The sequence below is a fragment of the Aquabacterium sp. genome, from assembly GCF_050725395.1.
GTDB lineage: Bacteria > Pseudomonadota > Gammaproteobacteria > Burkholderiales > Burkholderiaceae_C > Aquabacterium.
In genome coordinates this window covers 1-57,671 of sequence record NZ_JBOHHL010000027.1, presented here as the reverse complement: position 1 = coordinate 57,671, position 57,671 = coordinate 1, and the positions used below count along the sequence as shown (strand labels likewise).

Sequence of the window (57,671 nt, the reverse complement as noted above, 5' to 3'; positions counted from 1 at the left end):
CTTGCAATTCCAGCGGCGTCAGAACCTGCCCGCCCTGGTGCTTGGCCCAGGCCTCACAGAAAAACCGGCGAACCTGGTCCTGGCTGGGGGCGAACATGGTGGATCAAACGCCCAGCAAGTCGACTTCGAACAGCAAGGTCGCGTTGGGCGGGATCACGCCGCCAGCGCCACGGGCGCCGTAGCCCAGCTCGGGGGGGATGATCAAGGTGCGGGTGCCCCCCACCTTCATGCCTTGCACGCCTTCGTCCCAACCACGGATCACGTGGCCAGCGCCCAGCGGGAACTCGAAGGGGTCATTGCGGTCCTTGCTGGAATCGAACTTGGCGCCCTTGACGCCCCCTTCGTACAACCAGCCCGTGTAGTGCACGGAAACGTAAGTGCCGGCCTGAGCGACGTCGCCCTCGCCTTCAACGGTGTCTTCATATTGCAGGCCGGATGCGGTCGTGGGCATGTCGAGGGTCCTCAGGTTTTGGATTGAAAAACGAACAGGGGCGCCAGTCTACTGCGCGCCCCTGCCCTTGCCAAGAAATGGGCTCTTTTCGGCCAATCCGCCGTCGTCAGATCGACATCAATTGCCGCACGCCATCGGTTTCCATGTCGGCACCTCGACCACGCTTGATGATCTCGCCGCGTTCCATCACCAGGTATTGGTCGGCCAGTTCGGCCGCGAAATCGTAGAACTGCTCCACCAGCACCACGGCCATCTTCTGGCCGTTCAGGCCTTCGTCGGCCAATTTGCGGATGGCGCGGCCGATGTCCTTGATGATGCTGGGTTGGATGCCCTCGGTCGGCTCGTCCAGGATCAGCAGCTTGGGGCCGGCCGCCAGCGCGCGGGCGATGGCCAGCTGCTGCTGCTGCCCGCCGGACAGGTCGCCACCGCGCCGGTGCAGCATCTGCTTGAGCACTGGGAAAAGTTCGAACAACTGCTCGGGCAAAGGCGTGCTGCCAGATTTGCTGGCCAGCCCCATTTGCAGGTTTTCCTGCACGGTCAGGCGACCGAAGATCTCACGGCCCTGCGGCACATAGCCCACGCCCAGGCGCACGCGCTCATAGGGTTTGAGCTTGTCGATGGGTTGGCCGTCCAGCTTGATCGAACCGGACTTGATGGACACGACGCCCATCAGGCTTTTCAGCAAGGTGGTCTTGCCCACGCCATTGCGGCCCAAAACCACAGTGACCTCGCCCAGCTTGGCTTCAAAGCCCAGGCCGCGCAGGATGTGGGAGCCGCCGTAATACTGATTGACTGATTCAACGTTCAACATCTTTATCGGCCCAGATAGACTTCGACGACCTTGTCATTGGCCTGCACATCGGCCAGCGTGCCTTCGGCCAGCACCGAACCCTCGTGCAGCACCGTGACCTTTTTCTTGGCGGCGTTCTTGCCTTGCGTGGTCAATTCGTTGATGAACTTCATGTCGTGCTCGACCACGACCAACGAATGCGAGCCCTCTTCTTCCAGCGACAGGAATAGCTCGGCGGTGCGCTCGGTTTCCTCATCGGTCATGCCGGCGACGGGTTCGTCCAGCAGCAGCAGCTTCGGGTCCTGCATCAGCAGCATGCCGATTTCCAGCCATTGCTTCTGGCCGTGCGACAGCAAACCAGCCGTGCGCTGGGCCTGCTCCCGCAGGTGGATCAGCTTGAGCATCTCGCCGATGCGGTCGAGTTGCTCGCTGTTCAGCTTGAAGAACACCGATGAGCGCGCGCGGCGGTCGGCCTTCAGGGCCAGCTCCAGGTTCTCGAACACGCTGAGTTGCTCGAACACCGTGGGCTTCTGGAACTTGCGGCCGATGCCGATGCGGGCGATCTCGTTCTCGCGCATGGCCAGCAGGTCGATGGTCGATCCAAAATAGGCGGTGCCCGAGTCAGGCCTGGTCTTGCCGGTGATCACGTCCATCATCGTGGTCTTGCCAGCGCCGTTGGGCCCGATGATGCAGCGCATCTCGCCCGCCGCGATGTTCAGGCACAGCTTGTTCAGCGCGCGGAAACCATCGAAGCTGACGGTGATGTCGTCCACGTAGAGGATTGAGCCATGGGCCAGGTCGACCTCGTCGGGCACGACGACGCGGCCGTAGCTGGCCTCGCGGCCACCTGACTCGCTCGCCACGGGCAGGCCCTTGGCCTTGTTCAGGGTTTGCACCCCGGCTTCCATCAGATCGGGCGTCATGCCTTGGTCTCCGGTGCATTTTTGTTGAACAGCTTCTTCAGGCCACCGACGATGCCTTGCGGCAGCAGCAGCGTCACCAGGATGAACAGCAGGCCCAGGAAGTACAACCAGAACTCAGGGTAGGCCACCGTCAGCCAGCTCTTGGCACCGTTGACGAAGAAAGCGCCGACGATGGGGCCGATCAGCGAGGCCCGCCCGCCCACCGCCGTCCAGATGGCGATTTCGATGCCCGCCGCGGCTGACATCTCACCTGGGTTGATGATGCCCACCTGCGGCACATACAGGGCGCCAGCGATGCCGCACATCACGGCCGACAGCGTCCAGATGGCGAGCTTGTAGGCCAGCGGGTTGTAGCCGCAGAACATGACGCGGTTTTCGGCATCACGGATGGCCTGCAGCACACGGCCGAACTTGGTGTTCACCAGCCAGCGGGCCATCAGGTAGAAGCCCACCAGCGTCAAGCCGGTGATGATGAACAGCACCATGCGCGTCGAAGGTTGCTGCAGCGGGATGTTCAGGATGCGTTTGAAATCGGTGAAGCCGTTGTTGCCGCCAAAGCCGGTTTCATTGCGGAAGAACAGCAGCATGGCCGCGTAGGTCATCGCTTGCGTGATGATCGAGAAATACACCCCCTTGATGCGCGAGCGGAAGGCGAAGAAGCCGAAGATGAAGGCCAGCAGGCCGGGCACCAGGATCACCAGCAGCATCTGGCCGATGAAAGACTCGCTCCAGGCCCAATGCCAGGGCACTTGCTTCCAGTCCAGGAAGACCATGAAATCGGGCAGATCGCTCTTGTAGCTGCCGTCGCGACCGATCTGGCGCATCAGGTACATGCCCATGGCGTAGCCGCCCAGCGCGAAGAACAAGCCGTGGCCGAGCGACAGGATGCCGGTGTAGCCCCAGATCAAATCCATGGCCAGCGCACAGATGGCATAGCACATGATCTTGGCGACCAAGCCCACGGCGTAATCCGACAGGTGGAAAGGCGAATCCACCGGCACCATCAGGTTGAGCACGGGCACCAGCAGGCAGACCACGATGATGGCCAGCATGACGCCGCTCCAGCCTTTGGCGCCCAGGGCGCTGTGGGGCACGGTGATCTGAGACAGCTTGGGAGATGTGGATGTCAAAACGGCACTCATGCTTCGGCGCTCCGGCCCTTCATGGCAAACAAACCTTGTGGACGCTTCTGGATGAAGACGACGATGAACATCAGGACCATGATCTTGGCCAGCACCGCACCGGCCCAGCCTTCCAGGAGCTTGTTGAAGATGCCCAGGCCCATGGCGGCGTAGACGGTGCCCGCGATCTGGCCGACGCCGCCCAGCACCACCACCATGAACGAATCCACGATGTAGTTCTGGCCGAGGTCAGGGCCCACATTGCCGACCTGTGACAGCGCGCAGCCCGCCAGGCCGGCGATGCCCGCCCCCAACGAGAAGGCCATGGTGTCGATGCGGGCGGTGTTGACGCCCACGCAGGCGGCCATGGGGCGGTTCTGCGTCACGCTGCGCACGAAGAGGCCCATGCGTGTCTTGGCGATCAACAAGGTCATGCCCAGCAACACGAGGCCCGCGAAGGCGATGATGGCGAGGCGGTTGTAGGGCAGCGTGAGGTTGCTCAGCACGTTGAAGCCGCCGGACATCCAGGCCGGGTTCTCGACCTGCACGTTCTGCGCGCCGAAGAGGCCGCGCACCGCCTGCATCAGCACCAGACTGATGCCCCAGGTGGCCAGCAGGGTTTCCAGCGGGCGGCCGTAGAGGAAGCGGATCACCGTGCGCTCCAGCACCGCGCCCACCAGGGCCGCGGCCATGAAGGACGCCGGGATGGCGGCCAAGATGTACCAATCAAAGGCACCCGGCAGGTGGCTGCGGAACAGGTTCTGCACGGCGTAGGTGGCATAGGCGCCGATCATCATCAGCTCGCCATGGGCCATGTTGATCACGCCCATCAGCCCATAGGTGATGGCCAGCCCGAGCGCGGCCAGCAGCAGGATGGAGCCCAGGCTGATGCCGGTGAAGAGCACGCCGGCGCGGTCGCCCCAGGCCAAGCGGCTGGCGATGGAGTCGAGCGCCTTCTGCACTTCGATCTTGACTTGCGGATCGGTTTCGACGCCGTCCTGCAGGCGCTCCATCAACAGGGCCTTGGTTTCGGGGTCGGCGCTGGCGGCCAGCTCTTGCGCGGCTTCGATGCGCTTGGCGGCATCAAGGCCGCTCAGCAGCGCCTTGGCGCGCAGGTTCTGCAACTGCGTCTTGAGTTGGGGATCGGACTCCGAAGCCAGCGCCTTGTCGATCATCGGCAGCTTGGATTCGTCCACGCTTTGCGCGATGGTCTTGACAGCCTCGGCACGCACGGCCACATCGGGTGACAGCAACTTGCCCACGGCCAGCACGGCCTCCAGCTCGCCGCTCATGCGGCCGTTGTTGGTCACGTCTTCGGCGTCTTCGGGCAAGGTGGTGGGCTGGCCAGTGGCGGCGTCCAGCACCTTGTCGTCTTCGAGGATGTAGGTCTTGTCGCCTGAGACCTTGACGCTGTCGTTCAAAAGCGCCTGGACCAAAATGGGCAGGCGCGCGTCGTTCTTGGGGATCAGCTTTTGCAAGGCCTGGATGCGGGCGTCGTTGTCGCCGGCCGAGACCGCGTGGGCTTCTTCAGGCGTCAAGGCATGCGCCGGGCTTGTCAGGCAGCCGAGGGTGACCAGCATGGCCAGGCTCAGCGTGCGTGCTGCGTCGAATCGTTTCACAGCGTGTTCCAGTCGTTTTTACAGTAGACAGCGGACAAGAAAAGCGCCCCGTTGGGTGACCCCCCAACGGGGCGAACCGCTCTGCTTCGAAATTCAACCCGCCATCCACTTGAATGGAATGACGGGACCAAGATCACTTGGTTTCTGGCTCATCCTTCTTCACGTCGTTGCCGGCGATGTAAGGGCTCCAGGGTTGGGCCTTGACCGGGCCAGGGGTCTTCCACACCACCTTGAACTGGCCATCGGCCTTGATCTCACCGATGAACACGGGCTTGTGCAGGTGGTGGTTCTTGGCGTCCATCGTCGAGGTGAAGCCACCGGGTGCCTTGAAGGTCTGGCCGGCCATGGCGGCGATGACCTTGTCGGTGTCCGTGCTGCCGGCCTTCTTGACGGCTTGAGCCCACATGTTGATGCCGATGTAAGTGGCTTCCATCGGGTCATTCGTCAGGGGCTTGTCCTTGTGGCCGGCGATGTTCTTGGCCTTGGCGTAGGCGGACCACTTCTTGATGAACTCGGCGTTGGTCGGGTTCTTGATGCTCATGAAGTAGTTCCAGGCGGCCAGGTGACCGACCAGGGGCTTGGTGTCCACGCCGCGCAGTTCTTCTTCACCCACCGAGAAGGCCACGACGGGCACGTCCGATGCCTTCAGGCCCTGGTTGCCCAGTTCCTTGTAGAAAGGCACGTTCGAGTCGCCATTGATGGTCGAGACCACGGCTGTCTTCTTGCCACTGGCCGCGAACTTCTTGATGTTGGCGATGATGGTCTGGTAGTCCGAGTGACCGAAGGGGGTGTACTCCTCCATGATGTCCTCGTCCTTCACGCCCTTGGACTTCAGGAAGGCGCGCAGGATCTTGTTGGTCGTGCGGGGGTACACGTAGTCGGTGCCCAGCAGCACGAAGCGCTTGGCGCTGCCGCCGTCCTTGCTCATCAGGTATTCGACGGCGGGGATGGCTTGCTGGTTGGGCGCGGCGCCCGTGTAGAACACGTTCTTCTCCAGCTCTTCACCTTCGTATTGCACGGGGTAGAACAGCACGCTGTTGAGTTCCTTGAACACCGGCAGCACCGACTTGCGGCTCACCGAGGTCCAGCAACCGAAGGTCACGGCGACCTTGTCCTGGCTGATCAGTTGCTTGGCCTTTTCGGCGAACAAGGGCCAGTTGGAAGCAGGGTCGACGACCACGGGCTCCAGCTTCTTGCCCAGCAGGCCGCCTTTGGCGTTGATTTCATCGATGGTCATCAAGGCGACGTCCTTCAGGACGGTTTCCGAGATGGCCATGGTGCCCGACAGCGAATGCAAGACGCCGACCTTGATCGTGTCGGCGGCATGGGCCAGGGAACCGACGAGCAGGCCGGCCACGCCCAAAGCGACGGCCGTCAGCGATTGGGTGGCATTGCGGCGAGAGATGTTCATGGATGAGGCTCCTGGTAAACGATGGGGTGGTGGTTGGGTGAACACGTCCGTTTGATCGGATGAACCCAGTTTGCCCAGGGGCCCCACTTTGAGGAATACGCCACATGGCGTATCGGTGGCGTGCGCGTCACGCCTCTGAAGCGCTGGGTAGACTGCCCGGCATGACCGCTCCACCCCGCCTTCACCAGAACAGCCAGACGCTGTCGCTGAGCTTCGATTCCAGCCTCATCCAGAGCAGCATGCGGCTGGACGCGCCCCACGAACTGGTGCTGGATTACACCCGCGCCATGATGGGCTTCCTGCTGCTGAACCCGGCGCCCCAGGCCATCCTGATGATCGGCCTGGGTGGCGGATCGATGCTGAAGTACCTGCACCAGCACCTGCCCGAGGCAGACCTCACCGCGGTCGAGATCCACCAGGGGGTGATCGACCTGCGCGAGGATTTCCGCATCCCGGCCGACGACGAACGGATGCGCATCGTCTGCGCGGACGGTGCGCACTTCGTGGCCAAACCACCCCGCCGCTATGACGTGATCCTGGTCGATGGTTTCACCGGCGCGGGCATGCCGGCCGCCTTGTGCTCACGCGCCTTCTACCAGCACTGCCAGCAGGCCTTGACACCGGAAGGTGTGCTGGTCGCCAATGTGCAGGCCGACACCGAGCAGGAACGCCAGATCGCCAAACGCCTGGCCAAGGTGTTCGACGATGGGCTGGCGCTGGTGGAGTCGGACGAGGGCGGCAACCTGATCGCCACGGCTGGCAGCCGGGTCGGACTGGCCCGATGCGGGGCGGACTTCAACGCCCGCTGGGCCGCACTGGCCCCGTTTCACCAGGCGACGCTGGCCGCCAGTTCCAGCCGACTGGAGCGGGCCCTGCTCAAGATCAGGCGGCCGACCCCGTTTTGAGCCCGGCCGGTGCCTGCGCAGACCGGGCCCGCCTCAGTCGTCCAGCTTGTAAGGCAGGCGCTTGAAGTTGGCGCTCGGCAACTGAGACACCTTGCGCACCACGTCCACGAAGGTCTGCGCCACCCGGCCCAGCTCGTCCTTGGCCACCTTGTCGGGCGTGTCGATGTCGTCGTAGAGGTACAAGGGTGCACCGACCAGGGCGATCACGGGGACGCCCGCGCGCAGGAAGTCGCTGCTGTCGGCGGGCAGGCCGGGCTCGCCGCCGACCAGTTGCGTCAAGGCGGTGGACACGGCGAAGGAGCGCTCGAGCTGGTGCTCCTTCATGGCCGTCACCACGATGTCCTTGAAGCCTTCGATTTCGGTGGAGACCATCAGGGCGCGGGGCGCCACCAGGCCGGTGGTCATGGGCTTCTTGTCCTTGCCCGGCAGCCATTCCTGGGCGATGTGCTCCAGCGTGACCACCGCCACCACCTTCTCGCCGAGCGGATTGCTTTCGAGCAGGTGGCGACGGATGAAGGCCTTGTGCACGGCGTAGTCGGTGAAGTGCGTGTCCATGGTCGCGAACATCAGCGTGCGCGGTCGCTGCGAGCGCGGCAGCTTGGCGAAGTAACGCGCCAGCGCCATCACGCTGGCCGTGCCGGAAGCGTCTTCGGTGGCGCCGGTGGTGGCCGAGTCGTGGTGCGATTCGACCAGCACGATTTCATCGCTCATGCCGGGCAAGTAACCCACCACGGCCCGGCCTTTCTTGGGGGCCAGTTGCCCCTCCAGGGTCAACGCCGCTTTCAGCTTGCCCGCCTTGGCGCGCTCGGCCAACTGGCTGCCCGCCACGGGCGCCATCCACAGCCCGGGGATGGCCATCGCCTGCCCGGGGTCGTAGGCACGGTAGGCCTCGTTGCGGTACTGGTGGCTGTCGAAGTAATCATTCAAGACGCCGACGAAGCCGACCGCGCCTTTGCGCATGGCCCGGTAATAGCTGTCGGGGAAGCCGCCGCCCGCATAGGGATCGACCAGGTTGTAGTCCCAGCCAAAGGTCTTGTCCGTGTCCTGCAGCGCCAGCAGGAAGGGCTTGAACAACCAAAGCGGCTTCTTGCCGAACTTGGCGTTGGCCACCACGATCTTGCCGCGCACGTCCTTGAACCAGAAGTCCGAATCGGCGCCATTGCCGACGTAGACCAGCTCGGCCTGGCGGCCACCCGGTCCGGTGCTGAACACGGTGGGCACGCCTTGGTGGAAGGTGTGCTGCATTGGCGAGCAGGCCAAGGCCTGGCCTTCCACGGTCAGGCCCCATTTGCTGGCGCTCCAAACTTTGGTGTCGGCCTCCTCGAAAGCCACCTTCTGCAGTCCCCACTCGCTGAAACGGTCGTGCACATACTGGGATGCCCCCAGCGACCCAGGACTGCCCGGACTGCGCACACCAAAGCTGGTGATGTCGTTCACCCACTGGAATATTTCGTTGCTGTCAGGCACGGCGGGATCCGGCGTGGCGGCCTGGACGTTGGCGTGGGTGGCGAGGGTGGAGCCCAGGATCATGGCAAGCAGGCGCAAGCCCGGAAGGCGGTTGAAGATCATGGTGTCCCTGAATTTTGGCGGGCGCGCAGCTGGCGTCATGCCGTCAGGTTAATCGAAGGATGTGTCCCGGGCAGCATCCATCTGGACGAGGTGTTTACCCTGCCTCAACCATCCACCACCGCCGGATCGCCATCCGGCCCCGTGAACAGCACCTGCCCCTGGTCGATGGAAAAAACGCCGATTTCGTACACATGGCGCAAACGGCGGTTCACCTTGCCAAAGGACAAGTCCACCGCGCCCGACACGCCCACGCCGATCTCGACGCGCGCCTTGTCGAACAGCGCCATCTGCGTTTCCAGATCGCTCTTGCGCACGAGCAGCGCGCCCAGCGCCTTCAGGGACTCGGACCAAGTGCCGCGCACGCGTTCCAGCACGCCCGCCTTGTCGCCCTGCTTCGTCAGGTGCTGCACCAGCTTGCCCAGGTTTTCTTCTTCCTGGTTCTGTTTGGTGATGAGGCCCAGCACCTCTTGGTACTCGGCCTCCAGCACGGGGTTCACGCCCACCAGCACCTGGGTCACGGTGCTGGCGGGGTCGCCCAGCAAAGGCGTGCGGATCAACATCATGGCCCGGGCCGAGCCGCCCACCAGCCGCCCCCGGGACGGCGACTGCGTGCCCACGACGATCTGGTTGCCGGCTTGCAACTGGCTTTGCAGCACCATGCTGTCCACGGCGATGCCCACGCCGGCCTCGATCAGCGAATTCTCGACGAAGCGGGACGACACCGACTCGCCCGCGTGGACCACGGCATGGGCAATGATGCCGCCCCCGACACGGATGCTGTTGCCCGCGTCCAGGTGCCCACCGTCCACCGTCCCGGTCACGATGATGTCACCGCTGGCGCGCACCTTCATGCCGGTCAAGACGTCGCCCTCGATGTGCACAGTGCCATCGAAAGCGATGTTGCCCGAGGCCATGCTGGCACCTTTGAAATACACGACCTGTTCGACCATCACGCCATTGCCCACACGCACCGGCTGGCCTTTGAACACCGCGCGCAGCAGTTTCGGGTCCTGCTCGTCCACCTTGGCGCCGGGCAGGTCGGTCGGAAAGGCCGCGGATTGACCTTTCACGGGCTCCAGCACCTCGGCTCGGATGTTCCGCCCCAGAAAACCCACCGTCTCAGGAACGATGCGCATCAGCACCTGGTCGGCCTTGACCACGGGGATGTCGCCCAGCTCGCGGAAATCGATCAGGCCTTGCTCGTCGACTTTGGGCCGACGGTCGCGGGTCAGGTCGACCAGCAATTCGAAGCGGGCGTCTTCGCCATTGCGGGCGGGCTTGCCCGTCGCGGCCACGGCACGGCCGCCTTCGGGGGCGGTGCAGACCTGCAGCAAGGCCGCTTCATCGATGCCGAACAAGACACCGGCCTGGGCCAGGGCCAGCACCAGGTCACTGACATCCAAAGGCTTGCCCCCCTGAGCGGGCGTGACCGTCAGCCAGGCGGTCATGGCGTCATGGGCCAGTTCGAGTTCGAACTGGGCATCGACGCGCTCGGCGATGGGCAACTGGAAAGACTCGTCCCCGCCGCAACGACTCACAGCCTCTTTCAAGGCCTCTTCGGACAGACGCCAACTGGCGAACCCGGCCTGCTCGACGAGGGCCTTGGCCGCGTCCAGGGTCAAAGGCGGCCGGCCGGGCATGGGCTGGTGAGACAGCAGCAATTGCCCGTCGGATTCGATCAAAACCACACCGGGATAACCCGACATCTGCAGCCCTTTCCGGTCGGGGACGGCACCCCAGGCTCAGTTCGGTCCAGTGTACCGAGATGGCCTGAGCTGGCAATAGCGGAAACACCCTCGCGTTCGCCCGATGACCCCGAGCCGCTGGGGCATATGGCGCATTTCAGCGCATTTTCAGCTGACCGACGCGGCTCATGGCCAGACCCGCGGCGGCGGTGCGGGTCTCGACGCCCAGTTTGGCGAAGACGTGTTCCAACTGTTTTTTGACAGTGGCGGGACTGGTGCCCAGGATGTCGCCGATGTCGCGGTTGGTCTTGCCCTTGACCACCCAGTACAGCACCTCGCCCTCGCGCGCGGTGAGCTTGAGCTCTTGTGTCAGCGCCTCGATGGCGGCCTCGTCCGAGGTCTCACGCATCACCAGCAGCCAATTGTCGTCGCCCGTGGGCTCGTGCAGGGCAAAACTCAGGCGCCGGCCGCCTTGCTGCACGAGCCAGGCTGGCGGTGGCTTGCCTGTCGCCATGTCGGCCAGGGCCCCGGGCGTGGCCTGACGCAACCACACCACCAGCTCATCCGGCGCCACCGATTCGGGCGTTTCGAAGTACTGCTGCAACAACTTGCGCGCCAAAGGCGTCTGCCACATCACGCGGCCATCCGACAAACGCACCGTCATCGAGGCGTGGCCAAAGGCATCGAGCGCGTTGCGGGCCTGCCTTGCCTGCCGCGCGCTGGCCATGTGCGACACGATGCGCGCCAGCACTTCGCGCGGCCGGATCGGCTTGGTGACGTAGTCCACGCCGCCCGCGTCGAAAGCCGCGACCACGTGTTCAGTCTCGGTCAGGCCGGTCATGAACACGATCGGGATGTGGCTGGTTTCGGGCTGGGCCTTCAGGCGACGGGCCACTTCGAAACCATCCATGCCGGGCATCAGCGCGTCGAGCAGGATGATGTCGGGCACGGACTGGCTGGCGCGCTGCAAGGCAGCCTCGCCGTGCGTGGCGACCAGCACGGTGTAGCCGGCCTCATCCAGCGCGTCGTGGAGCAAGGAGAGGTTGTCGGGCACGTCGTCGACGATGAGCACGACGTCGGTGCGGCTGCGGTCGAGTCGGTCAAGCATCGGAATCATGGCCGCGATTGTGCATGGAACTGCACCATGGCCCGCTTGACGGACGCGGCCAGGGCGTCGAGTTGAAACTGCTTGGCCAGGTGCCGCATGTGCTGCACGAAGGCCTCGCATTGCGGTTCGGCGGCCGCGATCTGGTCCAGGGTCTTGTGCACACCGCGCACATAGCCCGCATCGATCAGCTCTTCCAGGCTTTGCAGGGCCTTCAGGGAGGGGAGCACCTGGACGCCCTCGCTGGCGGACGATGTGGCCATGTCCAGCAAAGGTTGGTGGCCCACCACCGGCCGCTGCGCCTCGATCCACTGCAGCGTGAGGCGCCGGCCCAGCCAGTCCAGCAACTCGCCCATGCGCACCGGCTTGACGATGAAGTCATCGAGGGCGACGCCCACGTCGTTTTCCAGGCCCTTGTCAAAGGCGTTGGCCGACACGATGGCGACGGGTGCGCGGCTCAAGCCCTCCTGCCGGAGGGTGCGGATGGTGGTCCAGCCATCGATGCCCGGCATGGCCAGGTCCATCAGGATGGCATGCGGCTCCTGGGCCTGCGGGCAACTGCGCAGCAGCGACAGGCACTCCAGGCCCGAGGCCAGCGGCGTCACGTCGAAGCCCAAGGGTTCCAAAATGCGCACCAGCAGGCCGCGGTCGGCCTCCTCGTTGTCCACCACCCACACGCGGCGCCGATCTCCCACATAGCCGGTGCGCACGCCCAGCGGCACCGAGCGATCGGCGTGCGTCAGGCGCACGTGGGGCAGGAAGAGGCGGATGCGGAACACCGTGCCCTGCCCTACCACGCTGCTCACCTTCATCTCGCCGCCCATCAGGTCGGTCAGCATCTTGCTGATGGTCAGGCCCAGGCCCGTGCCACTCACCGACGATCCCGCCACCGACGATCCCCGGGCAAAGGGTTCGAACACCCGCTCCAGCTCGTCGATCGGGATGCCGGGGCCCGTGTCGATGACCTCGACCAGCGCGATTTCGCGCGTGTAGCTGACGCGGAATTTCACGCCGCCTTGCGAGGTGAACTTGACCGCGTTGCCCAGCACATTGAACAGGATCTGGCGCACCCGGCGTTCGTCAGCGCGCACCACCTCGGGCAGGGCGGCGTCCATCTCTACCTCGAACGTCAGTCCCTTGCCCAGGGCCTGCGGTTGCAGCATGTTGATGATCTGCTGCAAGGATTCGAACAGGCGCATGGGCTTGACGTCCAGCGTCAGCTTGCCGCTTTCGATGCGGGCGATGTCCAGCGTGCCTTCGATCAGCGACAGCAGGTGGTCGCCGCCGCGCTTGATCACTTCAACGCCATGCTTGGCGTGTTCGGGCAGGCGCTGGTCTTCGTCCAGCAACTGCGCGTAGCCCAGGATGCTGTTGAGCGGCGTGCGCAGTTCGTGGCTGATGGTCGAGATGTAACGGCTCTTGGCCTGATTGGCCTGCTCGGCGGTGCGCTTGGCCTGCTGCAGTTTTTCGTCGGTGCGGCGGTGCAGTTCCACCTCGCGGACCAGCAGATGCGTCTGGCGGTTGGACTCCTCTTGCGCCACCTTGCGGCTCTTGTGCGCCAGCACCAGCCACCAGCCGACCACGCCCGAAATCACCAACAGCACGGCGAAGGCCTTGAGGAAGCCGCTTTGCAGCGCCTCGACCAGGCCCGCCGTGGCAGGTTGGTCCAGGGCCCGCAACTCGTGGTTGAAAATCAGGGCGAAGAGCAAGGCCAAGGCTGGCACCAATCCGCCCATCAGCAGCAGAAAGTGGCCCAGTTCGGTGTCGAGTTGCCGCCAGATGAAGGCCGGCAGCAGCTTCTGGCCCACCGCGCGCCATTGCACCGACCAGCGCGCTTCGGGCTTGCACAGGTCGTGGCAACGCGCGTCCAGCGAACAGCACAGCGAGCAGATGAAGCCCTGGTAGGCCGGGCAATGGGCCATGTCCTCGCCCTCGTATTCGCGCTCGCACACCGTGCAGCGGTAGACACCCTTCATGCCTTGCTTCGATGGGCAGGCGTCGCAATTGGGCGCTTTGGGCTCGGGCTGCCGGGCGATGTAATAGCGCCCCTGCGTGAACCACGCGATCAGCGGCGAGGTGATCAGGGCCGTGACCAAGGCGATCAAGGCCGAAAACGCCTGCGCCATCGGCCCCAGCCAGCCCAGGTAAGCCGTCACCGACAGGACGGACGCCGCGCTCATCGCGCCCACGCCCACCGGGTTCACGTCGTACAGATAGGCGCGCTTGAACTCGATGCCTTTCGGCGACCAGCCCATGGGCTTGTTGATTACCAGGTCGGCGACCACGGCCATCATCCACGCGATGGCGATGTTGGAATACAGGCCCAGCACGCGCCCCAACGCCTGAAAGACATTCAGCTCCATCAGCATCAGCGCAATCACGGTGTTGAACACCACCCAGACCACGCGCCCAGGGTGGCTGTGCGTGATGCGCGCGAAGAAGTTGGACCAGGCCAGCGAGCCCGCGTAGGCGTTGGTGACATTGATCTTCAGCTGCGAAATGACCACGAACAGGCAGGTGGCCGCCACCGCCCAGCTCAGGTTCGAGAACATGCTCTCGTAGGCCAGGAGGTACATCTGGTTGGGGTCGACGGCGCGGTCCGCCGGCACCGACAGGCTCAGGGCCAGGTAAGCCAGCACCGTGCCGCCCAGCATCTTCAGCACACCGGGAATCACCCAGCCGGGACCGCCCAGGAACACGCTCAACCACCAGCGCGCCTTGTGCTGGGGCTGCCGTTCGGGCATGAAACGCAGGTAGTCGGCTTGTTCGCCCATTTGCGTGATGAGGGCCACGCCCACGGTCATGGCCGCGCCGAAGGACATCAGGTTGAAGCCAGGCGCCTGGCCCTGCGCACCGCCGTAACCGGCCAGGTCGCTCAGCACATGCGGGTTGGCCTTGAACACGTACACATAGGGCAGGATCAGCATCACCAGCCACAAAGGCTGGGTCCACACCTGCAGCCGGCTGATGACGGTGACCCCGTGCGTGACCAGCGGCACCACCACCACCGCGCAGATCAGGTAACCCCAGGCGGGCGGGATGTCGAAGGCCAGCTCCAGCGCGTAGGCCATGATCGCGGCCTCCAGCGCGAAGAAGATGAAGGTGAAGGTCGCGTAGATGAGCGAGGTGATGGTGGAACCGATGTAGCCAAAGCCCGCGCCGCGGGTCAGCAGGTCCATGTCCACCCCGTGGCGGGCGGCGTACACGCTGATCGGCCAGCCGGCCAGCAGGATGATCAGGCCGGTGGCCAGGATGGCCCACAAGGCGTTGATGAAGCCGTGTTCCACCAGCAAGGTGGCACCCACGGCTTCGAGCACGAGGAAGGACGCTGCGCCGAAGGCGGTGTTGGCCACCCGCCATTCGCCCCATTTCCGAAAAGACCGGGGTGTGAAGCGCAGGGCGTAATCTTCAAGCGTCTCGCTGCCGACCCAGGTGTTGTAGTCGCGCCGCACCTTGACCACGCGCTGCAGGGCCTGGTCTCCCAGCAGATCGGCGGAGGACTCTTGACCGGTGTCGTCTCGACCCTCGATACGCCGTTCGGCGACTGGACTCATTTGGCGTGTGTCTTGCATAGTGGGGACTTCATCAACGGCCAATGCCGCAATTTCGGTGCCGAGACCCCATGGAACTGACCCCACGAGAAAAAGACAAGCTGCTGATTTTCACAGCCGCCCTGCTGGCCGAGCGGCGCAAGGCCCGGGGACTCAAACTGAATTACCCCGAAGCCATCGCCCTGATCACCGCCGCCATCATGGAAGGCGCCCGGGATGGCAAAACCGTGGCCACCTTGATGAGCGAAGGCAAAACCGTGCTGACGCGCCATGACGTGATGGACGGGGTGGCTGAGATGGTGCCTGAAATCCAGGTGGAAGCCACCTTCCCGGACGGCACCAAATTGGTGACAGTGCACCAACCTATCGCATAAAAACTCTCCCAAATCCACAAAACACCAAATTGGTGCAAATCAACCGATTCACGTCCCAGCCTGGATTCAAGAACATGCCGAACACTTCTCTGCGTCGCACCATTGTGGCCACCGCACCTTGGGCTGCCGGCCTCGCTGCAGTCTCCTTGACTTCCCTGGCGCAGGCCCACGTGGGCGCCGACGCTGGTTTGGGCCACACCCACGGCACCTTCGGCAGCTTCATGGACGGGGCAGCCCACCCGCTGACCGGCTTGGACCACCTGGCCGCGATGGTCAGCGTGGGCTTGTGGAGCGCCTTGAGCCTGGGCACCAAAGTGTCGTCATCCGCCGACGCCCGTCGCCTGCTGTCAGCGCCCCTGGCCTTCGCCGCCACTTTATTGATCGGGGCTTTGATGGCACTGCGGGGCGTCACTCTGCCGGGCGTTGAGCCGATGATCGCAACCTCGCTGTTGGCCATGGGTTTGCTGGTGGCCACACGCACCGCGCTGCCCACAGGCGTCGGCGTCGCGCTGGTCGCCGGTTTCGCCTTGTTCCATGGGCTGGCCCACGGCCAGGAACTGGGCGGCCACGCGGCGTCGGCCCTCGCCGGCATGGTGCTGAGCACCATGGCTCTGCACACCGTGGGCATCGGCGCGGGCCTGGCCTTGCGCCATCGCAGCCGCTGGGTACCACGCATCGCCGGTGCCGGCGTGACCGCGCTGGGCCTGGGCCTCTTGAGCCCCGCCACCGCTGGCGCCTTCTTCTGAGGAGCCCGACCATGACCCCTGGCGAACTGCTCACCGATGGCCCCGACCTGGACCTCAACCCTGGTCGCCGCTCGCTCACCATGGTGGTCGAGAACGCAGGCGACCGCCCCATCCAGGTTGGCTCGCACTACCACTTTGCCGAAACGAACGGCGCTCTGCGCTTCGACCGCGAGGCCGCGCGCGGCATGCGCTTGAACATCGCCTCGGGTACCGCCGTGCGCTTCGAGCCCGGCCAGCAGCGCACCGTCGAGCTGGTCGACTACGCCGGCGAACGCATCGTCTACGGATTCCGCGGCCTGGTCCAAGGCCCGCTCTGACACCTCTCCAGGAAACCACCCAAGATGGCAACCATTCCACGGCGTGCCTACGCTGAAATGTTCGGCCCCACCGTGGGCGACCGCCTGCGCCTGGCCGACACCAACCTTGTCATCGAAGTCGAGCGAGACCTGACCTTGCAGGCCGGCGGCTACGGCGAGGAAGTGAAATTCGGCGGCGGCAAGACCATCCGCGATGGCATGGGCCAGAGCCAGCGCATCAACGGCCCCGGCGCCATGGAAGCCGCCGACTGCGTGCTGACCAACGCCGTCATCATCGACCACTGGGGCATCGTCAAGGCCGACATCGGCATCAAGGCCAGCCGCATCTACAAGATCGGCAAGGCCGGCAACCCCGACGTGCAGCCTGGCGTGGACATCGTCATCGGCCCGGGCACCGACGTCATCGCGGCCGAGGGCATGATCGTGACCGCAGGCGGCATCGACACCCACATCCACTTCATCTGCCCGCAACAGATCGAAGAAGCCCTGAACAGCGGCGTGACCAGCATGCTGGGCGGTGGCACGGGCCCCAGCACCGGCACCTTCGCCACCACCTGCACGCCCGGGCCGGACAACATCTCGCGCATGCTGCAGGCCGCCGAGGCCTTCCCGATGAACATCGGCTTCCTGGGCAAGGGCAACGCCAGCCGGCCCGAGGCTTTGCGCCAGCAGGTTGACGCCGGCGTGATCGGCCTGAAACTGCACGAAGACTGGGGCACGACGCCCTCGGCCATCGACTGCTGCCTGAGCGTGGCCGAGGAAACCGACACCCAGGTCTCGATCCACAGCGACACGCTGAACGAATCGGGCTTCGTCGAGAACACCATCGCGGCCACCAAGGGCCGCACGCTGTGCGCCTTCCACACCGAAGGCGCCGGTGGCGGCCACGCGCCCGACATCATGCGCGTGGTGGGCGAAGCCAACTTCTTGCCCTCGTCGACCAACCCGACCATGCCCTACACGGTCAACACCATCGACGAGCACCTCGACATGCTCATGGTGTGCCACCACCTGGATGCCTCGATCGCCGAAGACCTGGCCTTCGCCGAAAGCCGCATCCGCCGCGAAACCATCGCCGCCGAGGACATCCTGCACGACCTGGGTGCCATCAGCATGTTCAGCTCCGATTCGCAGGCCATGGGCCGCGTAGGCGAAGTCATCCTGCGCACCTGGCAGACGGCCCACAAGATGAAGGCGCAGCGCGGCACCTTGCAGGGAGATTCGGAACGCAACGACAACACGCGCGTCAAGCGCTACGTGGCCAAGTACACGATCAACCCGGCGCTGTCGCATGGTATTGCGCACGAAGTGGGCAGCATCGAGGTGGGCAAGTGGGCCGACCTGGTGGTGTGGAAGCCGGGCTTCTTTGGCATCAAGCCCAGTTTGATCCTGAAAGGTGGCTTCATCGCTTCAGCGGCCATGGGGGACCCGAATGCCTCGATCCCGACGCCGCAACCGGTGCATTACCGGCCCATGTTCGGGGCCTTCGGCGGCGCGCTGGCGCGCGGTTCGCTGACCTTCATGAGCCAAGCCTCTATTGCCGCAGGCATGCCAGAGCAATATGGTTTGAAGAAGCAGGCCGTGGGCGTGCGTGGCAACCGCAGCGTCAGGAAGGCCGACATGGTCCACAACCACTACCTGCCGGTGATGGAGATCGACGCGCAAACCTACCAGGTGCGGGCGGATGGCCAGTTGCTGACCTGCGAGCCGGCCACGGAATTGCCGATGGCGCAGCGTTACTTCCTGTTCTAAGGCCGGGCGCGCTTCTCCACCATTTCCAACAAGTCCAGCGCATTGAAGGTCGCGGCACCCAGGGCGGTGTTGTCGAACACGCACCAGACCGATTCGAAGCGCTGGGCATCGGATTGCAGCCGCTGGGCCAGGGCTTGCAAATAGGGTAGATCGTAGTTGTCGTGGTAGATGCGCGGTGAGCCATGCAGGCGGTAGTAGGCAATCCTTGAAGACACTTCGCCTTCAGGCGCCAAGGGCCAAGTTGCGCCAGCACACGGCGCCGGATCGGCCAGGACCAGATCGACGCGGTGCTGCCTCAACAGCGCCGAAGCATCGGTGTTGAACCAGCTCGCGTGCCGAGGTTCGATCACCACGTGCCCAGCATGTCGCTCGCGCAACAAGGTGAAAAACGCATCGGCCCTTTCGGCATGAAAGGCCAGGCTCGGCGGCAGCTGAACCAGCAGGCAGCCCAGCTTGTCGCCCAGTTGCCCGGATTCCGCGAGGAACGCATCCAGCAGATCCTGGCAATCGACCAAGCGTCGCTCGTGCGTGATGGCCTTGGGCAACTTGACCGAAAAGCGAAAGCTTGGCGGAACACTGGCGGCCCAACGCGCGTAGGTGGCCGGCTTGTGCGGCCGGTAGAAGCTGGAATTGATCTCGACGGCGTTCAAGCGGCTGGCATACCGCTCAAGGTGGCTGCCCTCCAGGGCGAAGACTCTCTGCGCGTCCTTGGGCAAGGCCCAACCCGCGCAGGCAATGTAGAAACGGCCGGCATCAAGGTGGCATGCGCCATGCATGTCATTCGTCATGCGCCAACACTAACAGCGGTCACGATGACCACCCAGCGCGTAGGGCCTGCCCGTCCTTACACTATCGCTCTCACGCACAGGATTCAAATGGGCTCGCCATGCTGACCGTCAACAAACTCCTCCCCCAAGGCCAGGGCCTGGCCCAGGTCATCCTCAAACGCGCGCACACCGTCGAGCTCGATTGGGACGTGCGCCAGAAAAGCCGCTTCGACGCCACCGACAGCGCCGGCCGCCAACTGGGCGTTTTCCTGAGCCGCGGCACCGTCGTGCGCGGTGGCGACGTGCTGGTGGCCGAAGATGGCTCGCTGATCCGCGTCACTGCCAAGCCCCAGCCGGTGTTGGTGATCACGCCTTGTGCTGATCACGGCAACGCCTTCGACCTGACCCGCGCCGCCTACCACCTGGGCAACCGCCATGTGCAGATCGAACTGCAGCCCGATCATTTGAAAATCGAGCCCGACCACGTGCTGGCCGACATGCTGCGCGCCATGCACCTGACCGTGGCCGAGGCCAACACCACCTTCGAGCCCGAAGGCGGCGCCTACTCGGCAGGTGGCGGCCACGCGCATGGCCACGAAGGTCCTGCCCATGCTCACGATCACCACGACCACGGCCACGCCGTCCCCGCCGTGCCCGCACGCGGCAAGCCCATCGGCATCGCCGTGACATCGGCCGCGACCCCACACGTTCACGGCCCCGGCTGCAACCACGGCCACGACCACTGATGCCCAGGGTGCTGGCGGCCGCCGTGCCTCTGAGCGCCGCGGCCCGACTCCAACTGATGTGGCTGGCCTCGCCGGCCCTGCCCGTGGGCGGATTCAGCTATTCCGAGGTGCTGGAAGCCGCGGTGGACGCCGGCCTGGTCACCAACGAAGCCACCGCCGGCGCCTGGCTGCGCGACCAACTGCACCTGAGCCTGGCCCGCGCCGACCTGGCCGTGGTGGCCAAGGCCCTGCCCGCCTGGCAACGCCACGACCTGGCCCGGGTCACCGAGCTCAACGACTGGATCGCGCACACGCGTGAAACCACCGAGCTGAAACTGCAGGCCGAACAAATGGGCCGATCCTTGGTGGAGTGGGTGCGCAACCGGGGCGCTTCGGTCAACCCGAACGACCCGCGCCTGGCCCAATGCGCCGCCTTGAAGCCGGCGCCCACCTGGCCCGTTGCCTTTGCCCTGGCCGTGGCCCAATGCCTGCCCGACAACCCAGGCCACACCGCACCGCACAGCAGCATCGTCAAAGACACCCTGCTCAGTTTCGCCTTCGGCTGGGCTGAGAACATGGCGCAGGCCGCCATCAAGTCCGTGCCCCTGGGGCAGAGCGCCGGCCAGCGCATCCTGCAATCCCTGATCGACGACATCCCCGCCGCGATCGACCACGCCTGCGCCCTCGGCGACAACCAGCGCCAGGCCTTCACGCCCATGCTGGCCATCCTGAGCAGCCGGCACGAAACCCAATACTCACGCCTCTTCCGATCATGAGCACCAATCTGCACAACATCCCCAACCGCACCAAGAAACTGCCCCCCCTGCGCGTGGGCGTGGGCGGCCCGGTCGGCTCCGGCAAGACCACCTTGCTCGAGATGCTCTGCAAGGCCATGCGCGAGCAATACGACCTGGTCGTCATCACCAACGACATCTACACCAAGGAAGACCAGCGCCTGCTGACCGTGGCCGGCGCCCTCGACCCCGACCGCATCATGGGCGTGGAAACCGGCGGCTGCCCGCACACCGCCATCCGCGAAGACGCCTCCATCAACCTGGAAGCCGTCGACCGCATGCTGGCCAAGTACCCCAACGCCGACATCGTCTTCATCGAATCAGGTGGCGACAACCTGGCGGCCACCTTCAGCCCGGAGCTGAGCGACCTGACCATCTACGTGATCGACGTGGCCGCCGGCGAGAAGATCCCGCGCAAGGGCGGCCCCGGCATCACCAAGAGCGACTTGTTCGTCATCAACAAGACCGACTTGGCGCCCTACGTCGGCGCCAACCTGGACATCATGGAATCCGACACCAAGCGCATGCGCCCCACCCGCCCCTTCGTGATGACCAACCTCAAGACCCAGGACGGGCTGAACCAGGTGGTCGCTTTCATCGAAACAAAGGGGTTGCTGAAAACCGGAGCCTGAACGCCCCGGTCCTGGCGGCCAGGCAAAGGCGCCCGGCCAGGAAAACCTCACGCCGACCGACGGCTCAGCTTGCGCTGCCCCACAAAGACCATCAACCCGGCCCCCAGGAGGGACAGGGCAACAGGCTCCGGCACGCTGGAGGTCAGGGAAATCTGGCTGATCCCGATCGGGTTGCCGTAACCATCAGGGTAGATGTCCAGCAAGCGGATTTCCAGGGTATCGATCAAATCGGACGCGTGAGAATTGCTGACCTGCACGAACTCGCCTTCGGGGTTGGGCAAAGTGCCGGTGTCGGTGAAAACCACATTGCCGCCAAGCAGCCCCGTGAACACGTAGGGCACGGGGCTGATGCTGGAGTACATCAAGAGCGAATTGAAGTTGAAGCCATGCCCCTGGTGGGTGATGCGGGCAACGCCTTCGACAGCTTGTCCGTAAGGTTCGCGCTCGATGTAGATGAAGCTGTTCGGACGACCGGGCACGCCGATGTTGCCAATGCCGTACCAGGGACCGCCTTCGGGCGTGACCGTGAACCCCCCTTCGGTGTAGGGCCCTGCGAACGAACCTCCTACGTGGCTACCCACGCTCGAGGTGTAAGTCGGCAAGTTGGCCTGGTCGAAGTCGATGACGTAGGCAGAAGCATTGCCAAAATGCAGCAGCGCCGAAAACGCCACGGCCTTGAGGGCGGAATACTTGTTCATGATGGATCCTCCTGATTTGAGTCGTTGATGGCCGGCCAGTTTTTCATTGGAAAAGCGGCGCCACACTCCCCTGACTCAGGGGAGGTTGTAAATCAAGGTAAGGAGGAAGAGGTGGTGGTGGCCCCAGCAGGAATCGAACCTGCATCTGCCCCTTAGGAGGGGGCTGTTCTATCCATTGAACCATGGAGCCGAACCGGCCGCCATTGTGCCTCAGGTCAAGGCTTTCGCCTGACCGTCGTGTTCGTCTTTCAATGCGATGCCCGACGTCTGCAGGCGCCGGGACTCGCCCAGCAAGTGCAGCAACTTGGCCGCTGCCTGGTCGTGCCCCAGGCCCGCCGGCCGGACGTTCGAGATGCAGTTACGGTCGGCATCCGTCAGCCCCACGCGCGGCATCCAGGTCAGGTAAAGGCCCATGCTGTCGGGCGAGCTCAAGCCCGGCCGTTCGCCGATGAGGATGACGACCACGCGGGCGCCGAGCAACTGGCCCACTTCGTCGGCCACCGCCACTCGCCCCTGCTCCACGATCGCGATGGGGGCGCAAGACCAGCCATCGGCCAACAAGGCAGGCAAGACTCGCCGCAGCAGTGGCTCCGCGTTCAGGCCCACCGCCAGGGCGGACAGCCCATCGGCCACGACAAAGGCGATGTCATGCCGGCGTGTCGACTCCCCCAATGCATCTGGCTCAAAGCCCTCTGCCAGGTCCAGCAGCGCGCGCCGGGACGATCCATCAAGTTGACGACCCAAGTCCGGTCGCTTCAGGTAGGTATCACGGTCGGGGCAGGCGCTGCGCAGCAACACGGTGCCATGCCCGAGGGCCGCCAACGAGTCTTGCAGCGCGGGCACGTCCAAAGCCAGGTGCACGGCATCGCGCGCCTGGGCGTGCGCCAGTTGAAAAGCCAGTTGCGGCGCCGTGGGCAGGCTCACACCAGCCCGGCCCAAGGCGATGCGCGCCTGCGTGAAACGGCGCAGGGCCAGCCATGGGTTCGGGGTGACCGGCGACTGGCTCATGGCGCCACCAGCAAGGCGTGCTGAAAACCCGAAGGCAGCTCGTTCATCAGCCTGAAGGCACCGCCTTCGCCCTGCATGATCTGCACCCTTTGCAGCCATGCTTCGAACTCGGGCGCGGGCCTCAAGCCCAGCACACGCCGGGCATACAGCGCGTCGTGGAAGGACGTGCTCTGGTAATTCAGCATGATGTCGTCCGAGCCCGGCACGCCCATCACGAAGGTACAGCCCGCCGTGCCCAGCAAGGTGAGCAGCACGTCCATGTCGTCCTGGTCGGCCTCGGCATGGTTGGTGTAGCAGACGTCGCAACCCATGGGCAGGCCCATCAGCTTGCCGCAGAAGTGGTCCTCCAGGCCCGCGCGGATGATCTGCTTGCCGTCGTACAGGTACTCAGGCCCGATGAAGCCAACCACGGTGTTGACCAGCAAAGGCTTGAAATGCCGGGCCACGGCGTAGGCGCGCGCCTCACAGGTCTGCTGGTCGATCCCATGATGGGCGTTGGCCGACAAGGCGCTGCCCTGCCCGGTCTCGAAATACATCACGTTGTTGCCCACGGTGCCGCGCCGCAATGACAAAGCGGCATCGCGTGCCTGGCCCAGCAACGCCAGGTCGATGCCGAAGCCCTTGTTGGCGGCCTCGGTGCCGGCAATGGACTGGAAGACCAAGTCGACCGGGGCGCCGCGCTCCATGGCCGCCAGGGTGTTGGTGACGTGGGTGAGCACGCAGGATTGGGTGGGAATGCCGTGTTGCTCGATGAGTTCGGCCATCATGGTCACCAGCCTGATGACCTGCGGCACATTGTCGGTGGCGGGGTTGATGCCGATGACCGCGTCGCCGCTGCCGTACAGCAAGCCGTCGATCAGGCTGGCCGCGATGCCGCTGGCGTCGTCCGTGGGATGGTTGGGCTGCAAACGCGTGGACAAGCGGCCGGGCAAGCCAATCGTGTTGCGAAACGCCGTGACCACGCTGCATTTGCGGGCGACGAGGATCAGGTCCTGATTGCGCATGATCTTGCAGACGGCGGACGCCATCTCGGGGGTGATGCCAGGTGCGACGGCCGCCAAGGTGTCACCGCCCGTGTCATCGCGCAACAGCCAGTTCCGGAAATCGCCCACCGTGAGGTGTGAAATGGCCGCGAAAGCCTGGGCATCGTGGGTGTCGATGATCAGGCGGGTGACCTCGTCGTCCTCGTAAGGCACGAGCGCGTCGTGCAGGAAGGTGCGCAGGGGCAGATCGGCCAAGGCCATCTGGGCATGCACGCGCTCCTGTGCGGTGCCTGCGGCCAGGCCCGCCAACACATCGCCCGATCGCAGGGGCGTGGCCTTGGCCATCAGGTCCTTGAGGTCGCGAAATTTCGGCATGGCGGGACGAAAGCAGTCCGGACCGCCACAGTCTGCCTTACTTTTGTCAGCCGGGTTGGGCACCCGCATTGCTAGGGTCAATGACGAAGGCTTTTCGGGCGCTTGGATTCGGCATGCAGATCGCTTGGTTCGTGTTGGTGGGGACGGTGTTGATCGTGATGGCCTTCACCAACCACCTGGTGAAACGGTTGCCCATGTCGCCTGCCATCGTGTACCTGGGTGTGGGCGCGCTCATTGGTCCGCTGGGTGTGCGCATGCTCAATGTGTCGCCCCTGGACAGCATGGCCTGGCTGGAAGTGCTGACCGAGGTCGCGGTGCTGGTCACCTTGTTCACCGTCGGTTTGCGCCTGCGGGTGCCTTTCTCCTTGTCGGGGTGGGCCGTGCCCTTGCGCCTGGCCACGGTCGGCATGGTCATCACCACGGCGGGCATCGCCTCAGTGGGCTGGCTGCTGTTCGACCTGCCCTGGCCCGCCTTGCTGCTGCTGGGCGCGATCCTGTCGCCGACCGACCCGGTGCTGGCCTCCGAAGTGCAGGTCCGGCATCCGGACGACCGCGATGGCCTGCGCTTCGCGCTGACCGCGGAAGGCGGCATCAACGATGGGGCGGCCTTTCCGGTCGTGATGCTGGCGCTGGGCCTGATGGGCCTGCACGACATCGGCGACATGGGCTGGCGCTGGCTGACCATGGACGTGGCGTGGGCCGTCGTTTCGGGCGTGGGCCTGGGATGGCTGTGCGGCCTGGTGGTGGGCCGGTCGGTGCATGCCTTGCGCCAGCGCGGATCCCCGCTGGAGGCAGAGGAGTTCCTGACCTGTGGCGTGATCGCCCTGGTCTACGGTGCCGCGCTGCTCATCCACGCCTATGGCTTTCTGGCCGTGTTCGCCGCGGGTGGCGCCCTGGCCCGAACGGAGCGGAGTTTGAGGGCCGACAAGACAGCCAAACCCGACGGCGCGCATTCCTCGCGACTGATCCATTTCAGCGCCCAGACCGAGAACCTGGCCGAAGTCGCCATCGTGCTGGTGATCGGGGCCTCCCTGACCTCGGTGGCCTGGACGTGGCAAACCCTGGCGTTTGCCCTGCTGGTGATGTTGGTGGTGCGTCCCCTGTCGGTGCTGGCCACCGTGCCTTCGCACTTGATGGCCTGGCCGCAACGGCGCCTGTTGGCCTGGTTCGGCATCAGGGGGGTGGGCTCGGTTTACTACCTGGCCTATGCCGTCAACCATGGCGTGGACGGCAGCACGGCGCGCACGCTGACCAACGCCGTCATGATCGCGATCTGCGTGTCCATCGTGGCACACGGCATCAGCGCCACACCCTTGATGGGCCACTACATGAAGAAGCGCAAGCGCGAACCCGGCACCTAGCGGCGTCAGCGGTTCGCCACCAGGGCCTCCTTCTTGCGGCAACTGCCGGGGCCATCAGGCGCTTTTTCTTGAATCATGGGCAGCAGCGCAGGCGCCAAGGACCGCAGCACCTGCGCGGACAAGGCACTGGTGAAGGTGTACTTGGCGGCATAGGGCTCGTGCACATAGGCCGTGAGGGTGCCGAAGAAGCGGTCGCCGATCAGGAACACGAAGGTGGCCGAGCGGTTGACGACCCGAGATGAAATCAGGCCACCACCGGGTCCGTGGACATCGAAGCGGTGGTCACCGGTGCCGGTCTTGCCGCCCACTTCGATGGCGCTGCCATCCGGCATCACGAAGGCACCCTTCAGGCGCTTCGCCGTGCCGCCATCGACCACCATGAGCAAGGTGCTGCGCACCACTTCGGCCACCTCTTCGGGCAAAACGCGTTCGGCCTTGGCCGCGTTCTGCTCCAGGCGGGTCTCGAAGGGCGTGCCCGCCGCGAAATCCAGGCGCTGCAGCTTGCTGACCGGCATGCGCATGCCCTTGTTGACGATGATGCCCATCAGTTCGGCCAGCGCCGCGGGTCGATCGCCGGAGGCGCCCAGCGCCGAGGCGTATGACGGTGTCAAGGACGAGAAGGGATAACCCAGGCGGCGCCAATCCTTGTTGATCTCGGCGAAAGCATCGCGCTCGAGCAGGTTGCGGATGCGGGTGTCCTGGGCCGTCTTGTGGCGGGTCTTGAACAACCAGCCGTAGACTTCCTGCCGCTGCTCGCGACTCGCGGCCACCACCTCGGTCAGGGTCGCCTTGGGGTGGACCTTCATGTAGGCGACCAGCCAGAGGTCCAGCGGGTGGACACGGGCGATGTAACCCCGGTCGGCCAGCGAGAACTTGTCGGGCGCATAGTCGTCGTACAGGCGCTGCAACTTGGCCTCGGTCAGCTCTCGCTGCGGCACTTGCTCGTTCATGAAAGCACTGAATTCGGCCAGCGAAGCTTCCGGCTCGATGCCCCGGAACATCGCGGCCAGGCGCGACGGGGCCTGGTTGGCTCGCTTGATGAGTTGCGCACGCGCTTCCTCGGGCGTCTTGTCGCGGTATTTTTTGTAGAACCGGTGCAGGAATTCACGGCCTTCGCTGTCGGCGAAACGGGCCAGGTATTCCTGGCGGCGCGGGTCGTCGGAGTCCTCCAGCAAGTCACGGTCGGCCTTGCCGTTGTTGGCCATGTAGCTGTGCACCACATCGCGCATCAGGCGGATGAACACCAGGTTGACGGAGTGCTGGAAAGCCTCGCGCAGGTCGAACATCCGACCGTCTTCTTCGGGCTCGAAATTGTTGAAGTGGTGCGCGCCGCCTCCGGTGTAAAAGGTCTCGCCAGGGCTGCCTGAGTACCTGCGGTCCATGGCCGCTTCGAGCATGGGCTTGAGGCCTTTGTCCTTGGCATCCAGCAAGTAGTCACGCGCCCAGCGGCGCAGCACGTCCTTGCGTTGAACCGGCACACCGCTCAGCTCCTCTTCGCTCATGGGGCTGTACTGCGCGTGCAACTCGGCGATGATCTTGAGGTAACTGATCAGCGTGCGCAGCTTGGCAGTGGAGCCCAGGTCCAGCTTGGCGCCTTCGTTGATGTCGAAGGGCTGGTCGAGGTTGTCGCTTTGCACGCGCAGCAAGTTGGCCTGTCCCGAGCGCTCGAACAGGGTGAAGCTCAAGGTCAGCCGGCTGGGGTCATCGCCCTCCTGGAGCATGTGGAAACCGTACAGGCCCTGCGCCTTGGCGGCCTTGGGGTCCTTCAGGTCACTGAGCAGGCGCGTGGCCGCGCGTTGCAATTCGCCATCCAGCGTGCTGTTGGTTTTCAGGTCCAGGCGGTCCAGGTCGTACAGGCGCGGCACCTTCAGCATGGTGGACAAGGTCGACCGCATGGCGGTGATGGCCTTGCGGTCCACGAAGGACACCGGGCGCTCCGTGGGCTGCACGGGGTGTAATTTCAGCTTGATGGGCAAAGCCGCGTCGCGCAGGGCCACGGGAATCAGGTTGGCACTGGCCAGGATGCGCAGGTGGCTGTCGGCCAGCCTTTGCAGGTCATCGTGGCCATCGACCAGGTAGTACGAAGGGCGGCGCTGAGCGATGAACAGCGACAGCACTTGCTTGTAGGCCTCGGCCTGTCGGGCCAACTCCGAACTGCCCGCTTTGGCCGGTGACTTGACGGCCGCGCTCAGCAAGGCATTGACTTCGGCAAAATCGCGGCCATACCAGGCCCACAGGCCATCACCGACACCGTGGACCTCGCCCACGCCCGGTTTGGCAGAGAGCGGCACCGAATTGACGTAGTCCAGCACGATGCGGCGGCGGGCACCCCGGGTGTCCTCGCCATCCAGGTAGGCGCGCACCGAGGCCGACGCCACCTGACGCAGTTTTTCCTTCATCGAGGACGTGCGGCCGTCGGGCGAGTGGCGGTACTTCTCGATCTGGGTGGCCAGGGTGCTGCCGCCGGCCTGGCCTTGTGCATCGCTGACATGGCGCGCCACCTGCGTGATCACCGCCTTGCCCAAGCGGCTCCATTCGATGGCGGGGTTGTGCGTGGGGTAGGTGGCATCCAGCAGCTCGCGGTTCTCGATGAACAACAGGGCGTCCACCAATGGATCGGGGATGGCCTCGAAACTGGGGTAGACCCGTTCTGGGAAGCGCACGGCGTACATGGCCTGGCCACTGCAATCCAGGATCTGCAGGCCAGCCTGGGTGGGCTCGTGGTAGGCCGTGAAAATGCCTTTGCCCGTGACGTGCAACAGGTCGTCGGACATGCGCGCCTGGGCGCTGACCTGGTAGCCCTGGAAGCCCAGCCGCTTGACGAAATCAGGGATGTGGCTGTAGCCCATCCGGTCGTCGTACGGCCCGGGTTGGGGAAAACTGAGGGCGCCGCTGGGACCGGCCTCGACCTTGTAGGTCAGGCCCTGGGCCAGGCCGCTCAGGTACCGGGCTTGCCATCGGGACGTCTGCGCCTCATCGGAAACCACATAAGCCGCGGCCCCGATGACGAGTACCACGACGCCGCCGGCAAGCAAACGCACAGCTGTTCTGGAAGACTTGGTGTTGGGTACGGTCAAGGGACACTCAGCTGGGAAAACAGGCCACTGGTGAGCGGCCCAGGCAGGCCATTCTCAAAATCCAGCATAAAACGGATCGGCCATTTTCAGCAGCAAAAATGGCTGTGGCTTTCCCGGTTCTTTCGCCTTGCAGCGCCCGCTGTGTGTTGGGCGCAACGGCCAGGGTCCAGATAACCCTCGTCGGGATCGCTCAATGGCGCTGATGTCCGGCCTCCAAGCCCCCCGCTGCGGGGCCTGCGGCGGCCGAATTGCCCGAACGATCGGGTTCGGCAGGCTCGGAAACATTGGACAACACGTCACCGGCGGCTTCGCCGTAGGTCTTGGTCGCAACGTCGCCCAGCGCCAGCATGCCCACCAGCCGGTGGTTGCGGTCAAGCACGGGCAAGCGGCGGATCTGGGCGTACTGCATCTGGGCCGCCGCTTCGTCCAGGGACTGGTCCTCGAACACCCAGCGCACGTTTTCGCTCATCACCTCGCTGATGGGCGTGCTGTCGGCGGGACGGCCTTGCGCCACGCCTCGCACGGTGATGTCCCGGTCGGTCACCATGCCGATCAGCCGCTCACCGTCACAAACGGGGATCACGCCAACGTTGAGCTCGTCCATGGCCTGCGCCGCGAATTGCAGGCTGTCACTGGGCAGCATCGAGCGCACACCGGAAGTCATCACTTGGGCCACTTGTGTCATGTCGGTCTCCTTGGCTGAGAAAAAGCGGGCTTGAAGCCCATCTTTTTTTCAGCAAGCGATGTACCTGTTCCGCGCCACCGACACAGGCCTGACACAAAGCTCACGGTAGAGCGATTCATAAAGCGTGGCACTGACCGACCAGTCCAGCTGCTGGCGCATCCCGGATTGCACCAGCCGCTCCCAAGCCACAGGGTCGCGGTAACGGCCAAAAGCGCGCCGGATGGCGAAGACCAAGGCTTCGGTCGTGGGCTGGAAGAACACGAAGCCGTTGGCCAATTCCGGGTCGCGCGACTCATCAACCACGGAATCGGCCAGTCCGCCGGTGGCATGCACGATGGGCGGGGTGCCATAGGCCAGGCTGTACAGCTGATTCAGCCCACAGGGCTCGAAGCGGGAGGGCATCAGGAAACAATCGGCACCGGCCTCGATCAAGTGGGCCAGGCTTTCATCGAAACCGATCGTCACGGACACTTGTGCGGGATGCGCCTCGGCCAGTTCTCGCAGGGATTGCTCCAGCGCCAGATCGCCTTTGCCCAGCATGACCAATTGGCCGCCGCCGGCCAGGATCTCCTGCGCGGCCTGCACGATCAGGTCGGTGCCTTTTTGCTCGGTCAGGCGGCTCACCACGCCAAACAGCATGGCGTCCGGATCGGGCTTGAGCTGGCAGCGGATTTGCAAGGCGCCCTTGTTGGCCAGCTTGCCGGCCCTGAAGCTGGTGGCGTCGTAACGTTGGGGGATGAAGGCGTCGACCGCAGGATTCCACACGGCCGTGTCGATGCCGTTGAGGATGCCGTGCAGGCGGCCCGCGTGTTCGCGCAGCACGCCTTGCAGGCCAAAGCCCAGCGGTTCCTGCTGGATCTCGCGCGCATAGGTGGGGCTGACGGTGGTGATCGCATCGGCGAACTGCAAGCCACCTTTCATGAACGACAGCTTCGACCAATACTCCAGCCCATCGATGCCCAGCCACTCATCGGGCAATTCCAGCCTGGACACTTGGTCCAGTGGAAACAAGCCCTGGAAGGCCAGGTTGTGGATGGTCATGACACTGGCGGCCCGGCCTGGCAGGCGGCTCAGGTAGACAGGCGCGAGCCCCGTCGGCCAGTCGTTGCAATGGACGATGTCGGCTTGCCAGCCAGGCACAGGGCTCAGGTCGCTGCCCAGCATTGCCGCCACCTGGCTCAACCAGCCAAAACGAACAGCATTGTCGGCATGGTCCTGGCTGCCCTCGTCCTGGTAAGGGCCTCCCGCCAGATCGTAGAGCGCAGGACAGTCCAGCAACCACAGGGTGAAGCCCGCGGCCTGGTTGAGCGGAGGGGACGCTTGAATCAGCCTGGCCGCTGGCCAGGCACCTTGCGCCGGGATCTCGGCCAGCACCCGGCCCTCGTCCAGCAGGCCCCGCAGGCTGCGGTAGGCGGGCATCAGCACCTTGACATCGTGGCCCAATCCGGAGAGGGCCTTGGGCAAGGCGGCGGACACCTCACCCAGCCCACCGGTCTTGATCCAGGGGGCGCATTCGGGCGTGACGAACAAAGTTTTCATGGGTGAGTCGATTCCCGGTCCTCGGGCGGTTCGGACACCAGCACCGCCACCGGCCAGTGCGTGAAAAGTTCGGACAAGGCAAAGCCGCCGCTGGGGCCGGTTTCCAGGGTTCGGCCGGTCAACACATCTCGCCATTGATGCGGCGCATCGGTGGGCAAATCCACCCGCGTGCCGCCCCAGCAAGCCGACGCATGCAAGGCCCGCGGATCGCCTTGTGCCAGCGTGTGCAGCAAGCGGCTGCCAATGGTGAGGCTGTGCCGGCCGTCCAGGCTGCGCGCCCAGGCGACCACATGGCGGGCAGCTGGCCCATCCACCGTCAGCGCCTGGTATTGGCCCCGGCTGAACAGCTCGGGTTGGCGGGCGCGCAGTTGCAGAAGGCGCCAGGTGACGAGCATCTTGAGGCCCCCTTCGCGCCACTGGTCTCGCAGATCGATCAAGCCTTGCGCCTCGGCACGGCCGCCCGCGAACAAGGCCTGAAGCCGCGCGTGGCGCGCCTGCAGGGCCTCGAAGTCCACGGGGCGGCGGTTGTCCGGGTCGACCAGGCTGAAGTTCCAGGTCTCGCAGCCCTGGTAGATGTCGGGCACCCCAGGCGAGGTCAGCTTGAACGCCACCAGGTTGAGGCTGTTGAGGGCGCCAAAGGGCGCGATCTGGTCCACGAAGGATTGCAGGTCCTTCAAGAAGGGATTGGGCTCCAGTTGGCCCAGCAATGCATCGATGAACCGTGCCAGCGCCGACTCGTAGGCCTCGTTGGGATTGATCCAGCTGGTCTGTTCCTTGGCCTCGCGAACCGCCTTGAGCATGTAGGCCTGGACGCGCCGGCACAGTTCCGCCAAGGTGTCGCAGTCCACCAGTTCCAGAGGCCACACGCCCACCAGGGTCTGGTACAGCAGGTATTCGTCGCCGGGCGTGGGCGCCAGCACGCCGTCGATGCGCGTGGCGCGCTTGTGGTTCATGGCCTGCCAGCGCTCGATGGCGGCCTGCCAGGCTTGCGGGATTTCCGACAGCACGTCGATGCGGGTGCGCACATCTTCTGAACGCTTGGTGTCGTGGGTTGACGTGGCCAGCATGTTGTGGGGCGTGAAGCGGGCCCGGTGCTGGTTGGCCGCATGAAATGCACTGACCGACAAGCCGAAATGGCGGGGATCGCCACCCACATCGTTCAACGAGGCGAGGCGGTGATGCCGGTAGAAAGCCGTGTCCTCCATGGACTTGGCCATGACCGGCGCCGTGAACTGCTGCCAACGGTAGGCCAGGTTGAGCATGGCCTGGCGGCGCTCGGGATCGGGTTCGCTCTGCGCGCCCAGCAAGGTGTCGCGCAGGTAGTCGATCACGCTGACCTCGGAAGCCCGGCTCCGCCGTTTGGCCGCAGCGGCGGCCCAGTCGAGGTGCTGGCGATCGGCATCGCTGAAGCCACGCTCGCCAATGTAAGTGCGGTAGACGGGGAAGGCGGCGGCCATGGCGCTCAAGGCCACGCGCAAGCGGTTGCGGGTGAAGTCGCAGGTGCGGCGATCGGCTTGGGCAATGCGGTGCAAGGCTTCGGTCAGCACTTCCAGGTCGCTGGACAAGGAGGTGGCGATGATGTCGAGCTTGGCCTGGTACAGCACGTCGTCGAACACCAGCCTGTCGCCAATGAAGTCCGCATACAGACGGTCGAACTGGTCTTCTTGCTCGCCATCGACGAACACGCCATTGACCAGGTTCGAATAGCGGTAACCGGTGCCGCCATGCACTGGCCAGTCTTGCGGCAAGCGTTCGTGGTCGGCCAGGATTTTCTCGACGGCCAGGTAGAGGGCCTTGGGTGGAGTGCCCTCCTCGTCCACGGCGCGCATGGTGCTCGCGTAGCGCGCCTGCAATCGCTTGAAATAGCCTTGCGGGTCGCACAGGCCATCGGGGTGGTCGATGCGCAAGCCATGCACCTTGCCTTGTGCCAGCCACTGGAAAATGGTGCGGTGCGTGGCCTCGAAAACCTCTTCACGTTCCATGCGGACGGCAGCGAGGGTGCTGATGTCGAAGAATCGGCGGTAGTTGATGTCGTCGCCCGCCACGCGCCAGAAGGCCAGGCGGTAGGCCTGCTGGCGGATCAAGCCGTCCAGGGCGTTGAAGCTGCTGGCATCGCCGGGCGTGCCGTTGAGGGCTTTCAGGCTGGCATCGATCCAGCCTGGCAGCCACGCAAAGCGCTCGGTCAGCTGGGCCAGGCGCCGCTTGTGCAAGCCCTTGTCGCGGTGACGCACGGCGCGTGCTTCGGCCGACAGGTCGTCCCGGGGTGGCAGCCCGGCCAAGGCGTGCAGCAGCGACTGCACGATCTGGATGCCCTCGCTGGTGGCTTCATCGGCGGAGATGGGCGCGGGTGCGGCGGCCATGACGTCCGAGTAATGCCGGGGGTCAATGGGAAATCGGTGATCGTAATAGTGGATCCAGAACTCGCCCGCCGCCGCGTCGAAGGACAGCTGCAGCTCACCCGCTTCCAACACCTTGCCATACTGGTCGCCCAGCACCGGCAGGAGCACCTTGCCGACCAGCTCAGGGGCGGGCGGGTTCCACTCGATGTCGAAGGTCTCGGCATGGAGCGACGCCGGGCCGCTTTCCAGCACATCCAGCCACCAAGCGTTGTCGGCCTCCAGCACGCCCATGTGGTTGGGCACGATGTCGATCAGTTGCCGCATGCCGTGACGCGCCAGGCAGGCGCACAACTGCTCAAAATCGGACTCGTCGCCGATCTCCGGGTTCAGGGCGTTGTGGTCGATGATGTCGTAGCCGTGCGTGCTGCCGGCGCGGGCCTTCAGGTAAGGCGAGGTGTAGAGGTGGCTGATGCCCAGGGCGTCCAGGTAGGGCACGATGTGCATGGCATCGCTGAAGCGAAAGCCTTTGTGCAGCTGCACGCGGTAGGTTGCCCGCGGGATGTCCGCCGTGGACAAGGCCGGCAGGTCGCTGGCCAAGCCCTGAGGGGCGGCATCGCTTGGGCGCACACGCCGCAAGGCCTCGGACACCGACAGCAGGCGAGGATCACCAGCCAGTGCCTCGAGCGTGACCCCGAGCTTGCGGCGCCAGTTGGGAAATTGCGATTCACTGGTGCCCGGAATGTTGACCTGGATGAGCTGCTGGGTGACGTCTTCCAGTTGCACGCCAACGAGCTGCGAGGGCGTGCGGCCCAGAAAGCTGTAGACCGCGTCGGTGAAGGCGGGCGAGGTGTCGTCCATGGTGGGCGGGTGCACGCTGGCATCCTGGGGCGTGACGCCGGCCTGCTCCAAGGCCAGCAGCAGCTGAGCGCGGTCCTGCGCGCGAGACACCACCTGCTGGGCACGCAGTTCATCACTCGGGTACAGGCCCAATTCAGACCGCAGGTCCACGTCCTTGCCATTCCAGAAACCGCGCAGCGTGGGCAGGTCGTGCGTGCTGACCACCGCCAGGGCCTGCGGCACCCAGTCGGCCGGTGGCTTGAAACGGCCATCGTGCAGGCGTTCGAAGAACAAGGGGCAGTAGGACAGCAGGTACTGTTCGCGCATCGCTTCGCGCATCCGGGGCGGCACTGTGCCCAGGTCTTCGCCGATGACGAGGCAGCGGTGGCGGTGGCTCTCCAAGGCCAGGATGCCCATCATTTCTTCGAAGGGGTAGTTCATGTAGGCGCCAGCCTTGGCGCCATCTTCGGGGTGAATCCAGAACAAGCGCATCAAGGCCATCACGTGGTCGATGCGCAAGGCGCCCGCGCAGCGCATGTTGGCACGCAAGGTGTCGATGAAGGGCTGAAAACCTTGCTCACGCAAACGCGAGGGGATGACGGGCGGCAGGCCCCAGTCCTGGCCCGCGAGGTTGTATTCCTCGGGTGGTGCCCCCACGTGGAGGCCCATCGCGTACAGGCCCTGGTGCGCCCAGGTGTCCGCCCCACCCTCGTTCACGCCCACGGCCAGGTCGCGGTACAGGCCAATGGCCATGCCCAGCGACTCTGCCCGCGCGCAGGCTGATTGCAGTTGCAGCTCGGCTTGCCATTGCAGGTATTCGAAAAACTCCACATGAGCCTCATGCTCACGCTCGAACTCGGCCACGGCGGACGAACGGGGATCGCGGTAGGCTTCAGGCCAGCGCGACCAGCCCCACACCGATGAATCCTGCGCGTGGAAATGCGATTGCAGGGCCTCGAACAGGGCTTGGCGGCGCAAGCCCACGCCACGCTCGGCCTGGTAGGCCCTGAAGGCACGGCCTCGGCGCGTTTCGGTGGACAGGTGGCGCAGGTGGAAGTGCTTGAACAAAACCTCCAGCACTTCGAATTTGGCAGCGGCCACGCCGTTGTAGTTGACGATCTCGGGCTCGCGCAGCGCCTGCAGCCTTTGCTGGAACTCCGGGCGGTTGACCAAGTCGCGAGCGAACAGGCATTCGTTGAAGTCGGACACCGCAGTCACGTCGATGTACAGCACGTTCATCGCATCCCGGCTGGACGGGCTGTAAGGACTGGCCCGCTCGGGCTCGTGCGGGAACAAGGCGTGCAGCGGATTCAGCCCGACGAAAGACGCGCCCTGCCCGGCCATGATTTCCAGCAAGCGCTTGAGGTCCGAAAAATCGCCGATGCCCCAGTTGTCGTTGGAGCGCAGGGCATAGAGCTGGATGCTGGGCCCCCAGAGCCGTTCGCCCTGCTTGAGCACCTTGGGCTCGAAACAGCGCGGTGGGCAAACAATGACACGGGTTCGGGCCAACTCGCCCTGGGCCTGGGCCGCCAATTTCAGGACCAGTTGGTGGTAGCCGGGCTTGAGGTTCTGCGGCAAATCGATGTCGACCGTGAAAGCGCCGGGGCCCTGCTTGGCGTCCGCGAAAATCAGGCCACCGAAACGGTCCGCGTTGTCGCACTCGAGCGTCCAGGTGTAGCGGCCATCCGAATCACGGGCCGGATTCGACGACATGCCCAGGCGCGCCGTGATGCGCGCGCCCTGCCCCTGGCGCACCACCACCACGGGCGGCAGCACACCGGTTTCGGCTTGCAATCCGGCACCGTCCAGAGCCCGGCGCGCCGCGTCATCCGTGTCGGCATCGATGCCTGCGGCCTTGAGGAGCTTGCGCAGCGAGTCTGGTGGAACCTGGCGGCGGTGGCCCCAGAAATCATCGTAGTGGCTCGCGAGACCGAATCGCTCACACAGGGCTTCAAGGGGTTCGGATGGCGCGTGGTGGTCGGTCATGGGTGCTCAGCTTCTGGTTCGGTCCAGCCACCAGCATCCGGACCAGGGGCCCAGGGTGTGGCCGGACACATCGCCAGCCATGAAGAGCGCGCGCTCCACCGGCATGGTCTGGTCGGTGCTGGACAAGCTCACGGTCTGGTCCGACAGGTTGATCGCCATGCGCAACATCAGACCGGCGCCAAAAGTCCAGTGCACGCGCAGTGCCTTGTCCCCGATGCGATCGGCGCGGTGCAAGCCCGTGCACAGGCTGGGCAGGTGCGGCGTGATCCACAATTGCCGCAGGGTCAGCAGCTCTCGGTGGTAGGCAAGCCAACGTTGTCCCTGCGGCCCTGCCCTCGCGGCCCAGTCGAGCTTGCTGCGCAAGAAGGTCTGTTCGTCGCAGGGATCGGGGATCAAGGCCCGCGTCTCGGCATCGGAAAACTGCGGGAACTGCGCGAACTCCTTCCGCCGGCCTTCGGTCACCGCCTGGCGCAACTCGCCGCTCCAATCGCTGAAATACAGGAAGGGCGTGACCGCGCCAGCCTCCTCGCCCATGAACAACATGGGCGGCGGCGGATTCAGCAAGTGCAGCGCAGTGACCAGCCTCAAGGCGGGTTCATCCACCAATTGCGCCAGGCGATCACCCATCGCACGGTTGCCCACCTGGTCATGGTTCTGCAAAAAGTTGACCATGTTGAGCAGCGGTTGAGCGGACGAGGTCCGGCGGCGGGGCTGGGCATGCTCCCAGTTGTGCGGCCCCCCCTGCCACACCAAGCCATCGGTCAGGCTGGTGGCCAACTGCGCGACGGGGTCATCGGTGTACTCGGCATAGTAACCATCGCGTTCGCCGGTGAGCAGCACGTGCAAAGGATGGTGGAAGTCGCCATTCCACTGTCCCTCGAACTTGCGCGGCGTGGCGGGCACGTCAAGGCGCGAAGCGTCGTTGCTGTCGTTCTCCAGCACCAGGTGCACATGCCGGCCTGGGAAGCGCTGGCGGACACGGGCCGACAAGGCCTCCATGATGTCCGGCCGCGAGTCGTCCAGCATGGCGTGGACCGCGTCGAAGCGCAGGCCGTCGAAGCGGTATTCGTCCAGCCAGTACAGGGCGTTGTCGATGAAGAACTCGCGCACCGTGGCGCTGCCAGGGCCATCGAAATTGACGGCCGCCCCCCAGGCGGTGTGGTGCTTGTCCGAAAAGAAAGCCGGGGCATAACGCGGCAAGTAGTTGCCATCGGGGCCGAAGTGGTTGTAGACCACGTCCAGCATCACCATCAGTCCCAGGCCATGGGCCGCGTCGATGAAGCGCTTCAAGTCCTCGGGCGAGCCGTGGCTGCATTGCGGCGCGAAAGGCAGCACGCCGTCATAGCCCCAGCCAAAACGGCCAGGGTAACTGGCCTGGGGCATCAGCTGGATGGCGGTGATGCCCAGCGTGGCCAATTCAGGCAGGTGCGCCTGTGCGGCGGCGTAGGTGCCTTGGGGCGTGAAGGCGCCCACGTGCATTTCATACATCACGGCTTCATGCCAAGGCAGCCCTCGCCAGGACTCGCCGTGCCGCCATTCAAAAGCCCGGGGATCGATGACTTCGCTGAAGTCGTGCACACCGTCCGGGTTGCTGCGCGAAGCCGGGTCGGGCACGTCCAGTTCGCCATCGATGCGCCAGCGGTAGCGGGTGCCAGGCACCGCTTCGGGCACGAACAACTGGTACCAATCCTTGGCAGAGGGCTCTTCGTCGCCGTCGCCGGCATCGCCGTGGACCTCGATGAAACGCTCGCCTTCGGCCACCTGGATTTTCAACACCAGTTCTACGCGCCTCGCGCCGGGTGCCCAGAGGCGGAAGTCAACCCCGCCGTTTTCGCGCACCTGGGCGCCAAAGCGCATGGCATGGGCGTGTCTGCTGCTCATCCTGGGTCCTGCGTGAACACCACCATCGATCGGGCGGCCAAGGGGTAGACATCGCCGGCTCGCCAAGCTTGCTGGTCGGGCTGGCCATTGTCATGGCTGGTGTCGAAGCGCGCGGTCCACTCCTTCTGCTCGTAATGCGATGGCAGGGTGAAGGGCACATCCTCGTGGTGGCCGTTGATCAGCATCAACAGGGTCTCGGCATTGGCGCGTCGGCCATGTTCGTCGAATTCACCGGTGTGCCGGCCGCAGAACATGGAGGCCACGGTGCGGGCCTCTGGCTGCTCCCAGGCTTCTTGCGTCATCTCCTTGCCATCGGCGTCGAACCAGGTGACGTCGCGGTGGCCGTCTTCGTCGATGTGGCCATCCAGGAAGTCGGTGCGGCGCAAACCGGGCTGGGCCTTTCGGAACTCGATCAGACGCTGCACATAGGCCAGCAGGCCTTGCTGTTCTTCCGAGAGGTTCCAATCGAACCAGCTGATTTCGCTGTCCTGGCAATAGCCATTGTTGTTGCCGCCTTGCGTGCGCCCGACCTCGTCTCCTCCCAACAGCAGTGGCGTGCCTTGCGACAAGAACAAGGTCGTGAGCAGGTTGCGTTGCTGCTGCAGGCGCAAGGCCTTGATGGCCGCGTCGTCGGTTTCGCCCTCGGCGCCACAATTCCAACTGCGGTTGTGGCTTTCGCCATCGCGGTTGTCCTCGTGGTTGGCCTCGTTGTGCTTGTCGTTGTAGCTGACCAGGTCGCGCAAGGTGAAACCATCGTGCACGGTGATGAGGTTGACACTGTCGGTCGGACAACGGCCACGGTGCTCGTACAGGTCGCTGGAGCCGCACATGCGGCGAGACAGCTCCGCCACGGTGTGCTCCTGGCCGCGCCAGAAGTCGCGCACGGCATCGCGGTAGAGGCCGTTCCACTCGACCCAGCCTGGCGGGAACCCCCCCACCTGGTAGCCGTTGTCACCCAGGTCCCAAGGCTCGGCGATCAGCTTGACCCGCGACAACACCGGATCCTGCGCCAGGGTCGCGAAAAAGCTGCTGTGGTGGTCAAACGCAGAGGCGCTGCGGCCCAGGGTGGTGGCCAGGTCGAAGCGGAAACCGTCCACGTGCATCTGCGTGACCCAGTAGCGCAGACTGTCCATGATCAGCCGCAACACCACGGGGTGGTGGCTGTTGAGGGTGTTGCCGGTGCCGGTGTAGTCGACGTAGTACTGGGGGTCCTCCGGGCTGAGGCGGTAATAGGTGGCGTTGTCGATGCCCTTGAAGCACAAGGTCGGGCCCAGGTGGTTGCCCTCGGCCGTGTGGTTGTAGACCACGTCCAGGATCACCTCCAAGCCAGCCGCGTGCAGGTCCTTCACCATCTGCTTGAACTCGTTGACCGAGCCCGAGGCGCTGTACCGCATCTCGGGCGCGAAGAAGCCGATGGTGTTGTAGCCCCAGTAATTGCGCAGGCCTTCTTCAACCAGCCGCTGGTCATCGATGAAGGCATGCACCGGCAACAGCTCGACCGAGGTCACGCCCAGCTTCTTGAGGTGCTCCAGCACGGCAGGCTGGCCCAAACCGGCGTAGGTGCCGCGCTTGTCTTCGGGTACCTCGGGATGCCGTTGCGTCAGGCCCTTGACGTGCACTTCGTAGAAGATGGTGTCGCGCCATGGCACCTGCGGCGGCCGGTCATCACCCCAGTCGAAGGCGTCGTCCACCACCTGGGATTTGGGCATGCCCGGGGCGCTGTCATCGTTGTTCTGCGCCAGGTCTTCATCCACCGCGTCCAGCTCATAGTCGTAGTGGGCTGGCGACCAATTCACTGACCCGACAATGGCTTTGGCATAGGGGTCGATGAGCAGCTTGCTGGGGTTGAAGCGCTGCCCCTCCTCGGGCCGGTGGGGCCCATGCACACGGTAACCGTAGAGCGACCCGGCGGGGCAACCCCGGACATAGCCATGCCAGACATGGTGCAGCTTGCGGGTCAACTCAAAGCGGCGTATCTCTCGACCATCGGGCGCATGAAAGCACAACTCCACCCTGTCGGCCCCGCTCGAGTAAAGCGCGAAGTTGACACCGGTGCCATCGAAAGTCGCGCCCAAAGGAAAAGCCTGCCCGGCTTCAAAATGCCATGACCGAGCGTCTTCCTCCGCTGCCGAGGGGTTTTCTCCCAGAGGTTTTTTTTTCATTGCTGTTCAATCAAGCGTGTCGGCTGGTGACATCGCGCTCCACGGGCACAGCGCCCGAGAAATAGCCTCTGGGCACCACCACCACCCCGCCTTCACTCACGTGGAAACGTTGACGGTCTTTCGCCAGGTCATGACCGATGGTCTCGCCAGGAGGGATGTGGTTGTTCTGATCGATGATGGCATTCTTGATGCGCGCCCCCGCGCAGATCACGGAACGCTCCATCACGATGCAATGCTCCAATTGGGCATCGGGCTCCACGATGACGGAGCGGCGCAACATCGCATGGTCCAGGCGGGCACCATTGATGACACTGCCCGAACCCACCACCGAACGGTTGATCATGCCGCTCTCGATTTGCGCCGACTCGGCCGAGTCATTGCACGAGTAGATGGGCCATTGCGGATTGCTCATGCGGAATTTGGGCTTGGCGCCGAGGGTGTCGAAGTGGGCGTCGAAGTAGGCGTCCACCGTGCCCACGTCACGCCAATAGCCTGGCTCTTCATAAGGCTGGGTACCTGGGATCTTGTTGGTGGCGAAGTCATAGGCCACCAGCTTGTGCGTCTTCATCATGCGCGGCAGGATGTCCTTGCCGAAATCGCTTTCACCGGCTTCCTTGGCGCGCTTGAGTTCGCGCAGCAGCACGTCCGCCTTGAAGATGTAGTTGCCCATCGAGGCCAGCGCATGGCCGGGCCGCCCAGGCATGGGCTTGGCCGTCGGCGGTTTCTCGATGAAATCCACCACGCGGTGCTCGCCGTCGATCTCGACAATGCCGAAAGACGGCGTCTGCTCCAACGGCACGGGCAAGGTCGCGATGCTCACGTCCGCGTTGGATTGCAGGTGGAACTCGATCATCTGGCGCACATCCATGCGGTAGATGTGGTCGGCGCCGAACACCGCCACCAGGTCGGGCTGGGCGCTTTCGATCAGGTGGATGTTTTGCGAGACCGCGTCGGCCGTGCCCTGGAACCACTCCTTGCCATGCTGCATCTGAGGCGGCACGACGGTGATGAAATGGTTGGGGATGAAACGGCTCATGGTCCAGGACTGGCGCACGTGCTCGATCAGCGATTGAGACTTGTACTGCACCAACAGGTAGATCGAATAGATTTCCGAGTTGACCAGGTTGCTGAGCACAAAGTCGACAATGCGGTGCTTGCCATTGAAAGGCACCGAGGGCTTGCAACGGTCCGCCGTGAGGGAGTGGAGGCGTGTGCCCTCACCGCCTGCCATGACGAAGGCCAGCACATTCTTACCGGCGATCATGGCGGCCTCCTTGAGCGAGGGTCGGGTCGCCGTGGCGGGCGTGGCGCGCAACGATTGCATTCATGGCCGGGTCCTTGGAGAAGATCAATGCCTTCTCATGGCAATCGGCGTGCCCATGCCCTCATCGCTTCAAACCTGGAAACCGAGGCATTTCGCCATGTAAACCATGCGCAAGCACCTGTAAAAGCTGCGGCTGCCTTTGGCCCTGTAGAGGCCTCGTTAAACGGCCTGTTGAACGACGCAGCGGTCGCGGCCGGCGCTCTTGGCCGCGTACACGGCATCGTCTGCGGCGGCCAGCAAATCCCGGGCGGGGCCCGCGACGGTGCTCGAACAGGCCACGCCGATGCTGATGGTGACCCGGCTGTCGGTCTGCGAGTAATGGTGCTCGATATCGGCATCGCGCACCGTGGCGCACACCTGTTCGGCCACCCGAGCCGCCTGCACCGCGGGCAGACCAGGCAGGATGATGGCGAATTCCTCACCACCCAGGCGTGCGCTGAAGCCCCAGTGGTCCCTGGCGGCCTGCGCCAACACCTCGGCGATCCTTTGCAGGCAACGGTCACCTTCCGCGTGCCCATAACCATCGTTGAACAGCTTGAAGTGATCGACATCGATGATGAGCAGGGACACGCCCCGGCCGTCGGTCCGAGCCTGAGACCACACGCGCGCGAAGTCGGCCTCGAAGCGACGGCGGTTGGACAGGCCCGTCAGCGGATCCTTCATCGACAGCTCGTGCAGCCGGCGCGTGGCTGCGGTGAGCGCTGCGCGGTCCAACCGCTCCATCTCGCTCAACAGCCATTGGCGGCGCGCGCCACGCTCCAGGGTGTACGCGGCCACCAGGGTGAACAAGCTGGCCGTGGTCACGATGAACAAGGTGTCTCGGTAGACCAGCCATTGCTCGTCATCGCCCGGGTTCAAAAACACCGCGGCGGCGCCCAGGGTGGCCATCACCGTCGCCAGGGTGCAAAGCACCGATTGCCGGCCCACCACGCCCGAGAACAAGGGCAGGAACAACAGCGAGGTGAGGAAACTGTATGACGTGACTTGTGTGCTGTGCGAGACGATGTAGACCGCCACCACGGCGGCCACGCAAATGCCCTCGGCGTAGAGCATCTCGCGCAGCCAACCGGGCAGCGGCGTGAGCAGCAAGGGACTCAGGCAGGCCAGGATCCCGCTCACCTTCAACATGGTGAACACGACATCGTCGGGCACATCGGAGAACATGGCCCGGCTGTGCAGCGCGTACACATTGATGCACAGCAAGCCCAGCCATGCCATGAAGAACAGGTGCCGGCGGCGCGAGGGTGCCCGCTGACACTGGTATTCCGCCTCGATGGCCGGCGGAAAGCGCTGGAACGGGTAGCCTTCGTTGAGCACCCGCTCCAGACCGTTGCTGCGAAAGACCGGGGCCGCCACAGGATCCGGCACCGCCATGGGCGTGGTCTCGCCCGTGGTGTCACCCACGAGCGCGCGGTCCCGGCCAGCGGCCTTGGCCTGGTACAAGGCCCGGTCCGCGCTGCCCAGCAAATCCGGCGGGGCCGAAACGCTGGCCAGGCTGGCACTGGCCACCCCCACGCTCACGGTCACGTGCTCGGCGACCTGTGAAGCCCGGTGTTCGATGCCCAGTTCGCGGATGGCCTGGCACACGCCTTCGGCCACCGCCAGGGCCTCGTCCGCCGACCGGCCTGGCAACAACACCGCGAACTCTTCGCCGCCCAGGCGCGCGGCCAATCCCTGCTCGCGTTGGGCGGCCTCTTCCAGCACCGCCGCGATGCGCTCCAGACAGGCGTCGCCGGCCGGGTGCCCATGGGTGTCGTTGTAAAGCTTGAACTGGTCCACGTCGACCATCAGCGCCGCCAGCGGCTGGGCCCCCGCACGAGCGTTCCTCCAGGCCGCCTGCAAGGCCCCATCGAAGTGGCGGCGGTTGTACAAGCCCGTCAGGGGATCGCGTTGCGACAGCAAACGCAGGCGCTCGCTCGTGTCGACCAGCGCGGTCCGCCGCTTGGCATCCAACTGGCGCAGCAGCCAGGCCCGCCTTTCACCATATTCGAAGGCATAGTTGGGCACCAGCGTGTACGCGAACGCCACCACCATCAACTTGATGTTCTGGTCAACGATCAGCTCTTGCAAAGGTGTGCTGGCTTTCACCAGCGCCACATAGGCCACGACCGTGAAGCCCGCACCGGCAAAGGTCCACCAGAAGCGCTGGCGTGCTGCCAAGCCCGCGTACATCACCACCAACACCAGGCATTGCGTGTGCGTGAAGGCGGTGGTCACGTTGGAGATCATGCCCACCAGCACCAGCGCGAAGTTCACGGCCAGGGTATTGGCCATGGTCAGCGCTTCGAAATGCCAGCTCTTGCGAAGGGTTCTGGGAAAAAGGAAAGAGGCCCCCACGCTGCCCACCATGAGCAGCATGATCAGCAGGCGCGCCTGTTCATGCAGCTCGGCCATGTCTGGCAACAAGCGGTCACCGTTCATCGAACCGATCCAGAACGCCGGGATGCCCACCAAGGTGCACGCCAACAACATCAGGCGCCGTGAACTGGCGGTTTCAGCCTGGAAGGCGGTTTCCAGCACCGGCGGGAACACCAGCCAGCGGTGGCCTTTGGCCACCACCGCCTCGACCGAACCGGGGTCGGCGCGCGCGGTGCTCACGGGCTTCGGCTTGGCTGGCTTGCCCGCACTGCCCGCACCACCCCACCCCGACTCGGGCCACGCCAAGGCGGAGTCCATGAAGTCGGTCGCGACATCGGCATGCCCGGGGGGGCGGTCCCGATTGCGTCGATCGGAAAAGTTGAAGTTGCGCATCAAGTGGTAGGCCTGGCTGCTTGCGCTTGCGCCGACAACAACTCACTTCCCCACAGCGCAACTGGAGCCGGGAGACTATCAGACCTGGTTTATCCGGAAACAACAGCCGAGCACCCCCTCGAACAGGGGGTTTTGAAGATCCTCAGGCTTTGGGCGCCGCGGTGGGCCGGGTATCCACGGGCCAGCACAAGGCCGACGTCAAAAGCGCCAGCGTCACGTGGACCAGGTAGACCGGCTTGAAATCGGCATGCTGGATGCCCCCATGCCCGATCAGCACCACGGTGATGGCCACCCCCAGCACCGAACCGATCTGCCGGGTTGCCTGGTTCACCGCGCTGCCCACGGCGTAATGTTGGGCCGGCAGCTTGTTGACCGCCGCCGCTGACAGGGATGGCAGCACCATGCCCACACCGATGCCACTGAGCAGCAGGCCAGGCAGCCAGTCGCGCAGGTAATTCACCTCGGCGCCCGGCACCAGCAAGAACCACAGGCCGCTGGCCGCGTAGACCAGGCCGCCGCCGACCAGGAAAGGCCGGTGTCCCAGGCGCCCCGCAAGCCGCCCCGTGATGATCGCCACGGGCATCACCAACAAAGGCCCTGGCGTGATCGCCAGGCCAGCACGCGGCAAGGTGTAATGCCACACCCCGGTCATGTAGAAAAAGAAAGCGAAGAACATCATCGAGAAGGCGATGCCGAAAGCCAGCGTGGCCAGGTTCACGCAGCTGTAAGTGCGGTGCCGGAACAGGCCCAGGTCCACCAGCGGCGCCGGCGTGAAGCGCGCCCAGGCGATGAAGCCCACGAAGGCGATCACGCCCGTGGCGAAGGTCACCAGCAGGTCGGTCTGATGCCAGGTGGGCGAATCGATCTGAACGATGCTCAAGGCGATGGTGCCCACGGCCAGGATCAGCAAGCCCACCCCCACGGTGTCCACGCGCCGACGCACGTCCGAACGCGCGGACTCGCTGAGCCGGGCAGCGCCACGCCACAAGGCGATCGCCCCCAGCGGCAGGTTCAAGTAGAAAGCCCACTGCCAGCCCACCGAGTCCACCACGAAAGAGCCAAGGCTGGGGCCCACGGCCGCCGCCAGGGCGCCCACCGCGCCCCACAGGCTGATGGCCACAGCGCGCTTGTCCTGCGGAAACGCGGCCAGCACGATCGACAAGGACGCGGGCGTCAGCAAGGCTGCACCGAGGGCTTGCAGCACCCGAGCGGCGATCAACCAGCCCACGCTGCCGGCCAGGCCACAGGCCGCCGAGGCGGCGAGGAACAGCATCACCCCGAACATGAACACGCGCTTGCGCCCGTGGGCATCGGCCAGCCCACCCGCCGGGATCAGCATGGCGGCGTAGACCACCGTGTAGGCGTTGAGCACCCACGACATTTCGGCGGCGGACGCCTGCGGGAAGGCGGCCCGCAAGGCGCCGAAGGCCGCGAACAGCATCGTGCTGTCCAGCGACACCAGGAACACCGCCACGCTGGCGATCCAGAAGACAGGCCAAGGCGAGGCCGCTGGCGTGGGTGGGTGTGACGGCACCACGTTGAGGTCGGGATGGCTGGCTGCGCGCATGGCGTCTCTCCTGAAAAGGCCGTGCTCAGAAACCGGGCGCGAGCAGGTAGATGCCTGGCTCGGCCGACAGCCCTTGCTTGACCTGCTCGGTGAACTCGTCCGCCCTGACCTCTTCGTCACCGGCTTCCAGGGCATCCAGTGTGCGCGCCACGACCACCTCGGGCGGGGTTTTGGGCGCCTCGAAACCGCGGGTCATGTCCGTGTCGATGAACCCCACGTGCAGGCCCAGAACCTGGGTCTTTTGTTCGCGCAGTTCGTGGCGAAGGCCATTGGTCAGGCCCCAGGCGGCCGTCTTGCTCGCGCTGTACACGCCCAGCAATGGCGAGTTGATCCAGCTCACCACGGACAACACGTTCACGATGCCGCCACCCCCATTGGCCGCCAAGGCCCCCGCGAAGGCCTGGCTGAGCATCAAGGGGCCGAAGAAGTTGGTTTCCAGGTGCGCTCGCGTCGAAGCCAAGCCGTCGGGCGCCAGAAAACCGCCCGTGTTGGCAATGCCGGCGTTGTTGACCAGCAGCGTGACATCCGCGCATTCAGCCGCCACGCGGGCCACGTCGTCGGGGTCGGTGACGTCCAACTTCACAGGGATGACACCCGGCAAAGTGACGGAGGCTGGATCGCGCGCCGCCGCATAAACCTTGCGCGCGCCTCGGGCCAGCGCCGCCTTGGCAAAGGCCAGCCCCAGGCCCCGGTTGGCACCCGTGATGAAAACCACTGCGTTGTCGAGCTTCATGTCATGTCCTTTACGGTATTTATATGATGATCATCATATTTTTAAGGTAAAAAAAAGCCATCGTTCCGGATGGCGAGTCTGGTGATGAATCAGCCGGTCTGGTCGTACTGAGAAAGCAGGCTCTGGCGATTGGCCTTCAACAGGGCTTTGCCTTGCGCGTTGTCGCCCAAGGCGCGCGCCAGTTGCAGGGCGCCCACCATGGTGCTGGCAATGACCGGGGCCATGTCGGCGGACGTGCTGGCGGGCAAGGCCTTCTTCACGAGTTTGACCATGCCTTGCACCCGCTTGGCGGAGGCCTCGCGCACCTCGGGCGCCTGGCGCGGCATTTCGGAACACAAGGCGGCCACGGGACAACCGTGTTCTGTGCTGGCCAGGTGGACGTCCGACAAATAGGACTCGACCAAGGCCCGGAACTCGCTCGCACCTTTGGCCTGGCGTTCGACCATGCGCTGCGCGATGACGGCGGATCCGTCCTGCCCGGCACGTTCAATGGCCTCAACCAGCAAGGCATCCCGAGAAGCGAAATGGGCGTAAAAGCCCCCATGCGTCAGGCCGGCTTCTTTCATGATATCGGCCACGCCCACGCCCTGGTAACCCGCACGGCGGATGGCCCGCGCGGCGGTTTCGACGATGCGGTCGTGCGTGATCTCGCGGCGGCTTGGGCTTGGTTTGGCGTCCATGGTTTCATGCTAACACAATTTTATGATGACCATCATATTAATGACATCTCCTTAATGCCCGGCCAGACGCTCGACGTAAGCGCGGATGTCTTCGGGGCAGGCCAGTGCCAACTCGGACAAGCGGGCGGTGTCGCCAGCGAACAATGCTCGGCTGGCTCTTCAAACTGGGGCAGATTGCCAGCCAGGGCCGACATCGCCCGGTAAGCAACTTCCCGGGACTGCCGCAGGCCAAGCCAGAGGCCAACAGGCGCTGGCCCAAAAAGGCCGTGGCCGTGGTGTTTGAGGTGTGTTCCATGCATTAATATTACCCGGATTAAATTTGCACCATCAATTACACCCGGGTAAATTTCATGCCATCCTCGGCTTCACATGCGGGGGTGGAAGCCTTGTTCTTCGATGGCCATGAACACCGCCTTCTCGGGCTGGGTGGTCACCACATCGACAAAGCCTTGCTGGAGGTCGAACTGCACGAGGGCGGTCGGGTCCAGCTTCTGGATGGCCTGGGTCAGGCGCTCCACACACTGGGGCCCGGCCAGGTCCCTCACGTTGACGTGTATTCCGGATCCGATGGTCATGTCTGTCTCCTAGCTGGTCAGTGAACAGGGTGGACGTGCCTTTTCCTTGTCGGGCATTCCTGGGCCAGCGTCAAGGCAAGGCCTCACCGGGGTGCGGGCGATATCATCGTCGGGCGTCGGCCACCAGGGAGTCGGCACGAATGGAATGGGAACGTCAAAATGTCTTACATGTTGCTGATCGTGGAGCCTGTCGACCAAAGGCTCGCCCGCACAGACGCGGAAGGTCGCGAGGCTTATGCCAGCATGGTGCGTTTCGGGGCCGACCTCAAAGAGCGCGGGCTGCTGCTGGCCAGCGAATCCCTGCAGTCGCAGCACCATGCTGCGAGGGTGGAGGTGCGTGGTGGACAGAAACGCATCATCGATGGTCCTTTCGCCGAGGCCAAGGAAATGATCGGCGGCTTCTTCCTGCTGTCCTGCCAGACGCGGGACGAGGCGCTGGCCATTGCCCAGCAGTGCCCAGCCGCCGAGTGGTGCACGGTGGAAGTGCGCGCCGTCGCGCCTTGCTACGAGACCTGAGCACCGACTTTTTTTGAGCCGCGTGTCGAAACCGCGCCGTTTGCTTCGTCGTGTTGATGAAGGCCTTGTGCCAGGCCCATCTACAACAGGAGCACGTCATGCGATTCATGATCATTGTCAAAGCGTCGCCGAAATCAGAGGCTGGGGTCATGCCCGAAGAAGCGCTCATCGCCTCGATGGCGGATTTTCACGAACAACTGGCCAAGGCCGGCGTGCTGCTGGACGCTTCCGGGCTGCAACCCACCGCCAAGGGCTGGCGCATCCGCCATGGCGCGGACGGCCAACGCACGGTGGTGGATGGCCCCTTCACCGAAAGCAAGGAACTGGTGGCCGGCTACACCCTCATCCAGGTCCGTTCGCGCGAAGAAGCGCTGGCGTGGACTCAGCGTTTCCCTGCACCCATGGGCGAAGGCGAAGCGGCCGAGGTCGAAGTGCGCCAGTTGTATGAACTGGACGACTTCAAGCCCGGGGACGCCGTCGACCGTTTTCGCGAACTGAGCATCAAGCACTGAGGAGCCCGACATGGTCAAGACCATTCTCATCGTGGCGGGTGTGGGGCTGGCGGCGCTGCTGTCTTATGCTGCCACCCAACCCGACACTTTCACGGTTCAGCGCAGCGCCAGCATCAAAACGTCCAGCAACAAGCTGCACGCCTTGATCAACGACCTGCACCAGTTCAACACCTGGAACCCCTACAACCTGAAGGACCCCAACATCAAGGGCTTCTACCGCGGGCCGGTGTCGGGCCCCGGCGCGCACTACGACTTCGAGGGCAACAAGGACGTCGGCAAGGGCAGCATCGAGATCACGGCGTCCGCCGCCGACAAGGTGTCGATGCGGCTGGACATGATCGAGCCCTTCGAAGGCCACAACCAGGTCGAGTTCAGGCTCGCGCCAAGCGCCGAGGGCACCCAGGTGACCTGGGCCATGCAGGGCGCCGCGCCCTTCATGTACAAGCTGGTGGGCCTCTTCATCGACATGGACCACATGATCGGCCGGGACTTCGAGACCGGCCTTGCCAACCTGAAAACCAAAGCGGAGCCCACACCATGAGCCGACAAATCTTCGTCAACTTGCCTGTCCGTGACTTGGACAAGACCAAGGCGTTTTTCAGCCACCTGGGTTTCAGCTTCAACCAGCAGTTCACCAACGAACAGGCCGCCTGCATGGTCATCTCGGAAGACCACAGCTACGTGATGCTGCTGGTCGAGGATTTCTTCAAGACCTTCATCAAGAAGACCCTGGTCGATGCCCGTCAAAGCACCGAGGTCCTGATGTGCCTGTCCTGCGACAGCCGGGCCGAGGTCGACGCCTTCGTGGCCAAGGCCATCGCCGCCGGTGGCAAGGCGTCCAAGGAGGCGAAGGACCACGGCTTCATGTACGAACACGGCTTCGAAGACCTGGACGGCCACCTCTGGGAGGTGATGCACATGGACCTGAGCGCCGCGCCGCCCCAGTTCTGATGGCGCTGACCACGACGCACCATGCCATCGAGGCCGTTTGGCGCATCGAATCGGCCAAGATCATCGCGGGCGTCGCACGCATGGTGCGCGACATTGGCGTGGCCGAGGAATTGGCGCAGGACGCACTGGTCACCGCCCTGGAGCAATGGCCTGGGACCGGCGTGCCGGACAACCCTGGGGCCTGGCTCATGACCACGGCGAAGAACCGCGCCCTGGACCGCCTGCGACGCGCCAAGATGATCGAGGGCAAGCTGCAGGAGCTGGGCCACGACCTCGAAGCGCAGGAGGCCTTGATCGTGCCCGATTTCGTCGATGCACTTGACGCCGCTCGGTCCGACGAGATCGGCGACGACCTTTTGAGGTTGATCTTCACCGCTTGCCATCCTCTGCTGTCGACGGAGGCGCGTGCGGCCTTGACCCTGAAGTTGCTGGGTGGGCTGACCACCGAGGAAATCGCCCGCGCCTTCCTGGCTTCCGAGACCACGATCGCCCAGCGCATCGTGCGTGCCAAGCGCACCCTGACAGCGGCCAAGGTGCCTTTCGAGGTGCCGCGCGGGGAGGAACTGGCCCAGCGCCTGGCTTCGGTGCTGGAGGTGGTCTACCTGATCTTCAACGAGGGCTACACCGCCACCAGCGGCGAAGACTGGATGCGCCCTGCCCTGTGCGATGAAGCCTTGCGGCTGGGCCGCATGCTGGCCGAGCTGGCCCCCCAGGAAGCCGAAGCACATGGCTTGATCGCCTTGATGGAGTTGCAAGCGTCCCGGGCCGCCGCGCGGGTCGATGCCGCTGGCAAGCCCGTCCTGCTGCTGGACCAGGACCGCGCCCGCTGGGATCACCTGTTGATCCGGCGCGGGCTGACGGCACTGGGCCGCGCCGAAGCGCTGGCCCAATCAACCGGCCAAGCGCTGGGCCCCTATGCCCTGCAGGCCTCGATCGCGGCTTGCCACGGCCGGGCCCGCACGGGCGGGGAAACCGATTGGGCGCGCATCGCTGCCCTGTACGACGCCCTGGCTCAAGCCATGCCCTCCCCCGTGGTCGAGCTGAACCGGGCCGTGGCGGTGGGCATGGCCTTCGGGCCCGCGGCTGGGCTGCAGATCGTGGACGAGTTGCGCCAGGTGCCCTCGCTGCAAGGCTATCAGTGGTTGCCCAGCGTGCGCGGTGATCTGCTGGCCAAACTGGGCCGGATGGACGAAGCCCGCACCGAGTTCCAGCGCGCGGCCGAACTGGCCGGCAATGCACGCGAGCGAGAACTTCTGCTGGAAAGGGCCCGGGGGCTGGCTTAAACCGGCCCCTGGCCGTTCGCCAAGGCCTGCGCCCTGTCGGCAAAGGCAGCGCGCACCGCCGACCCCACGTGATTGGCCTGGGCCAGGCGTCCGCCTTCGCCATGGCCATGGTCCCCGCGCGAGCTCAGCAACAGCAATCGCTTGCCGGTTGGCGATGGCGGCCGCGCCGGCTTGACGCCCGCCCCGCGCACCTCGAACCTCACTTCGGCCATGGTCTGGCCTTGCGGGTCGACCAGCGCCAGGTGGTGCCGGCCTGGCCACATCGGCCAGCGCATGGACTTTGCCGGCCCCAGGCGTTTGCCGTCCAGGCGCCAGCTCCAGCGCGGCGACACGCCCGGGGCCACGCTCAAGACCAGCTTCTGGGAACCAGGCGGGATGTCGGGGTCGAGAGCCACCGTGGTGCCGTCGGCCGGCGCGGTGATGAGCGAGCGGGCCACCCCCGCCAGGCTGGCCAGTTCGATGCGGCTTTGCTCGGTGCCGGCCAGGAACCATTCCTGGCGCGCAGGTTCCAGTTGCCGCTCAAAGGTCACGGGCGTGAGGGCCACATTGGCAGGATGGCTGGCTGGGAATGACGGCAAATCGCGCGCGCCCTTCTGAAGTTCATCCATCACCGCCCGCCACACCGGGGCCGCGCCGCTCACGCCCGAGACATCCCACATCGGTTCGCCACTGGCATTGCCCACCCAGACGCCGACGGTGTAGCGTTTGGAGAAACCCATGCACCAGTTGTCGCGCATGTCCTTGCTGGTACCGGTCTTGGCGGCCACCCAGTAACGCGCGGCCAAGGCGTTGTCCAGGCCGAAGGTGGGCACGCGGGCTTCGCGGTCGGCCAGGATATCGCTGACGATGAAGCTGGCGCCGGGGTCCATCACCGTTCGCGGGTTGCCGCGTGGGTCGGTGGCTTTCAACCGCAAGGGTGTGTGCACGCCGCCATTGGCCAGAGCACGGTAGGCGTTGCCCAGGTCCGCCAGCGTGACTTCGGCCGAGCCCAGGGCCAGGCTGTAGCCATAGTAGTCACCATTGCGCTTGAGCGGCAAGCCCAGTGCTTTGAGGCGTTGCGCAAAACGTTCGGGCGTGACCATGACCAGGGTGCGCACGGCCGGCACGTTGAGCGACGCGGCCAGCGCGGTGCGCACCGACACCGGGCCTTTGAAATGCCGATCGTAGTTCTGCGGGATGTAGAGGCCGCCGGGCGTGGACAAGTCCACCGGCGAGTCGTGCAGGATGGAGGCGGCCGTCATCCAGCGTTGCTCCAGGGCCATCTCGTACAGAAAAGGCTTGAGTGTCGAGCCGGCTTGGCGCAAGGCCATGACGCCATCGACCTCGGCCGCTTGCGACAAGCCGCCGCCGCTGGAGCCGACCCAGGCCAACACGTCGCCCGAGTCATTGTCGATGACGATGACGGCGCCGTCTTCGACATGGCGGCCACGCAGTTCGGCCAGGTGCTGGCGCAGGGTGTCGCGGGTGAAGCGCTGCAGCTTGGCGTCGAGGGTGCTTTTGATGGTGATGGGCTGGCTGGATTTGGCAGGCCCGTTCGGCGCCAACAAGCGGCGGGCCAGGTGCGGCGCGATCTGCAGGTCGGCATCCAGCCGGTCGGTGGGCCGGCTGGCCAGCACTTGCGCCGTGTAGGTGGACAGGAAAACACATTCTTTGGCGCGGCCTTGCACGGTGAGGATGCCGCAGGCGCGGCTGGCCACGGCCACGGGCTTGGCGTTGGGGGCGCGCACCAGGGCAGCGGCGATGGCAGCTTCTTGCGCGTTCAGGCCGCTGGGGTATTTCTGGAACAGCCTGGCCGACATGGCACCAATGCCGACCAGCTCGCCTTTGAAAGCCACGAGGTTGACGTAAGCCTCCAGGATCTGGTCCTTGCGCCATTGGCGTTCCAGCTGCCAGGCGGTGCGCACCTGTCCGACCTTCGCAACCACCGAGCGGCCACCGCGCGTGACCAGGTCATCGTCCAGCAGGCCGGCCAGCTGCATGGTCACGGTCGAGGCGCCGCGCGTGCGCGTGTTCCACAAGTTCGCCCACGCCGCAGCACCGACCGAAGACCAGTCCACGCCACCGTGTTCGTAGAAGCGTTTGTCTTCCGAGAACAGCAAGGCCTGGCGGAAGGCGGGCGACACCTGCGTCAAGGGCACCCAGTCGGCGCGGCGCGCACGGGTGTCGGCGCGCAGTTGCTGCACAGTCACGCCATGGCGGTCCAGCAGCACGGCGTCCGACGAGCGGTACTGCGCCTTGACCTGCTCGAAGCTGGGCAAGGCGAATGCGGCCGTGCAGGCCATGGCCCCAGCCGACAGCACCATCCGTGAACGCCAGGTGCTCGTCATGGCGTCAGGGCACCACCGCCACGGGCGCGTTGGGGAACTCGCCAAACATCTCGGGCGCGTACATGGCCTCGACCCGCGTCTGCGGCAGGCCGAAGGTGCCCGGATTGTTGAGGCGCACGGTGTATTCCAGCACCAGCGGGCCCTTGGGCAGGTAGCGGTAGTAGGAGCGAAAGGCCTCGAAGCTGCGCTCCTGGTAGGCCAGCCAGCCACGGCTGTCCTGCCGCTCGTCGGTGGTGGCCATGGCATCGTCGCGGCCCAGGCCCGAGCCCAGCAAGGTCGAGCCGCCGGGGATGGGGTCGTTGACCACCACCCAGGTCATGTCGGCCTGCGCGTCGATCTCCAGGTGCACGCGCAGCACGTCGCCCCGGCTGTACTGGCCCTTCACCTTTTGCTCCACGGGCGTGATGGTCTTGGTGATGCGGTAACCGCTGCTGAAAGGCGTGGTCACGCGGATGGCGGCCTTGCTGGTGAAAGTGAGCCAGGGCTTGCCGGTGCCTTCGTGCGTGACCTTGACGTTGCTGCCTGCAGGGTTTGACGCGCTGCTGGCCACGGCCTTGGGCCAGCCCAGCGCCACCTTGCCGCCGTTGGGCGACTGGTTCCACGAGAAGCTTTGCGGCGCCGGGCCAGGCTCGAAGCCGACCTTCGAAGTGCCCGTGACCGGATCGCGCTCGAAACGTTTCGAGAACGCCTCGATGGCGACCGAGCCCCAGGCGTTCGACACGGTGGTCGACCAACGGCCACGCTGCTGGCGTTGCAAGGTGCCGGTGACCAGGCGCGGCATGTCGTCTTTCCAGGCAGGCTTGGGCAAGGTCGCCAGGATCATGCGCACGCTGTTGACGTCGCCATTGGCCATCAGCCACCACCAGCTGTCGTCGCGCTCTGTGGAAAAACCAAGTCGTGTGCCTTGCACATTCAACCGTGCGCGCAAGATCTGCTCAGCCTCCGCCATGCGCTTGTCGCGCTCGGGGATGTCCTTCACACGGTCGAGGATGGACAGCCAATCGATGACGGCGCTGGTGGGCCACTGGTTGGGCAGGATCTGCACCGAGTCCAGCATGCGCGCTTGCGCCTTGCCGGTGCGTGACAGGGCCTCGATGGCGGCCAGCTTGCGCACGTCCAGGTCGCCGTTCTTCAGAAAGGCCGGCGTCCAGAAGTCGCGCTTGATGCGGCCTTCCACGAACGCCGCCAAGCCACGCTCCATGCGAAGGCGGGTGTCGTCGGGCAAGCTGAAGTCGTAACCCAGCTTGCTGGCCTCATCGCTGATGGCCAGCAGGTAGGCTGTGAGGCTGTCGCTGCCCGTGCGGCCGGCGCTGGCCGAAGGCGGGAAGTAATGCGCCAGGCCGTCGTCGTCCAGGTACAACGGGATGCGCTGGGCCAGGCTGCGCCAGGCGTCCACATCGCGCAGGCCGATGGCGATGGAGGCGCGTTGCTCCAGGCAGTCCCACAGGTAGCGCTCGAAGAAATCGCGCACACCCGGCAGGCCATCGGACAACTTGGGCTTGAAGGCGACTTCGATGCCGCCGCGTGGCACACCTTGCGCGTCGGCCAGGGCCGTGGCGGGCATGCCAATGGGGATGCTGACGCTGCCCTTGTCCAGTTGCATCAAGGTGGCTTGCTGCACGGTCACGGGCACGGCTTCGGCCACCTTTTGAGTGACCTTCATGCGGTCGCGCACGGGGCCTGACTCGGCCGACACCGTCCATTCCTGCTGCTTGACATTGAAGGGCACGGTCACGTCCCAGCCAGCTTCGGCGGCGGCATTCGGTTCGATGCTGACGCGCTGCGGCGTTAAGGTTTCGGGGCCGACCTGCGCCGTGAACGAAACCTGCATGGCCTGTGCCGTCGTGTTGCGCAAGGTGAACATGGCGCGGTAGCGGTCACCCTCCCGCACCAGGGGCGGCACGCCCGACAAGATCTGCAGGTCTTGCGTGGCGGCGATGCTGGCGCGCCCTGTGCCGAACAAACCCGCGTTGGCGCCCTGCACTGCATCCGCGATGACGACGATGCGGAAGGACGTGAGCGAATCGTTCAGGGGCACCTTGACGATCGCCTCACCCTTGGCATCGAGCACCACGCGCGGGTTCCACAACAGCAAGGTGTCGAACAGTTCACGCGTGGGGAACTGCCCGCCCCCGCCCCCCGGTGGCGCGGCCTTCTTGCCGAAGTGGCGCTTGCCGATGATCTGCATCTGCGCGGTGGCGGTCTCCACGCCATAGCCACGGTGGCGCACCATGGCACCCAACAGGTCCCAGCTGTCGTTGGGGCTGAGTTCCAGCAAGGCTTCGTCCACGGCGGCCAAGGCCACTTCGGTGCCGGCGGGCACGGGTTGGCCATTCGGCAGGCTGACTTTCACGCGCACCTGGCTGGTCGCGCGGATCGGGTAACGCGCCTTGTCGGGCTGAACCTCCACCTTCAAGCGGTGCCCCGCTGTGCCCACCTCGATCTCGGCGATGCCGTATTTGAAAGCGGGCTTGGACAGGTCGACCATCGCGGTCGGCGCCTGGTAGTCACGGCCATCGTCGTTGAAGGCCTTCCACCATTCGGTGGGCGAACGCCAGCCCCAAGTGAAGAAGCTGTACCAGGGCACATCGTGCACACGGCCACGCACGGCCAGCACCGACACGAACACATTGGGGCCCCACTCCGCCTTCACTTCCAGCGAGATGGTCGGGTCCTTGCCGTTCAGTTCGACCGTGCGTGTTTCGAGGATGCCGTTGCGCTCGATGGCGACCAGCGCGGTGGCATGGCGGAAGGGGCTGCGCACCTGGAACCTGGCCGTCTGGCCCGGCTCGTAGCTGCGCTGCTCGGGGATCACGTCCATGCGGTCCTGGTTGTCACCACCGAACCAGAGTTCGCCCTGGCGCGTCACCCACACCGAAGCGGCCGAGCGCGCGGTGTTGCCGGCCGCGTCATTGGCCTGCGCGATCAGCTCGATCTCGCCAGCAGACTTCAGCGTGCCTTCGCACAGCACCAGTCCGCGCGCATCGCTGGTGCCGCTGCACACCTGGCCCAGGTCCTCGTCGGCATTCTGGTTGTCGTAAGCGTAGAAGCCACCGACCAATCGCTTGCGGGTGGAGTTGGTGCGGTGCGCCACGGCGCGCACGCTGACGCTCACGCCCGCCTTGGGCTGGCCACTGGTGTCCAGCACCACCACCTGCGTGGCCACCTTTTGCTTGACCGACACCCATTCCTCGGTGCGCACGCCCAGCACCAGCCCGGCGGGCCACACGGGCACGGTCTGGCTCAAGGTCTGCACCTCGCCATTCGGGTCGGCGTAGGTGGCCTGCACCAGCATCTCGCGCGGCACCTTGGTGGCCGGCAGCTTGGGCAGCAGCACATGGCCGGCGCCGTTCTTGTCCAGCGTCACGGGCAGCTTGTCGGCCACCAGCTTGGCGCGCTCCTCGCGCGTGTAGACAGACGATTCCTCGTCACCCTCGTCCACATAATCTTCCGAGAAGAAGGACTTGGCATTGGGATCACGCGGCTCGCGCGGCGGGCTGAAACGGAAGCCCGGGTAGCGCTCCGTGCGCAAGGCCGATTCCAGTTGCGCATCGCGCCACTGCGCCGACACACGCACGGGCAAGCCCGCTGCACCACCACCATTGCCGTGGTTGATCTGCAGGCCCAGGCTCACGTCCTTGGGCTGGATCAGCGCCGTCTTGGGCGGGATGATGCGCCCCGTCATCACCGGCAAGCGGAACTCCTCGACGCGGAAGCTGCCCGTGGTCACGCGTTGGCCCGCACTGACCAACTGGAGGTTGTAGACGCCCAGCTTGGCGTCCTCCGGGATGGCAAAGGTCGACTCGGCATGGCGGCCGCGCCAGTTCAAGGCTTGCGAGAACTCCTGGCCCGTGCCTTCGTGCACGATGGTCAGCGTGGGCGGCAAGTCGCGCGGGTCGACCAGGCCCAGGCCTGTCAGCTTTTCAAGCCGCGCGTGGTGCTGCATCGACACGGTTTGACCGGCGCGCAGCAAGGTGCGGTCCAGCACCGAGTGGAAAAGGGTGGACGTGGGCGTGTCCGAGAAATTCGTGTCCACGTGGAAGCGCCAAGACTCGATGCCCTGGTTCCAGGTCGACCACACGAAGGCCATGTCGGCCCGGCCCTGCGCATCAAGCTTGCGGGCGCTGACGAAGTACCCGGTTTCGTTCTCGTTGCGCGAACCGCGCTGGCAGTGGTCCCAGCTCAGGCGAGGCAGTTCCTGCTTGACCATGACCAAGCCCTGCTTGTCGGTGCGGCCCGACCACACCGGCTCGCCCAGGCAATCCGAGATCTGCACCTGCGCCA

General features: G+C 65.0%; 44 protein-coding genes and 1 tRNA gene (1 of these 45 running past the window's edge). 14 read left to right on the top strand and 31 right to left on the bottom strand.

The genetic code is table 11. From position 1 onward, the window contains the following. The 7 genes from ACREB4_RS15715 to urtA form a co-directional block, all read right to left on the bottom strand. Window positions 1-97, bottom strand: partial view of a DUF1841 family protein gene (locus tag ACREB4_RS15715; RefSeq protein ID WP_431589170.1) — the 5' portion only. 335 nt of this gene lie to the left of the window's left edge; 97 of the gene's 432 nt are visible here — the first part of the coding sequence; its start codon is at window positions 95-97; its stop codon lies beyond the left edge, outside the window. A 6-nt stretch (window positions 98-103) separates the two neighbouring features. Continuing rightward, the gene (locus ACREB4_RS15710) at window positions 104-451 is read right to left on the bottom strand and encodes an FKBP-type peptidyl-prolyl cis-trans isomerase (RefSeq protein WP_431589169.1); all 348 of its coding nucleotides are present in this window, start codon (window positions 449-451) and stop codon (window positions 104-106) included. Between the two features lie 106 nt (window positions 452-557). Continuing rightward, window positions 558-1,262 (bottom strand): urea ABC transporter ATP-binding subunit UrtE, encoded by a 705-nt coding sequence (gene urtE / locus ACREB4_RS15705; protein ID WP_431589168.1) that lies wholly within the window; start codon window positions 1,260-1,262, stop codon window positions 558-560. Window positions 1,263-1,264: 2 nt separating this feature from the next. Beyond that, the gene (gene urtD / locus ACREB4_RS15700; RefSeq protein WP_431589167.1) at window positions 1,265-2,164 is read right to left on the bottom strand and encodes an urea ABC transporter ATP-binding protein UrtD; all 900 of its coding nucleotides are present in this window, start codon (window positions 2,162-2,164) and stop codon (window positions 1,265-1,267) included. Further along, window positions 2,161-3,306 (bottom strand): urea ABC transporter permease subunit UrtC, encoded by a 1,146-nt coding sequence (gene urtC / locus ACREB4_RS15695; RefSeq protein WP_431589166.1) that lies wholly within the window; start codon window positions 3,304-3,306, stop codon window positions 2,161-2,163. Before urtC ends, urtD begins: the two co-directional genes overlap by 4 nt. Then, window positions 3,303-4,865 (bottom strand): urea ABC transporter permease subunit UrtB, encoded by a 1,563-nt coding sequence (gene urtB / locus ACREB4_RS15690; protein ID WP_431589173.1) that lies wholly within the window; start codon window positions 4,863-4,865, stop codon window positions 3,303-3,305. Before urtB ends, urtC begins: the two co-directional genes overlap by 4 nt. A 172-nt stretch (window positions 4,866-5,037) precedes the next feature. Further along, the gene (gene urtA, locus ACREB4_RS15685; protein ID WP_431589165.1) at window positions 5,038-6,315 is read right to left on the bottom strand and encodes an urea ABC transporter substrate-binding protein; all 1,278 of its coding nucleotides are present in this window, start codon (window positions 6,313-6,315) and stop codon (window positions 5,038-5,040) included. Between the two features lie 161 nt (window positions 6,316-6,476). On the opposite strand from urtA, the gene ACREB4_RS15680 reads away from it, so the two are divergent. After that, a complete protein-coding gene (locus ACREB4_RS15680; protein ID WP_431589164.1) occupies window positions 6,477-7,220 on the top strand; it encodes a fused MFS/spermidine synthase in 744 nt (247 codons plus the stop codon). A gap of 33 nt (window positions 7,221-7,253) precedes the next feature. Here the strand turns inward: ACREB4_RS15680 and ACREB4_RS15675 are convergent, their stop codons facing one another. From ACREB4_RS15675 to ACREB4_RS15660, 4 genes are all read right to left on the bottom strand, one after another. After that, complete coding sequence (locus tag ACREB4_RS15675) at window positions 7,254-8,789, bottom strand: M28 family peptidase (RefSeq protein WP_431589163.1); 1,536 nt, start codon at window positions 8,787-8,789, stop codon at window positions 7,254-7,256. A 104-nt stretch (window positions 8,790-8,893) separates the two neighbouring features. Beyond that, a complete protein-coding gene (locus ACREB4_RS15670; protein WP_431589162.1) occupies window positions 8,894-10,495 on the bottom strand; it encodes a DUF342 domain-containing protein in 1,602 nt (533 codons plus the stop codon). Between the two features lie 136 nt (window positions 10,496-10,631). After that, window positions 10,632-11,591 carry a response regulator gene (locus ACREB4_RS15665; protein WP_431589161.1) on the bottom strand — a complete coding sequence of 320 codons (960 nt, stop codon included), beginning with the start codon at window positions 11,589-11,591 and terminating at the stop codon, window positions 10,632-10,634. Next, a complete protein-coding gene (locus tag ACREB4_RS15660) occupies window positions 11,588-15,133 on the bottom strand; it encodes a hybrid sensor histidine kinase/response regulator (protein WP_431589160.1) in 3,546 nt (1,181 codons plus the stop codon). Before ACREB4_RS15660 ends, ACREB4_RS15665 begins: the two co-directional genes overlap by 4 nt. Window positions 15,134-15,201: 68 nt before the next feature. Between ACREB4_RS15660 and ureA the strand changes: the two genes are divergently transcribed. From ureA to ureC, 4 genes are all read left to right on the top strand, one after another. Next, window positions 15,202-15,504 carry an urease subunit gamma gene (gene ureA, locus ACREB4_RS15655; RefSeq protein WP_431589159.1) on the top strand — a complete coding sequence of 101 codons (303 nt, stop codon included), beginning with the start codon at window positions 15,202-15,204 and terminating at the stop codon, window positions 15,502-15,504. A 74-nt stretch (window positions 15,505-15,578) separates the two neighbouring features. Further along, window positions 15,579-16,250 (top strand): HupE/UreJ family protein, encoded by a 672-nt coding sequence (locus tag ACREB4_RS15650; protein ID WP_431589158.1) that lies wholly within the window; start codon window positions 15,579-15,581, stop codon window positions 16,248-16,250. Window positions 16,251-16,261: 11 nt separating this feature from the next. After that, the gene (locus ACREB4_RS15645) at window positions 16,262-16,567 is read left to right on the top strand and encodes an urease subunit beta (protein WP_431589157.1); all 306 of its coding nucleotides are present in this window, start codon (window positions 16,262-16,264) and stop codon (window positions 16,565-16,567) included. 24 nt (window positions 16,568-16,591) lie between these two features. After that, window positions 16,592-18,319: an urease subunit alpha gene (ureC, locus tag ACREB4_RS15640; protein ID WP_431589156.1), complete on the top strand. Its 1,728-nt coding sequence runs from the start codon at window positions 16,592-16,594 to the stop codon at window positions 18,317-18,319. Here ureC and ACREB4_RS15635 read toward each other — a convergent pair. Further along, window positions 18,316-19,107 (bottom strand): DUF72 domain-containing protein, encoded by a 792-nt coding sequence (locus ACREB4_RS15635; RefSeq protein ID WP_431589155.1) that lies wholly within the window; start codon window positions 19,105-19,107, stop codon window positions 18,316-18,318. The two genes, ureC and ACREB4_RS15635, sit on opposite strands and share 4 nt — an antisense overlap. Before the next feature lie 98 nt (window positions 19,108-19,205). Here ACREB4_RS15635 and ureE point away from each other — a divergent pair, with 98 nt between their 5' ends. From ureE to ureG, 3 genes are read left to right on the top strand one after another with little or no spacing between them, the layout of a single operon-like run. Next, window positions 19,206-19,832, top strand: a complete 627-nt coding sequence (gene ureE / locus ACREB4_RS15630) for an urease accessory protein UreE (RefSeq protein WP_431589154.1) — start codon at window positions 19,206-19,208, stop codon at window positions 19,830-19,832. Then, window positions 19,832-20,587 carry an urease accessory protein UreF gene (locus ACREB4_RS15625; RefSeq protein WP_431589153.1) on the top strand — a complete coding sequence of 252 codons (756 nt, stop codon included), beginning with the start codon at window positions 19,832-19,834 and terminating at the stop codon, window positions 20,585-20,587. Before ureE ends, ACREB4_RS15625 begins: the two co-directional genes overlap by 1 nt. After that, the gene (gene ureG, locus ACREB4_RS15620; RefSeq protein ID WP_431589152.1) at window positions 20,584-21,237 is read left to right on the top strand and encodes an urease accessory protein UreG; all 654 of its coding nucleotides are present in this window, start codon (window positions 20,584-20,586) and stop codon (window positions 21,235-21,237) included. Before ACREB4_RS15625 ends, ureG begins: the two co-directional genes overlap by 4 nt. A gap of 47 nt (window positions 21,238-21,284) precedes the next feature. Here ureG and ACREB4_RS15615 read toward each other — a convergent pair whose 3' ends face one another. The 4 genes from ACREB4_RS15615 to ACREB4_RS15600 form a co-directional block, all read right to left on the bottom strand. Continuing rightward, on the bottom strand, window positions 21,285-21,935 hold the full coding sequence (locus tag ACREB4_RS15615) for a hypothetical protein (protein WP_431589151.1): 651 nt from the start codon (window positions 21,933-21,935) through the stop codon (window positions 21,285-21,287). 115 nt (window positions 21,936-22,050) lie between these two features. Then, window positions 22,051-22,125 (bottom strand) — tRNA-Arg (locus ACREB4_RS15610). Between the two features lie 20 nt (window positions 22,126-22,145). Beyond that, on the bottom strand, window positions 22,146-22,943 hold the full coding sequence (eutC, locus tag ACREB4_RS15605; RefSeq protein WP_431589150.1) for an ethanolamine ammonia-lyase subunit EutC: 798 nt from the start codon (window positions 22,941-22,943) through the stop codon (window positions 22,146-22,148). Further along, a complete protein-coding gene (locus tag ACREB4_RS15600; protein ID WP_431589149.1) occupies window positions 22,940-24,301 on the bottom strand; it encodes an ethanolamine ammonia-lyase subunit EutB in 1,362 nt (453 codons plus the stop codon). Before ACREB4_RS15600 ends, eutC begins: the two co-directional genes overlap by 4 nt. A 113-nt stretch (window positions 24,302-24,414) precedes the next feature. Between ACREB4_RS15600 and ACREB4_RS15595 the strand changes: the two genes are divergently transcribed. Further along, window positions 24,415-25,662 carry a cation:proton antiporter gene (locus ACREB4_RS15595; protein WP_431589148.1) on the top strand — a complete coding sequence of 416 codons (1,248 nt, stop codon included), beginning with the start codon at window positions 24,415-24,417 and terminating at the stop codon, window positions 25,660-25,662. A 5-nt stretch (window positions 25,663-25,667) separates the two neighbouring features. Here the strand turns inward: ACREB4_RS15595 and ACREB4_RS15590 are convergent, their stop codons facing one another. The 13 genes from ACREB4_RS15590 to ACREB4_RS15530 form a co-directional block, all read right to left on the bottom strand. Next, window positions 25,668-28,703 (bottom strand): transglycosylase domain-containing protein, encoded by a 3,036-nt coding sequence (locus ACREB4_RS15590; RefSeq protein WP_431589147.1) that lies wholly within the window; start codon window positions 28,701-28,703, stop codon window positions 25,668-25,670. A 226-nt stretch (window positions 28,704-28,929) separates the two neighbouring features. Then, entirely contained in the window at window positions 28,930-29,424 is a 495-nt protein-coding gene (locus tag ACREB4_RS15585; RefSeq protein ID WP_431589146.1) for a CBS domain-containing protein, read from the bottom strand. 48 nt (window positions 29,425-29,472) lie between these two features. Then, the gene (gene glgA, locus ACREB4_RS15580) at window positions 29,473-30,963 is read right to left on the bottom strand and encodes a glycogen synthase GlgA (RefSeq protein ID WP_431589145.1); all 1,491 of its coding nucleotides are present in this window, start codon (window positions 30,961-30,963) and stop codon (window positions 29,473-29,475) included. Beyond that, window positions 30,960-36,125: a malto-oligosyltrehalose synthase gene (locus ACREB4_RS15575; protein ID WP_431589144.1), complete on the bottom strand. Its 5,166-nt coding sequence runs from the start codon at window positions 36,123-36,125 to the stop codon at window positions 30,960-30,962. Before ACREB4_RS15575 ends, glgA begins: the two co-directional genes overlap by 4 nt. Window positions 36,126-36,131: 6 nt before the next feature. Next, complete coding sequence (gene treZ, locus ACREB4_RS15570) at window positions 36,132-38,006, bottom strand: malto-oligosyltrehalose trehalohydrolase (RefSeq protein ID WP_431589143.1); 1,875 nt, start codon at window positions 38,004-38,006, stop codon at window positions 36,132-36,134. Beyond that, a complete protein-coding gene (glgX, locus tag ACREB4_RS15565; RefSeq protein ID WP_431589142.1) occupies window positions 38,003-40,168 on the bottom strand; it encodes a glycogen debranching protein GlgX in 2,166 nt (721 codons plus the stop codon). The genes treZ and glgX overlap by 4 nt, the downstream gene beginning before the upstream one ends. Before the next feature lie 10 nt (window positions 40,169-40,178). Continuing rightward, window positions 40,179-41,432, bottom strand: a complete 1,254-nt coding sequence (locus tag ACREB4_RS15560; RefSeq protein ID WP_431589172.1) for a glucose-1-phosphate adenylyltransferase — start codon at window positions 41,430-41,432, stop codon at window positions 40,179-40,181. Window positions 41,433-41,651: 219 nt separating this feature from the next. Beyond that, window positions 41,652-44,168, bottom strand: a complete 2,517-nt coding sequence (locus ACREB4_RS15555; protein ID WP_431589141.1) for a GGDEF domain-containing protein — start codon at window positions 44,166-44,168, stop codon at window positions 41,652-41,654. A gap of 217 nt (window positions 44,169-44,385) precedes the next feature. Further along, complete coding sequence (locus ACREB4_RS15550; protein WP_431589140.1) at window positions 44,386-45,810, bottom strand: MFS transporter; 1,425 nt, start codon at window positions 45,808-45,810, stop codon at window positions 44,386-44,388. A gap of 25 nt (window positions 45,811-45,835) precedes the next feature. Beyond that, window positions 45,836-46,543, bottom strand: a complete 708-nt coding sequence (locus ACREB4_RS15545) for an SDR family oxidoreductase (RefSeq protein WP_431589139.1) — start codon at window positions 46,541-46,543, stop codon at window positions 45,836-45,838. A gap of 89 nt (window positions 46,544-46,632) precedes the next feature. Further along, on the bottom strand, window positions 46,633-47,223 hold the full coding sequence (locus ACREB4_RS15540; protein WP_431589138.1) for a TetR/AcrR family transcriptional regulator: 591 nt from the start codon (window positions 47,221-47,223) through the stop codon (window positions 46,633-46,635). Between the two features lie 51 nt (window positions 47,224-47,274). After that, window positions 47,275-47,367 (bottom strand): hypothetical protein, encoded by a 93-nt coding sequence (locus ACREB4_RS15535; protein WP_431589137.1) that lies wholly within the window; start codon window positions 47,365-47,367, stop codon window positions 47,275-47,277. 221 nt (window positions 47,368-47,588) lie between these two features. Continuing rightward, window positions 47,589-47,798 (bottom strand): hypothetical protein, encoded by a 210-nt coding sequence (locus ACREB4_RS15530; RefSeq protein WP_431589136.1) that lies wholly within the window; start codon window positions 47,796-47,798, stop codon window positions 47,589-47,591. A gap of 159 nt (window positions 47,799-47,957) precedes the next feature. Between ACREB4_RS15530 and ACREB4_RS15525 the strand changes: the two genes are divergently transcribed. The 5 genes from ACREB4_RS15525 to ACREB4_RS15505 all read left to right on the top strand — a co-directional run bounded on the left by ACREB4_RS15525 (window position 47,958) and on the right by ACREB4_RS15505 (window position 51,060). Beyond that, entirely contained in the window at window positions 47,958-48,314 is a 357-nt protein-coding gene (locus tag ACREB4_RS15525; RefSeq protein WP_431589135.1) for a YciI family protein, read from the top strand. A gap of 98 nt (window positions 48,315-48,412) precedes the next feature. Further along, entirely contained in the window at window positions 48,413-48,826 is a 414-nt protein-coding gene (locus ACREB4_RS15520; RefSeq protein ID WP_431589134.1) for a YciI family protein, read from the top strand. 10 nt (window positions 48,827-48,836) lie between these two features. After that, entirely contained in the window at window positions 48,837-49,367 is a 531-nt protein-coding gene (locus tag ACREB4_RS15515; RefSeq protein ID WP_431589133.1) for an SRPBCC family protein, read from the top strand. Continuing rightward, the gene (locus ACREB4_RS15510) at window positions 49,364-49,777 is read left to right on the top strand and encodes a VOC family protein (protein WP_431589132.1); all 414 of its coding nucleotides are present in this window, start codon (window positions 49,364-49,366) and stop codon (window positions 49,775-49,777) included. Before ACREB4_RS15515 ends, ACREB4_RS15510 begins: the two co-directional genes overlap by 4 nt. Continuing rightward, window positions 49,777-51,060 carry an RNA polymerase sigma factor gene (locus ACREB4_RS15505; protein WP_431589131.1) on the top strand — a complete coding sequence of 428 codons (1,284 nt, stop codon included), beginning with the start codon at window positions 49,777-49,779 and terminating at the stop codon, window positions 51,058-51,060. The genes ACREB4_RS15510 and ACREB4_RS15505 overlap by 1 nt, the downstream gene beginning before the upstream one ends. Here ACREB4_RS15505 and pbpC read toward each other — a convergent pair. Further along, entirely contained in the window at window positions 51,057-53,387 is a 2,331-nt protein-coding gene (gene pbpC / locus ACREB4_RS15500; RefSeq protein ID WP_431589130.1) for a penicillin-binding protein 1C, read from the bottom strand. The two genes, ACREB4_RS15505 and pbpC, sit on opposite strands and share 4 nt — an antisense overlap. Window positions 53,388-53,391: 4 nt before the next feature. After that, window positions 53,392-57,671 (bottom strand): MG2 domain-containing protein (locus ACREB4_RS15495; protein ID WP_431589129.1); only part of this gene is annotated, 4,280 nt, incomplete at its 5' end.

Coding starts and splice junctions, on each gene's coding strand:
- ACREB4_RS15710 (WP_431589169.1), bottom strand. CDS start 451: ATGCCCACGACCGCATCCGGCCTGCAATATGAAGACACCGTTGAAGGC.
- urtE (WP_431589168.1), bottom strand. CDS start 1,262: ATGTTGAACGTTGAATCAGTCAATCAGTATTACGGCGGCTCCCACATC.
- urtD (WP_431589167.1), bottom strand. CDS start 2,164: ATGACGCCCGATCTGATGGAAGCCGGGGTGCAAACCCTGAACAAGGCC.
- urtC (WP_431589166.1), bottom strand. CDS start 3,306: ATGAGTGCCGTTTTGACATCCACATCTCCCAAGCTGTCTCAGATCACC.
- urtB (WP_431589173.1), bottom strand. CDS start 4,865: ATGCTGGTCACCCTCGGCTGCCTGACAAGCCCGGCGCATGCCTTGACG.
- urtA (WP_431589165.1), bottom strand. CDS start 6,315: ATGAACATCTCTCGCCGCAATGCCACCCAATCGCTGACGGCCGTCGCT.
- ACREB4_RS15680 (WP_431589164.1), top strand. CDS start 6,477: ATGACCGCTCCACCCCGCCTTCACCAGAACAGCCAGACGCTGTCGCTG.
- ACREB4_RS15675 (WP_431589163.1), bottom strand. CDS start 8,789: ATGATCTTCAACCGCCTTCCGGGCTTGCGCCTGCTTGCCATGATCCTG.
- ACREB4_RS15670 (WP_431589162.1), bottom strand. CDS start 10,495: ATGTCGGGTTATCCCGGTGTGGTTTTGATCGAATCCGACGGGCAATTG.
- ACREB4_RS15665 (WP_431589161.1), bottom strand. CDS start 11,591: ATGATTCCGATGCTTGACCGACTCGACCGCAGCCGCACCGACGTCGTG.
- ACREB4_RS15660 (WP_431589160.1), bottom strand. CDS start 15,133: ATGAGTCCAGTCGCCGAACGGCGTATCGAGGGTCGAGACGACACCGGT.
- ureA (WP_431589159.1), top strand. CDS start 15,202: ATGGAACTGACCCCACGAGAAAAAGACAAGCTGCTGATTTTCACAGCC.
- ACREB4_RS15650 (WP_431589158.1), top strand. CDS start 15,579: ATGCCGAACACTTCTCTGCGTCGCACCATTGTGGCCACCGCACCTTGG.
- ACREB4_RS15645 (WP_431589157.1), top strand. CDS start 16,262: ATGACCCCTGGCGAACTGCTCACCGATGGCCCCGACCTGGACCTCAAC.
- ureC (WP_431589156.1), top strand. CDS start 16,592: ATGGCAACCATTCCACGGCGTGCCTACGCTGAAATGTTCGGCCCCACC.
- ACREB4_RS15635 (WP_431589155.1), bottom strand. CDS start 19,107: ATGACGAATGACATGCATGGCGCATGCCACCTTGATGCCGGCCGTTTC.
- ureE (WP_431589154.1), top strand. CDS start 19,206: ATGCTGACCGTCAACAAACTCCTCCCCCAAGGCCAGGGCCTGGCCCAG.
- ACREB4_RS15625 (WP_431589153.1), top strand. CDS start 19,832: ATGCCCAGGGTGCTGGCGGCCGCCGTGCCTCTGAGCGCCGCGGCCCGA.
- ureG (WP_431589152.1), top strand. CDS start 20,584: ATGAGCACCAATCTGCACAACATCCCCAACCGCACCAAGAAACTGCCC.
- ACREB4_RS15615 (WP_431589151.1), bottom strand. CDS start 21,935: ATGAACAAGTATTCCGCCCTCAAGGCCGTGGCGTTTTCGGCGCTGCTG.
- eutC (WP_431589150.1), bottom strand. CDS start 22,943: ATGAGCCAGTCGCCGGTCACCCCGAACCCATGGCTGGCCCTGCGCCGT.
- ACREB4_RS15600 (WP_431589149.1), bottom strand. CDS start 24,301: ATGCCGAAATTTCGCGACCTCAAGGACCTGATGGCCAAGGCCACGCCC.
- ACREB4_RS15595 (WP_431589148.1), top strand. CDS start 24,415: ATGCAGATCGCTTGGTTCGTGTTGGTGGGGACGGTGTTGATCGTGATG.
- ACREB4_RS15585 (WP_431589146.1), bottom strand. CDS start 29,424: ATGACACAAGTGGCCCAAGTGATGACTTCCGGTGTGCGCTCGATGCTG.
- glgA (WP_431589145.1), bottom strand. CDS start 30,963: ATGAAAACTTTGTTCGTCACGCCCGAATGCGCCCCCTGGATCAAGACC.
- ACREB4_RS15575 (WP_431589144.1), bottom strand. CDS start 36,125: ATGACCGACCACCACGCGCCATCCGAACCCCTTGAAGCCCTGTGTGAG.
- treZ (WP_431589143.1), bottom strand. CDS start 38,006: ATGAGCAGCAGACACGCCCATGCCATGCGCTTTGGCGCCCAGGTGCGC.
- glgX (WP_431589142.1), bottom strand. CDS start 40,168: ATGAAAAAAAAACCTCTGGGAGAAAACCCCTCGGCAGCGGAGGAAGAC.
- ACREB4_RS15560 (WP_431589172.1), bottom strand. CDS start 41,432: ATGATCGCCGGTAAGAATGTGCTGGCCTTCGTCATGGCAGGCGGTGAG.
- ACREB4_RS15555 (WP_431589141.1), bottom strand. CDS start 44,168: ATGGACTCCGCCTTGGCGTGGCCCGAGTCGGGGTGGGGTGGTGCGGGC.
- ACREB4_RS15550 (WP_431589140.1), bottom strand. CDS start 45,810: ATGCGCGCAGCCAGCCATCCCGACCTCAACGTGGTGCCGTCACACCCA.
- ACREB4_RS15545 (WP_431589139.1), bottom strand. CDS start 46,543: ATGAAGCTCGACAACGCAGTGGTTTTCATCACGGGTGCCAACCGGGGC.
- ACREB4_RS15540 (WP_431589138.1), bottom strand. CDS start 47,223: ATGGACGCCAAACCAAGCCCAAGCCGCCGCGAGATCACGCACGACCGC.
- ACREB4_RS15530 (WP_431589136.1), bottom strand. CDS start 47,798: ATGACCATCGGATCCGGAATACACGTCAACGTGAGGGACCTGGCCGGG.
- ACREB4_RS15525 (WP_431589135.1), top strand. CDS start 47,958: ATGTCTTACATGTTGCTGATCGTGGAGCCTGTCGACCAAAGGCTCGCC.
- ACREB4_RS15520 (WP_431589134.1), top strand. CDS start 48,413: ATGCGATTCATGATCATTGTCAAAGCGTCGCCGAAATCAGAGGCTGGG.
- ACREB4_RS15515 (WP_431589133.1), top strand. CDS start 48,837: ATGGTCAAGACCATTCTCATCGTGGCGGGTGTGGGGCTGGCGGCGCTG.
- ACREB4_RS15510 (WP_431589132.1), top strand. CDS start 49,364: ATGAGCCGACAAATCTTCGTCAACTTGCCTGTCCGTGACTTGGACAAG.
- ACREB4_RS15505 (WP_431589131.1), top strand. CDS start 49,777: ATGGCGCTGACCACGACGCACCATGCCATCGAGGCCGTTTGGCGCATC.
- pbpC (WP_431589130.1), bottom strand. CDS start 53,387: ATGACGAGCACCTGGCGTTCACGGATGGTGCTGTCGGCTGGGGCCATG.